The sequence below is a fragment of the Paenibacillus sp. NRS-1781 genome, from assembly GCF_050467745.1.
Taxonomy (GTDB): Bacteria; Bacillota; Bacilli; order Paenibacillales; family Paenibacillaceae; genus Paenibacillus; species Paenibacillus terrae_A.
In genome coordinates, this window is the sequence record NZ_JBITPI010000044.1 from 226755 (window position 1) to 284425 (window position 57671).

General features: G+C 48.5%; 52 protein-coding genes and 1 pseudogene (2 of these 53 cut by a window edge). 43 read left to right on the forward strand and 10 right to left on the reverse strand.

The window, feature by feature from the left end:
• The 3 genes from ACIFO6_RS16850 to ACIFO6_RS16860 form a co-directional block, all read left to right on the forward strand.
• On the forward strand, positions 1-826 hold the 3' portion of the coding sequence (locus tag ACIFO6_RS16850) for an aminopeptidase (RefSeq protein WP_025684244.1). 290 nt of this gene lie to the left of the window's left edge; 826 of the gene's 1116 nt are visible here — the last part of the coding sequence; its start codon lies beyond the left edge, outside the window; the stop codon is at positions 824-826.
• A gap of 89 nt (positions 827-915) precedes the next feature.
• Positions 916-1158, forward strand: coding sequence for an HPr family phosphocarrier protein (locus tag ACIFO6_RS16855; RefSeq protein ID WP_430042123.1), 243 nt, complete (start codon positions 916-918; stop codon positions 1156-1158).
• Between the two features lie 141 nt (positions 1159-1299).
• Positions 1300-1590, forward strand: a complete 291-nt coding sequence (locus ACIFO6_RS16860; RefSeq protein WP_014282319.1) for a YlaN family protein — start codon at positions 1300-1302, stop codon at positions 1588-1590.
• A 101-nt stretch (positions 1591-1691) separates the two neighbouring features.
• Here the strand turns inward: ACIFO6_RS16860 and cax are convergent, their stop codons facing one another.
• Positions 1692-2762, reverse strand: coding sequence for a calcium/proton exchanger (gene cax / locus ACIFO6_RS16865; protein WP_430042125.1), 1071 nt, complete (start codon positions 2760-2762; stop codon positions 1692-1694).
• 192 nt (positions 2763-2954) lie between these two features.
• On the opposite strand from cax, the gene ACIFO6_RS16870 reads away from it, so the two are divergent.
• Entirely contained in the window at positions 2955-3320 is a 366-nt protein-coding gene (locus ACIFO6_RS16870) for an Asp23/Gls24 family envelope stress response protein (RefSeq protein WP_013310912.1), read from the forward strand.
• Between the two features lie 218 nt (positions 3321-3538).
• Here the strand turns inward: ACIFO6_RS16870 and ACIFO6_RS16875 are convergent, their stop codons facing one another.
• On the reverse strand, positions 3539-4798 hold the full coding sequence (locus ACIFO6_RS16875) for an FtsW/RodA/SpoVE family cell cycle protein (RefSeq protein WP_430042127.1): 1260 nt from the start codon (positions 4796-4798) through the stop codon (positions 3539-3541).
• 250 nt (positions 4799-5048) lie between these two features.
• Here ACIFO6_RS16875 and ACIFO6_RS16880 point away from each other — a divergent pair, with 250 nt between their 5' ends.
• The 9 genes from ACIFO6_RS16880 (at position 5049) to ACIFO6_RS16920 (ending at position 14249) form a co-directional block, all read left to right on the forward strand.
• On the forward strand, positions 5049-6254 hold the full coding sequence (locus tag ACIFO6_RS16880) for a M20 metallopeptidase family protein (protein ID WP_430042129.1): 1206 nt from the start codon (positions 5049-5051) through the stop codon (positions 6252-6254).
• Between the two features lie 90 nt (positions 6255-6344).
• Complete coding sequence (locus ACIFO6_RS16885; RefSeq protein ID WP_014282315.1) at positions 6345-6773, forward strand: CBS domain-containing protein; 429 nt, start codon at positions 6345-6347, stop codon at positions 6771-6773.
• A gap of 153 nt (positions 6774-6926) precedes the next feature.
• Complete coding sequence (locus ACIFO6_RS16890; protein WP_430042131.1) at positions 6927-8750, forward strand: DNA repair helicase XPB; 1824 nt, start codon at positions 6927-6929, stop codon at positions 8748-8750.
• A gap of 6 nt (positions 8751-8756) precedes the next feature.
• The gene (locus ACIFO6_RS16895) at positions 8757-10715 is read left to right on the forward strand and encodes a helicase-associated domain-containing protein (protein ID WP_430042133.1); all 1959 of its coding nucleotides are present in this window, start codon (positions 8757-8759) and stop codon (positions 10713-10715) included.
• Positions 10716-10821: 106 nt separating this feature from the next.
• A complete protein-coding gene (locus tag ACIFO6_RS16900; RefSeq protein WP_430042135.1) occupies positions 10822-11262 on the forward strand; it encodes a YlbF family regulator in 441 nt (146 codons plus the stop codon).
• A 39-nt stretch (positions 11263-11301) separates the two neighbouring features.
• Positions 11302-11562, forward strand: a complete 261-nt coding sequence (locus ACIFO6_RS16905) for a YlbG family protein (protein ID WP_014282311.1) — start codon at positions 11302-11304, stop codon at positions 11560-11562.
• Positions 11563-11791: 229 nt separating this feature from the next.
• Positions 11792-12229, forward strand: coding sequence for a hypothetical protein (locus ACIFO6_RS16910; RefSeq protein ID WP_014282310.1), 438 nt, complete (start codon positions 11792-11794; stop codon positions 12227-12229).
• 194 nt (positions 12230-12423) lie between these two features.
• Positions 12424-13380 (forward strand): selenium metabolism-associated LysR family transcriptional regulator, encoded by a 957-nt coding sequence (locus ACIFO6_RS16915; RefSeq protein WP_430042137.1) that lies wholly within the window; start codon positions 12424-12426, stop codon positions 13378-13380.
• Positions 13380-14249 carry a PHP domain-containing protein gene (locus ACIFO6_RS16920; protein ID WP_430042139.1) on the forward strand — a complete coding sequence of 290 codons (870 nt, stop codon included), beginning with the start codon at positions 13380-13382 and terminating at the stop codon, positions 14247-14249. Before ACIFO6_RS16915 ends, ACIFO6_RS16920 begins: the two co-directional genes overlap by 1 nt.
• Before the next feature lie 233 nt (positions 14250-14482).
• On the opposite strand, the gene ACIFO6_RS16925 is transcribed toward ACIFO6_RS16920, so the two are convergent.
• A complete protein-coding gene (locus ACIFO6_RS16925) occupies positions 14483-16228 on the reverse strand; it encodes an Rqc2 family fibronectin-binding protein (protein ID WP_430042141.1) in 1746 nt (581 codons plus the stop codon).
• 228 nt (positions 16229-16456) lie between these two features.
• Between ACIFO6_RS16925 and ACIFO6_RS16930 the strand changes: the two genes are divergently transcribed.
• The 21 genes from ACIFO6_RS16930 (at position 16457) to spoVM (ending at position 39090) form a co-directional block, all read left to right on the forward strand.
• On the forward strand, positions 16457-19255 hold the full coding sequence (locus ACIFO6_RS16930) for a calcium-translocating P-type ATPase, SERCA-type (RefSeq protein WP_430042241.1): 2799 nt from the start codon (positions 16457-16459) through the stop codon (positions 19253-19255).
• A gap of 116 nt (positions 19256-19371) precedes the next feature.
• A complete protein-coding gene (gene dapF / locus ACIFO6_RS16935) occupies positions 19372-20205 on the forward strand; it encodes a diaminopimelate epimerase (RefSeq protein ID WP_430042143.1) in 834 nt (277 codons plus the stop codon).
• A 193-nt stretch (positions 20206-20398) separates the two neighbouring features.
• Positions 20399-21427 carry a hypothetical protein gene (locus ACIFO6_RS16940; protein ID WP_430042243.1) on the forward strand — a complete coding sequence of 343 codons (1029 nt, stop codon included), beginning with the start codon at positions 20399-20401 and terminating at the stop codon, positions 21425-21427.
• 153 nt (positions 21428-21580) lie between these two features.
• Positions 21581-23473, forward strand: a complete 1893-nt coding sequence (locus ACIFO6_RS16945) for a bifunctional homocysteine S-methyltransferase/methylenetetrahydrofolate reductase (protein ID WP_430042145.1) — start codon at positions 21581-21583, stop codon at positions 23471-23473.
• A 35-nt stretch (positions 23474-23508) separates the two neighbouring features.
• Positions 23509-24396, forward strand: coding sequence for a YicC/YloC family endoribonuclease (locus ACIFO6_RS16950; protein ID WP_430042147.1), 888 nt, complete (start codon positions 23509-23511; stop codon positions 24394-24396).
• A 56-nt stretch (positions 24397-24452) separates the two neighbouring features.
• Positions 24453-24713, forward strand: coding sequence for an extracellular matrix/biofilm regulator RemA (gene remA / locus ACIFO6_RS16955; protein ID WP_005548256.1), 261 nt, complete (start codon positions 24453-24455; stop codon positions 24711-24713).
• A gap of 14 nt (positions 24714-24727) precedes the next feature.
• A complete protein-coding gene (gene gmk, locus ACIFO6_RS16960) occupies positions 24728-25300 on the forward strand; it encodes a guanylate kinase (RefSeq protein WP_430042149.1) in 573 nt (190 codons plus the stop codon).
• 119 nt (positions 25301-25419) lie between these two features.
• Complete coding sequence (gene rpoZ / locus ACIFO6_RS16965; RefSeq protein ID WP_013310893.1) at positions 25420-25623, forward strand: DNA-directed RNA polymerase subunit omega; 204 nt, start codon at positions 25420-25422, stop codon at positions 25621-25623.
• A 90-nt stretch (positions 25624-25713) separates the two neighbouring features.
• Positions 25714-27027 (forward strand): bifunctional phosphopantothenoylcysteine decarboxylase/phosphopantothenate--cysteine ligase CoaBC, encoded by a 1314-nt coding sequence (coaBC, locus tag ACIFO6_RS16970; protein WP_430042151.1) that lies wholly within the window; start codon positions 25714-25716, stop codon positions 27025-27027.
• Positions 27027-29648, forward strand: coding sequence for a primosomal protein N' (gene priA, locus ACIFO6_RS16975; RefSeq protein WP_430042154.1), 2622 nt, complete (start codon positions 27027-27029; stop codon positions 29646-29648). The genes coaBC and priA overlap by 1 nt, the downstream gene beginning before the upstream one ends.
• A 130-nt stretch (positions 29649-29778) precedes the next feature.
• Complete coding sequence (gene def / locus ACIFO6_RS16980; RefSeq protein WP_025684221.1) at positions 29779-30276, forward strand: peptide deformylase; 498 nt, start codon at positions 29779-29781, stop codon at positions 30274-30276.
• Positions 30277-30282: 6 nt separating this feature from the next.
• A complete protein-coding gene (fmt, locus tag ACIFO6_RS16985; RefSeq protein ID WP_430042157.1) occupies positions 30283-31242 on the forward strand; it encodes a methionyl-tRNA formyltransferase in 960 nt (319 codons plus the stop codon).
• Positions 31239-32654 (forward strand): 16S rRNA (cytosine(967)-C(5))-methyltransferase RsmB, encoded by a 1416-nt coding sequence (rsmB, locus tag ACIFO6_RS16990; RefSeq protein WP_430042159.1) that lies wholly within the window; start codon positions 31239-31241, stop codon positions 32652-32654. The genes fmt and rsmB overlap by 4 nt, the downstream gene beginning before the upstream one ends.
• 73 nt (positions 32655-32727) lie before the next feature.
• Complete coding sequence (locus ACIFO6_RS16995; RefSeq protein ID WP_430042161.1) at positions 32728-32862, forward strand: hypothetical protein; 135 nt, start codon at positions 32728-32730, stop codon at positions 32860-32862.
• Positions 32843-33883: a 23S rRNA (adenine(2503)-C(2))-methyltransferase RlmN gene (gene rlmN, locus ACIFO6_RS17000; protein WP_025684218.1), complete on the forward strand. Its 1041-nt coding sequence runs from the start codon at positions 32843-32845 to the stop codon at positions 33881-33883. Before ACIFO6_RS16995 ends, rlmN begins: the two co-directional genes overlap by 20 nt.
• Positions 33884-33889: 6 nt before the next feature.
• On the forward strand, positions 33890-34666 hold the full coding sequence (locus tag ACIFO6_RS17005) for a Stp1/IreP family PP2C-type Ser/Thr phosphatase (protein ID WP_430042163.1): 777 nt from the start codon (positions 33890-33892) through the stop codon (positions 34664-34666).
• Positions 34663-36939, forward strand: coding sequence for a Stk1 family PASTA domain-containing Ser/Thr kinase (gene pknB, locus ACIFO6_RS17010; protein WP_430042165.1), 2277 nt, complete (start codon positions 34663-34665; stop codon positions 36937-36939). The genes ACIFO6_RS17005 and pknB overlap by 4 nt, the downstream gene beginning before the upstream one ends.
• An 88-nt stretch (positions 36940-37027) precedes the next feature.
• Positions 37028-37945, forward strand: a complete 918-nt coding sequence (rsgA, locus tag ACIFO6_RS17015; RefSeq protein WP_430042167.1) for a ribosome small subunit-dependent GTPase A — start codon at positions 37028-37030, stop codon at positions 37943-37945.
• 4 nt (positions 37946-37949) lie between these two features.
• Complete coding sequence (gene rpe / locus ACIFO6_RS17020; RefSeq protein WP_430042169.1) at positions 37950-38618, forward strand: ribulose-phosphate 3-epimerase; 669 nt, start codon at positions 37950-37952, stop codon at positions 38616-38618.
• Positions 38615-38866, forward strand: coding sequence for a hypothetical protein (locus ACIFO6_RS17025; RefSeq protein ID WP_430042171.1), 252 nt, complete (start codon positions 38615-38617; stop codon positions 38864-38866). The genes rpe and ACIFO6_RS17025 overlap by 4 nt, the downstream gene beginning before the upstream one ends.
• Before the next feature lie 143 nt (positions 38867-39009).
• A complete protein-coding gene (gene spoVM, locus ACIFO6_RS17030; RefSeq protein WP_014282289.1) occupies positions 39010-39090 on the forward strand; it encodes a stage V sporulation protein SpoVM in 81 nt (26 codons plus the stop codon).
• Positions 39091-39316: 226 nt separating this feature from the next.
• Here spoVM and rpmB read toward each other — a convergent pair whose 3' ends face one another.
• A complete protein-coding gene (gene rpmB / locus ACIFO6_RS17035) occupies positions 39317-39505 on the reverse strand; it encodes a 50S ribosomal protein L28 (RefSeq protein ID WP_014282288.1) in 189 nt (62 codons plus the stop codon).
• A 512-nt stretch (positions 39506-40017) separates the two neighbouring features.
• Here rpmB and ACIFO6_RS17040 point away from each other — a divergent pair.
• The 4 genes from ACIFO6_RS17040 to ACIFO6_RS17055 all read left to right on the forward strand — a co-directional run bounded on the left by ACIFO6_RS17040 (position 40018) and on the right by ACIFO6_RS17055 (position 45169).
• Positions 40018-41802, forward strand: a complete 1785-nt coding sequence (locus ACIFO6_RS17040; protein WP_430042173.1) for a DAK2 domain-containing protein — start codon at positions 40018-40020, stop codon at positions 41800-41802.
• Positions 41803-41850: 48 nt separating this feature from the next.
• Entirely contained in the window at positions 41851-42720 is an 870-nt protein-coding gene (locus tag ACIFO6_RS17045; RefSeq protein WP_430042176.1) for a DegV family protein, read from the forward strand.
• 1 nt (position 42721) lies between these two features.
• Entirely contained in the window at positions 42722-44770 is a 2049-nt protein-coding gene (recG, locus tag ACIFO6_RS17050; RefSeq protein WP_430042245.1) for an ATP-dependent DNA helicase RecG, read from the forward strand.
• 111 nt (positions 44771-44881) lie between these two features.
• Entirely contained in the window at positions 44882-45169 is a 288-nt protein-coding gene (locus ACIFO6_RS17055; RefSeq protein WP_430042178.1) for a stage VI sporulation protein F, read from the forward strand.
• 200 nt (positions 45170-45369) lie between these two features.
• Here the strand turns inward: ACIFO6_RS17055 and ACIFO6_RS17060 are convergent, their stop codons facing one another.
• Positions 45370-46638 (reverse strand): DNA polymerase IV, encoded by a 1269-nt coding sequence (locus ACIFO6_RS17060; protein WP_430042180.1) that lies wholly within the window; start codon positions 46636-46638, stop codon positions 45370-45372.
• A gap of 216 nt (positions 46639-46854) precedes the next feature.
• Here ACIFO6_RS17060 and ACIFO6_RS17065 point away from each other — a divergent pair, with 216 nt between their 5' ends.
• Complete coding sequence (locus ACIFO6_RS17065) at positions 46855-49371, forward strand: transglycosylase domain-containing protein (RefSeq protein ID WP_430042182.1); 2517 nt, start codon at positions 46855-46857, stop codon at positions 49369-49371.
• Between the two features lie 15 nt (positions 49372-49386).
• On the opposite strand, the gene ACIFO6_RS17070 is transcribed toward ACIFO6_RS17065, so the two are convergent.
• The 3 genes from ACIFO6_RS17070 to ACIFO6_RS17080 are packed head-to-tail and all read right to left on the reverse strand — an operon-like array spanning position 49387 to position 53115.
• Positions 49387-50508 (reverse strand): Ger(x)C family spore germination protein, encoded by a 1122-nt coding sequence (locus tag ACIFO6_RS17070; RefSeq protein ID WP_430042184.1) that lies wholly within the window; start codon positions 50506-50508, stop codon positions 49387-49389.
• Positions 50505-51596 carry a GerAB/ArcD/ProY family transporter gene (locus tag ACIFO6_RS17075; RefSeq protein WP_430042186.1) on the reverse strand — a complete coding sequence of 364 codons (1092 nt, stop codon included), beginning with the start codon at positions 51594-51596 and terminating at the stop codon, positions 50505-50507. Before ACIFO6_RS17075 ends, ACIFO6_RS17070 begins: the two co-directional genes overlap by 4 nt.
• Positions 51589-53115: a spore germination protein gene (locus tag ACIFO6_RS17080; protein WP_430042189.1), complete on the reverse strand. Its 1527-nt coding sequence runs from the start codon at positions 53113-53115 to the stop codon at positions 51589-51591. The genes ACIFO6_RS17075 and ACIFO6_RS17080 overlap by 8 nt, the downstream gene beginning before the upstream one ends.
• A gap of 45 nt (positions 53116-53160) precedes the next feature.
• Here ACIFO6_RS17080 and ACIFO6_RS17085 point away from each other — a divergent pair.
• Positions 53161-53638 (forward strand): annotated as a pseudogene (locus tag ACIFO6_RS17085) (amidohydrolase family protein); the annotation flags it as partial.
• Between the two features lie 6 nt (positions 53639-53644).
• Here the strand turns inward: ACIFO6_RS17085 and ACIFO6_RS17090 are convergent.
• Positions 53645-54052: a hypothetical protein gene (locus ACIFO6_RS17090; RefSeq protein ID WP_430042192.1), complete on the reverse strand. Its 408-nt coding sequence runs from the start codon at positions 54050-54052 to the stop codon at positions 53645-53647.
• Between the two features lie 133 nt (positions 54053-54185).
• Between ACIFO6_RS17090 and ACIFO6_RS17095 the strand changes: the two genes are divergently transcribed.
• The 3 genes from ACIFO6_RS17095 to ACIFO6_RS17105 all read left to right on the forward strand — a co-directional run bounded on the left by ACIFO6_RS17095 (position 54186) and on the right by ACIFO6_RS17105 (position 56648).
• Entirely contained in the window at positions 54186-55076 is an 891-nt protein-coding gene (locus tag ACIFO6_RS17095; RefSeq protein ID WP_430042195.1) for a DMT family transporter, read from the forward strand.
• 464 nt (positions 55077-55540) lie between these two features.
• The gene (locus ACIFO6_RS17100) at positions 55541-56245 is read left to right on the forward strand and encodes a YitT family protein (protein WP_430042197.1); all 705 of its coding nucleotides are present in this window, start codon (positions 55541-55543) and stop codon (positions 56243-56245) included.
• Positions 56246-56456: 211 nt separating this feature from the next.
• On the forward strand, positions 56457-56648 hold the full coding sequence (locus ACIFO6_RS17105; RefSeq protein ID WP_430042199.1) for a lipid II flippase family protein: 192 nt from the start codon (positions 56457-56459) through the stop codon (positions 56646-56648).
• Positions 56649-56749: 101 nt separating this feature from the next.
• On the opposite strand, the gene msrA is transcribed toward ACIFO6_RS17105, so the two are convergent.
• On the reverse strand, positions 56750-57671 hold the 3' portion of the coding sequence (gene msrA / locus ACIFO6_RS17110) for a peptide-methionine (S)-S-oxide reductase MsrA (protein ID WP_430042201.1). Its footprint extends 50 nt past the window's final position; 922 of the gene's 972 nt are visible here — the last part of the coding sequence; the start codon falls outside the window, past its right edge; it ends in the stop codon at positions 56750-56752.

Consider the following 57671-nt stretch of genomic DNA (forward strand, 5'->3'; position numbering starts at 1 on the left):
TGAAAATGTCAATGATCTGTCAGACGTACCGGAAGACAAGATGAAATTGTATAATTCGATTTATCAGCATGCGGTACATAGCGAGCAGCGGGTGAAGCATACGAAATGGGTTGTATTGCGTTATCCGAATGACAGCATGGCGCAGTTAGCGAATACGAGCACAGAGGCGTTCGAGGATTTTTATTTCAATGTGTGCAATCTGGATTACGCGAAAATGGATAAGGCACAGGATGCGTTGGCAGACCTGATGAACCGGACGGACAAGGTGCGGATTAGCGGACCGGGCACGGATCTGAATTTCTCTATTAAGCAAATCGGTGCCATCAAATGCTCCGGTCAATGCAATATCCCGGATGGCGAAGTATATAGCGCACCCGTGCGAGATTCTGTCAACGGAACCATTAGCTATAATGCACAAACATTGTACAATGGTATCACTTTTGAAAATGTAAAATTCCGCTTTGAGAATGGTAAAATTGTAGAAGCAACGAGTAATGATACAAAGCGGCTGAACGATATTTTGGATTCTGACGAGGGAGCACGCTATATTGGGGAGTTTGCGATTGGGTTCAATCCGTATATTTTGCATCCGATGAAGGATATTCTGTTTGATGAAAAAATTGCAGGCAGCTTGCATTTTACGCCGGGTCAGGCTTATGAAACAGCAGACAACGGCAACCGTTCTTCGATCCATTGGGATTTGGTCTTGATTCAGCGTCCGGAATATGGCGGCGGCGAAATTTATTTTGACGATGTTCTAATCCGCAAAGACGGCATATTTTTACTTCCTGAGCTGGAGCCGTTAAATCCTGAGAATTTAAAATAACGATATCTCTTCTTGCTGAGAAAGCGATTTCAATGTATTATAATGGATGAGTAAAGATACATGATAATCCAGTAAAGCGAGGGATCTCTATGTCTAATAATAATGCGGCTGTTGTTGAAATTGCACAGACAGCGAGCAAGTTTACTTCTTCCATCGTCCTTCATTCCGAAAGTAAGTATATTGATGTGAAAAGTATACTTGGCTTGTTTACGACATTGGTCAGCAACCACAGCTATGAGCTTCATGTTCACGGACCTGACGCAGAGGAAGCCAAGAAAGCGATGACTGAAGTGTTCCAGAAGCATGGGCTACACATAACGGTAGCCTCCTGACTATATTCTTGGATCAAAAGCATCCCTACCTGTAACTGTAGGGATGCTTTTTTTGTCAGGTTCTTGTATTAGCCTGCAATTTGGTCTAATATTAACGATAGGACGTCTTGTGCGACATTGAGACATAGGGGGGAAGAATCCATGACTTCATCTGATTTGCAGGAACAATTGAACATCAGGGCCATTAATCTGCTTCAGGACGACGCAGATAAAATAAAGAAGCTTATTGAAGTACAGATGGAGAATCTGGCAACCCGTTATTGCCCTCTCTATGAGGAAGTGCTGGATACTCAGATGTACGGATTTTCCAAGGAAGTGGATTTTGCGGTTCGCGCCGGCCTTCTTCCGGAAATGGTAGGTAAACAGCTGGTCAGTGAGCTGGAACGCAATCTGGCTATTCTATATGAGGCCATGAACAATAAGGCCAATTAGGAAGACGGTTTTAATTGATGAGAGCATGCGAGTCTGAGAGCATGCTTTTTTTGATGCTTTTACATAATGCAATGGGACAGAGCCAACCTACCTTGAAAGGTCTACACGAGGAAGAAAGATACGCCTAACAGAACATACACAACCAGCAGCATTAATCCCTCATACCAGTTGGTTGAGCCGTCTTGGGTAATAGACTTGGCGATAAATACAGCGACGGCAATGGCGACCAGCTCAATCGTGGTGAAAACGATATTCATCGTACTTCCCATGAAGTAGCTGATGAAAATCAGCACAGGTGCAACGAATAGCGCAATTTGCAGACTACTGCCGACTGCGATTTCGACAGATGCGCCGATTTTGTTTTTCATCGCCAGCAAAATGGCCGCGCTGTGCTCAGCTGCATTACCGATAATGGCAACGAGGAATGCACCCACGAACAATTCGCTGAGTCCGAACTGGGTCGTGAATACCTCCAGTGTTCCTACAAGCCATTCGCTGACAAAGGCGACCATAACGGTAGCGATTACCAGGTAAGTGATGGATTTGTTTCTGGACCACACAGGGGCGTGCTCATGCGGCAGTTCCTCGTCCTGTTGTTCAGTAACGTCAGATAAATAGTCTTTATGTGTAATCATGGAAAAAATAAGCCACGCAATATAAGCCACAATCAGTGTGCCTGCTACAATGAGACTGAGTGTATCCGATTCACTATCCGTAATGACATGCGTATTCAGAAATACAGCTGGAACAAACAGGGCAATGACCGCCACAATCATCAGTGAACCGCTTAAGCCAGCCAGTGATACATTAAAATTTTGTACTTTGTATTTCAACCCACCGGCGAACAGGCTTGCTCCAAGCACTAGCAGCAAATTGCCGATGATCGAGCCGGTCAGACTCGCCTTCACCATATCGTAAAGACCTTCTTTGACGAGAAAGATGGCAATGATCAGTTCGGCTGCGTTGCCGAAAGTGGCATTCAAAAATCCGCCCAGACGTTGGCCTGCATAATGGGCTACGCTTTCGGTGGCTCTGCCGAGAAACCCGGCTACGAACACGACAGAGATTGCGCAAATGACGAATTGAGCGATCGCGTTCCAATGTGCGTAATGAGCGACTGCGCTAAGGGCAAAGGTCGCTACCAGCAAGCTGGGAGATAACCATTTTTTCAATGTAGTGCACCTCGATATCAAAGGATATGTACAAGTTTGGTGAATGCTGTCACTTGTATGGATTTTCTAAATTAATATACCCAAATGGATATAGGTTGTAAACGAAAGTTGTTTTTCCTACGTAAGGTTTGCAATTGCAGTGGCTGAGGCTTTACAATACAAATAAAGGATGGATGAAGGGGGACATAGGTCATGGCAGAGCAAATTCAACAACTGGAAGCAGGAAACATCAAGATTTCCAACGATGTCGTAGGTAAAATTGCGGGGATGGCTGCACTGGAGACGCCCGGCATTGCTGCAATGTCAGGTGGCTTATCTGAAGGCTGGGCCAAAAGGCTGAGTGGTAAAAATGTGCAAAAAGGCGTATCAGTGGAGGTTGGACAGTTGGAAGCTGCCATTGATCTTCGTATTATTGTACTCTACGAAACACCGATCCATGAGGTGTCCCGGATTCTTCAGCAAAATGTGCGAGAAGCTGTCGAAAGCATGACAGGTTTGCGGGTTGTGGAAGTGAACGTAAAAGTAGAGGGTGTCGCTTTCAAGGACGATGCAGTGTAAAAAAGACAAGGCGGGTCATCGACGTTTTCCGCCAGCTTTATACATGCAGGGAATTTCCCCGCGAGGATACAAATAAAACACAAAAACTGGCGGTTTCAGGATCGCCAGTTTTTGTTTGCAAATAAGCTGGATCGTATATCGCCAGATTGAACGCATCTATATACGTATACAAAAGAACTTCCAAGACCACCGTCGCCGGCGATCGGGAAGTTCTTTTTTTAACGGGAACGGTTGGCTCTACGAGTTTGAAAACGGTTAGGCACTTCGGTCCGAACTGCTACTCCTGTAGTACGTTCCTGTACTGCCTGTCTGGTGTTTTCGCGGGAGATGCTGAGCATGATTCCGATGGAGAACATCGTGACGAGAAGGGATGATCCACCAAAACTGATAAAAGGAAGCGTAACCCCGGTGATCGGAATAGTCTGGGTTACACCGCCGATATTAATGAACGCCTGAATGGCGATCAGGCCCATAATACCTGTACCCACCAACGTCCCAAACGGATCATGGCAACGCAAGGCGATAAGCATCCCTCGCCAAATAAAATACAGATACAGCATCAGAAATATGGCTGTTCCGATGAATCCAAATTCTTCACCAATTACGGAAAAAATAAAGTCATTAAAAGAGTTAGGCAAATAGTGAAGCTTGATAATGCCCTTGCCAAATCCAGACCCACTTATTCCGCCTTCCCCTATAGCTTGCAAGGACTGCACCAGATTATATCCGACTCCCTGTTTATATTTCATGGGATTGAGGAAGGCTTGAAAACGTCCGATTTTGTAATCTTGTTGGGCTATGGCTTGTCCATCTGTAGCTCCAGAATTTCCTCCAAACAACGACCCAATACCAAAAACGATGGAAGCACCTAACACGAGCAGAGCGATTGATGCCGTAATATGCTTGATACTGGCTCCCCCTGCATAAATAATCAGGCCGCTGGTGGCTACCAAAATAAAGCAGGAGCCGAAATCAGGTTGTAGCATGATGAGCCCTGCAACAAAACCTACAATGACGGTTACAGGTATGTAGCCAGCTCGCAAATCTCTAAACCGGTCCCCTTTTTTGACGATCAGTGCAGATAAATACAGGATAATGGAGATTTTCGCAAGCTCGGTTGGCTGGAATCCAACACTACCAAACCTGAGCCAGCTTTTTGCGCCGTTAAGAGAGCCTGTAAAAAGAACGATGACCAGCAGTAAAACCGTAATGAAAAATAAAGGTACAAATAGCTTTTTATATTTTTCCATCTTAATGTTCATTGCAATCAACATAATGAAAAGTCCAAGTATAGCAAATGACGCTTGGCGCTTCACAAAATATAAAGAGTCAAAATTGGTTTCTTTATTCAGCAGAGCTACGCTGGAGCTGGCGCTAAATACCATGATTACGCCGAATCCAACCAGCAACAAGGTGAGGATCAGCAATTGGAAATCCGGTGTGCCTCTTTTTCGAGTCTCCGGTTTCGTATTTCTCATATCAGCTTCCCCCGGTATTCGCCGCAAGTTACCTCGCAGGCGTTTATCATTATTATTTTATCGTCTATCCATTTAATCATAGTATTTTTGGAGGGCTTCTGCAACCTCCATACAGCAACGGATATCGCAACAATTCCATATCTGCTACAATAGAATACAAAATAAGGTTTGAGAGCGTGGCACATACGTTGTGAAGCTGCAAGATTTATCGGGAAGCTGCCCAGTGTTTTAAAAGGAGAGGTGGAGCAATATGACACAACATGGGACAGATAAGAGCTGGTTTGACCAGCTACAGGAACATATGGTGGAGTGGCGCAGATATTTACATAAAAATCCTGAAATCTCTTTTCAGGAAAGCAAAACCGCAGCCTTTGTAGCGGACAAGCTGGAGAACTGGGGGATTGAGGTTCGCCGTCACGTAGGAGGGCACGGTGTTGTCGGTACCATTCGTAGTTCCAAGCCCGGGCCTGTTGTGATGCTGCGCGCCGATATGGATGCTCTCCCCATTCAGGATGAGAAAGAATGCGAATATCGTTCCAGCATAGACGGGGCCATGCATGCATGCGGACATGACGGGCATACGTCCGTTTTGCTCGGAACGGCTTACTATTTTAGTCTGCATCGGGATGAGCTGGAAGGAGAAATACGGTTCTTGTTCCAGCCTGCGGAGGAATTGTTGCCCGGTGGCGCGGTCCATGTACTGAAGGATGGTGTGCTGGAAGGTGTAGACGTTATTTACGGCATCCATCTGTGGACACCGTTCCCGGTCGGAACGGCTGCGAGTTGCGCAGGGCCGTTGATGGCGGCGGCGGACGATTTTTATATTGAAATCACGGGTAAGGGTGGTCATGGCGGTATGCCTCAGTCTACCCATGATAGTGTGGTAGCGGGTTCAGCTCTTGTTATGCAACTGCAAAGCATCGTGAGCCGTTCAGTGGACCCTTTGCGGCCTGCTGTGCTGACGGTGGGAACAATTCAAGCGGGAGCTGCGCAAAATGTGATTGCGGAAACATGCCGCCTGAGCGGGACGATCCGTACGTTTGACGAGGAAACGCGGACGGTGATGAAGGATCGGCTGCATGCGGTTACGGAGCATACAGCGGCAACTTACGGAACAACAGCCAATATTCGTTATATTATGGGGTACCCGCCTGTGGTAAATGATGCACACGAAGCTTCGCGTTTCTTTAAGGAAGCAGGATCCGTTTTCGGTGAGGGAAAAGTTCAGGAAGCGTCGAAGCTGATGCCTGCCGAAGATTTTGCTTATTATCTGGAACGTGTGCCTGGCTGCTTCATGTTCGTGGGAGCAGGTAACCCTGCTAAAGGAGCCATTTATCCGCATCACCACCCTAAGTTTGATTTTGACGAGGACGCGATGATTAAGGCGGTTCGTTTGTTTATTGCGATGTCTACCGGATATGCAGCGGAGCGAAAAATAGAAAATTCCAGCCGCTGACAGCTAACGTGAGCTGAAACTGTACGAGCTGATTTGGTGTATGAGCAGAATGAAATGGGGTACCCTACTCTTGAAAAGGAGGGAGTACCCATGAAAAAGGTTCAGGAAGTTATGACTGAAAAATGTGTAACGGTTACCCCGCAAGACAATATTTATGAAATTGCGCTCAAAATGAAGGACAACGACACCGGTTTTATCCCGGTTGTGGAGAGTGAAGGCAGTGACAAGCTCATCGGTGTGGTAACGGACCGTGACCTTGTCGTTCGCGGTTATGCGGCTAAGCATTCCGGCTCTAGTTCGGTCGACACAGTGATGACAACAGGCATCCGTACAGCTCAAGCCGACATGTCGGTGGATCAGGCAGCCGAGCTGATGGCGGAGCAGCAAATCCGCCGTCTGCCGGTAACGGAGGGGGATCGTTTGATCGGGATTGTTTCGATTGGCGATCTGGCTGTACGTAATATTTTTGCAGACAACGCTGGAGAGGCGCTTAGCCATATTTCCGAGCAGGTTCACTAGGTAAAAAAGCAAGGATAGGCCTGGATGACAAGGAGTTCAACCCGTATATGGGTTGGACTTCTTGTTATTCTGGTTGATCTGCGAATAAACGGACAAACTGTTTGTTATAAATAGAACTTAAGATGATGTGCTATAGATTGACAGGAGGTAATTATGAATCCGGATCACCCTTGTATTGTACAACGCGATTTTACCGTTTTGCTGGAAACCGGCCTGCCCGCTTCAGAGCATGCACGTTCACAGTTGCAGGTCTATGCGGAGCTGGTTAAAAGCCCATCCGCTTTTCATACATATCACATCACTCCCTTGTCCCTGTGGAATGCGGCCGCCCTTGGGTGGAGTGCCGCCGATGTTCAACATAGTCTACAATCCATGTCCCGTTGGGAAATTCCCCGTGAATTGTTAAAGGATATTGAACAGCTCGTCGCCCGTTACGGGACGCTTACGCTGTCACGGGCGAAAGTGGAAGAAAAGGGCCGTTACAGCATACATACTGCTGATCTGAACAGTATTGAGCAGGATACAACTATAGGCATGGAGCTGGATACAGCTCATAGCTGTACAGCAGCTGAATGCTTGATATTGACAGCGGACAGCCCGGCTTTACTGGATGAACTGCTGCTCAAGCACGATCTTGAGCAGCTTGGTTTGCTTCGTGACAGTGAAGTGACCGTGTCGGTTCCGCCAGAAAATCGGGGCCTGCTCAAGCAGGAACTGACACGACTTGGATTCCCGGTCATGGATACGGCAGGCTATCTTGAGGGGAATCAGCTTCGTTTTTCTCTAGGTCAGGGACAAACGGAGATGAAGCTTCGTGATTATCAAGCGGAGGCAGCCGAGGCGTTTGAAGGGGCTGACGGTCTGGGTGGCAGCGGTGTGCTTGTGCTTCCGTGTGGAGCGGGAAAAACCGTGATTGGTATGGCGGTGATGGAGCGGCTCCAGTGCGAGGTGCTTATTTTAACCTCTAATACCACATCTGTTCGACAATGGATTGAGGAATTGAAGCTGAAGACGGATATTCCAGTTGATTCCATTGGAGAATACAGTGGACAGAAAAAGGAAGTTCGTCCGATTACGGCGGCAACCTATCAGATTTTAACACATCGACGTACTAAAGATGGAGAATTTGAGCATATGAAGCTGCTGAGCGAGCGCAAATGGGGGCTAATTGTATATGATGAGGTGCATTTGCTGCCCGCGCCGGTATTTCGAGCAACGGCGGATATCCAGGCCACCCGTCGTTTGGGATTGACCGCGACGCTGGTTCGGGAGGACGGGTGTGAGCGGGATGTGTTCTCCTTGATCGGACCTAAACGGTACGACATGCCGTGGAAGGTGCTGGAGCGACAGGGCTGGATCGCCCAGGTCGATTGTGTGGAGCTGCGGCTTCCCATGTCGGCTGCGCTTCTGGAGCGTAGTATGCGTGCTGAAGGCAGACAGCAGTACCGGATTGCCGCCGAAAATCCGGCCAAGCTGGAAGCGGTGCGAAGCCTGATGCAGCAGCACAAGGGCTTGCCCACGCTTATTATTGGGCAATATTTGGATCAATTGCGTATGTTGGCGCAGGAGCTGAGCGTGCCGTTAATAACCGGGTCTATGAGCCAGGCTGAACGGGTGCGGTGGTTCGATGCGTTCCGCAACGGCACAATTCGGACCCTGCTGGTGTCCAAGGTGGCGAACTTTGCTGTGGATTTGCCGGATGCGGCTGTAGCTATAGAGGTATCGGGCAGCTTTGGCTCCCGTCAGGAGGAGGCACAGCGGCTTGGCCGTATTTTGCGACCGAAGTCTGGTGAAAATAAGGCTTATTTTTATGCGCTGGTGACGGAAAACAGTAAGGAGACGGATTTTGCAGCCCGCCGTCAGCTGTTTCTGATTGAGCAGGGCTATGAATATGCGATTCGCAGATTCAGTTTGGGGGAGGTTATCAGGAACCTGAATGATGAGGCTGAAGCTGGTGGAAAGAAAAGGGAGGCGTGATCAAGGATGGGCGTAACGGACACGGAAGGTGGCTGGAAGGAGCTTGCATCGGATGAGCTGTTGGTATTACGTCGATGCTTTATCCAATACGCGGGACAGCCCATGAAGGAAGAAGAGCCATTGCGGCTTACCAGGGGAGCATTGAGCGGAGCCGAAACGAAACTGGCACTGCACGGACTGCGCGACCGGGGCTGGCTGGAGGCGGTTACCAAATCGTGGGGCGAACGAATGTTATATATTCCGGTTTATCGGCTGTCGGATCTGTACGAAATGCTGTTGGAGCAAAGTCAAAGTACGATGAAAGCGATGGGTACAGATCAACCGCTGACGGTGCATGAAGCGATGACGGGACTGGAAGCGGAGCTGCTACATGTGTTGTCCCGTATTGCAGTGCAGGGAGTACCTTTGACAGCGAAAGGGACCATTCATAAACGGTCGCTGCAAAAGTTAAACGAGTTGACTCCCTTTCATCCAGAAGATTTGACTGGGCTTGGGCTTCAATATGCGCACGCCGAGCTGTATCCGGTACAAACGGTGGTGGTGATGGACTTGCTGCTCAGCCTGGGCTTGCTGGTGAAGGAAGCTGTTTCTTTTCATATTCAGGAAGCCGGGCTGGTAGCTTGGGTTCAATTGTCCGCTTGGCAAATGCGCAAGCATATTCTTGTCACAATCATGGAAAGGTACGGTAAGGCCGAAGCGTCAATGCAGCATTTTCGTTATGTGCTGTGCGTTGCCTCCACTCATGCGGGACCTGAAGGCTGGATACCTATCGGGCCGTTGCTCCAATGGATGACTCAGACGGGACTGATTACGAAGGAGAGTCTGAGTAAAGAGGATATGAAAAGTAGTGATCCTTTGGAGTGCAATACAGTCTCTGATTTCAACTTTAACGGACAATACATAGATATGGTTAAGGGATGGCTGACCGCACTGACCGCCTTTGGAATGGGTGATTGGGGGCTGACCGCGTCGGGAGAACTGTGTTTTCGCTGGAACGTACCAGTGCTGGATATGCTTCGTTCCGATGATGAGAAGGATGCGGTTCAGGAGCCAGGTACCTTTTATGTACAGCCGGATTTTGAAATATTGGTGCCGCCGGATGTAGCTTATGATGTGCGCTGGAAGCTGGAATGCTTCTGCGAACGTGTAACGGGGGATCGGATGGTGGTATACCGGATCACCCGAGACAGTGTTACAGAGGCGATTGAGCTGGGGATGGAGGCCAAAGCTATTCCTGCTCTTTTGGACAAATTTAGCCGTACAGGCGTGCCTGACCATGTACGCATGGCAGTGGAGCAGTGGGCAGGGGATGTGGGACGGACAGCGTTTGCAACGGTAACACTTCTGCGCTGTGGTGCCCGAGAGGACGCAGACACTGCTGCAAGTCACCCCGGACTGGCTGGATTGCTTGAACGGATTGGTGAAAGGGACTTTATTATTCCGGCACGTTCGGCTGCCCAAATCCGCAGGACACTTGCTACGATTGGGCTAAGTCCGCGCCGGGAGCTGGAGGGGGTGGACGAGCCGGTTCACCGTTATCCACTGGTTGGCGAAACGTTAATAGACTCAACTCAGGAATGGCCGATATTTTCTCAAGAGGGAAGGGCGGGTTTGGTTTATACGGGGCGAACGTTGCATTTTTATGAACGGGAGAAAACACTACCTGACCCATCCGATTATTTTCCAGAGAAATCGGCAGTACCCGCGTCATGGACGAAAGAATGGAGAAGCTACCATGCATCCACCGCCCGACAGCTCATGGAACAGGCGATTCGCTGGCAAGCGGCGGTAGGACTGCGAATCGGTGAAAAAGAGGTCAAATGGATACCAGAAGCGGTGGCTCCCGGTGAGCCGTGGAGTGTGACTGGCTGGTATGCTACCGGAATGGACGGTGAGACGTTGCCCCGCACGACTTTACAGCCGGGGGAATGGTCGGACATGCGTCTGCTGGTTCCTTTTACATAGAAGAGCCAGGATGTGCATGAAACTCCTTCTTCTCAAAAGAAGGATGTGGTATGATAAATGAGTCTACTTTACCAGTAGAACTTTATATAAAGTGAGATGAACATTCATGAGCGTAGCCGAATTGAATACGGTCAATATGGCAGAAGTGCTTATTAACGCCTATGAATTGGGCGATATGGTCAACCGGTCCTTTGAGGTATCGGATTATTTATATTGGAAACAGCGTGTGGAATTGAATCCGTCGATTCAGGCGTGTGTGCGCAAGCTGAATGCCAAAAAGGAGCTGTTCGCGGAAACAGAACGCTTTGGGCATTTTCACCCAAACTTTCATGAAGCGAAGGATGCAGTGCAGCTCGTTGAACTGGAGCTTGAACAATTTCAGGAGGTTCAGGAGTTCAAACGGGCAGAAAGGGCGTTGGATGATATGCTCCATGCCATGTCCGAAACGATTGCTTATTCTGTGTCCGACACCATTAAGGTGCCGAGCAATGATCCGAATGTGAAAAAGGGTGGCTGCGGTAGCGGAGGCAAGTGCTCCTGCGGATAGGCCATAGGGATGATATCGAATGGAGGGGAGATGAAGCGAATGTTTGCCGAGCGGACAGGGTACATCATTTGGGTAAGCGATATCAAGGCTGCCCGCAATTTGGAGAAATACGGGAATGTCCACTATATTTCGAGGCGTATGCATTATGTTGTCATTTACATGAATGCGGATCGGGCAGAGGATACCGTTAAAAATATTCGCAGGCTTTCCTATGTACGCAAGGTCGAACGCTCCTTCCGAAATGAGATAAGGACGGAGTATAACGACGATAAGGAAAAATTAAAAGAGTATGAAATATAATTTTTAAAGGTGTTATTTTTCAAGTTTTATTAAAAAGTCAGCCTATGGGCTGGCTTTTTTTTATCAAGTCAGGACTTTTGCATAATAGCCTTAATGCTGATAGACCTAAAATAATCTTTAAAAATTAGCGATAAACTTCAATTTTGTAACTTGTAGTCCCGGGTCTGTTGAGGTAACATATGAATATATTGGTAGATATAAAGACCTATCTGGTGGGGAGAGTGATCCCGTGCGTGACAAGGCAATGCAGCGATGGAGTACATACGAACCGTTCTACGTAGAGATGGGCGACAAGAAGGTCGCCGATATTGTGATTACAAATCATGCGCAAACACGCTACTTAGACCGTATAGAACAGAAACAGTCCGAAACGAATCATATCGCCGCCTGGCTTTGGGAATGCCTGAAGCAAAACAGGATGGAGTCCTATTATCACAATGAAGAGGATGTATATTTAATTGATGGTGACCTGGTCGTCGTGGCCGAATTTGGTGAGTTGCCTGGCGAAATGGATATTGCGGGTAACCCGCTCCACAAAATGATTGTGATCACCTTTTTGGGACGGATGTCAGAGACCATTGAACTGCGGGATTTGAAGTCATACTATTCTTGGCTGCGCCATTCGCGGCGTATGACACTGATGAAAAGCACCCGCAAACGGAAATAGACGTTGATTTGGCGGAAGGGATGTCGCTCAGTACCTTATCTATTAGAAGTATGCAGGAATCAGCTGCATACTTTTTTTATTATAAAATCTATAATAAAAATCCACTAATTTAGGTCTGTTTTCTTGGGAATCCTTCGACAGATGTTTTTCTTATGTTAAAATAAGGAGATCAGAGAGGGGAGAGGGCTGTCAGTATGAACTTTCATCAGCTGCATATTTTTTATACGGTAGCGGAGCGGGGGAGCTTCTCCGCAGCGGCGCAAGCGCTGCATATGACGCAACCTGCCGTGACGATGCAAATTCAGTCTTTGGAAGATTATTTTGGTACGAAGCTACTGCATCGATCTACCAAAAAAATCGAGCTGTCGGAGGCAGGAGCGACACTGCTGCCTTTTGCGAAAAAAAGCATGCAGCTAATTCGGGAAGCTGATGAGGCGATGTCTGCTTTTACTCACATGCTGGAGGGGAGATTACATATTGGCGCAAGTCTTACGATTGGCGAGTACATTGTGCCGAGAATGTTGGGGCCGTTTGGTCAGGAGTACCCTCATATACGCATGGCAATGAACGTAATGAATACGACTCAAATTATGGATGATATTTTAAAGCATCAATTGAATTTAGGGCTGATTGAAGCACCGGTTCAACACCCGGATATCGTGGTGGAGCCCGTTATGCAGGATGAGCTGAAGCTGATTGTTCCTTCGGATCATGTACTGGCCAAGGCCAAAAAGGTAGTTCTGGAGGACGTGTTTAAGCATCCTTTTGTAGCAAGAGAAAAGGGGTCAGGTACAAGGCAGGTGATAGAGGATGAGCTGAAAAGCCGTGGTGTTGATGCGTCCCGACTTTCCATCGTTATGGAGATGGGCAGCACTGGAGCGGTCAAATCGGCGGTTGAGGCTGGATTAGGTATTACGATGCTATCGCCTTCTTCGGTGAAGCACGAGGTTGCACTCGGATTGCTGAAAATCGTAAATATTACCGATATCACCTTTAAACGCGAGTTTTATGCTATTCATCTGAAATCAGCGCTATTGCCGATTCCGGTGGTGACCTTTCTGTCATTCTTGCGTCGTCATGATCAGGGAACGAACGTGTCCGGGGATACGGTGGACGAGCTTGCAGAGATGAAAGAGGAGGAGAATGCGTAATGGAGGAGCAGACGAATTCGGGACGATACGATTTGCACACTCACACTCAGGCATCTGACGGAATGCAGCCACCAGCGGACAATGTGCGTTGGGCCAAGGAAAAAGGACTGGCAGGGGTTGCAATTACGGATCATGATACGGTAGCTGGGCTGGAGGAAGCTCTTGAGGAAGGACAGAGATTAGGTATTACAGTGGTGCCGGGTGTGGAAATTAGCACACGGGCAGGCGGTAAGGATATTCATATACTCGGTTATTTTATGGATTACCGTAATGAGGTTTTTTTGGAACGGTTGGAAAAGCTGCGTCAGGCGAGGGATACCCGCAATGATCTGATTTTAAGTCGGCTGCGTAGCCTGGGTGTGGAAATCACACTGGGTGAGGTGGTAGCTACGATGGGCAGACCGCTGGCGCCGGATGAAAGCATTGGACGTCCGCATATGGCGGATACGATGGTGCAAAAAGGCTATGCGAAGGATATGAGGGATGCGTTTGACCGTTATTTGGCAGAGGGAGCGCCCGGTTATGTATCTGTGCCCCGAGTGGAGCCTGCGGAGGCCATAAGCTGGATTCGGGAAGCAGCAGGGGTACCGGTGGTGGCTCACCCTGGATTGTATGGCAATGATGAGCTGGTTCGCTCCATTGTAGAGGAGGCGAAGCCTGCGGGCTTGGAGGTGCGACATTCAGACCATGACGATGCGGCTGAGAGTCGATATGCCGCAATGGCGGCACACTACGGGCTGATCCCGACTGGTGGCTCGGATTTTCATGGTGCACGCCAAGGCGTTATTTTTCACGGTGATCTGGGCAGCCGTAGTGTGGAGAGTCAGGTCGTTGAGGAGTTGAGAAAGGCTGCTGTTGGACAAAAGTAAGGAGTGTAGAGCTTTTACGCAAAGATGAGCTGCTATTGCACATATATGAAAATGTATCACAGAATGACGATAGGAAACACAAATAGCCCCTTGTATTGTGTCTGCACACATGAAGTGTGGCTTTGCACAAGGTAAGGGGCTTTAAGTGGATGCAAGGGACTTGTCCGCTATGCTGTGCTTCGCGGCGGGCGTTCCTGAATGCATACTTGTTTACAAAATTGTGCTAGTGCGGCTCAGCCGTTTTTGATGCGATTTGGCAGCTTTTTGACCAGTTCCTCGTCTGGTGTGATAAAGAGCGTACGTTGATGATCGTAGATAACAAAGCCGGGCTTGGCTCCGCTAGGCTTGCGAACATGCCGGATCAAGGTGGCGTCTACGGGCACGCTGCTGGATTGTTTGGCCTGGCTGAAATAGGCAGCGAGCTGAGCTGCTTCCTCCAGCGTTGTGTCTCCGAATTGCTCGGCGCGAATAACGACGTGTGACCCCGGAATATCCTTTGTATGCAGCCACGTGTCATTAGGCCCGGCGAGTCGGTTCGTCACATATTCGTTCTGTAAGTTGTTTTTGCCGACCAGCAGCTCGATGCCTTCGGATGATGTATATACGTGTAGGGTTGGATGGTCCGTTTTCTTCTTTTTCTTCCCTTTTTTGACCCGATCTCGGAGATAGCCTTGCTGAACCAGTTCCTCACGTATTTCCTCAATGTCGTTCATGGAGGCATGAGCTAGTTGCTGTAGGAGATTGTCCATATACCGAATTTCTTCGTGTGTTTTCTCCAGTTGTTCATCAATGACAGCCAGGCTGTTTTTATATTTATTGTACTTTTTGAAGTACCGTTGCGCATTATCTGATGGGCCCAGCAACGGGTCCAGCGGGATGGTCATCAGACGCTGCTCTTCATCATAAAAGTTAGTGAGCGTCACTTCCTTGTCGCCCTTTTTCACTTCATGCAGCGAAGCGAACAGCAGCTCCCCGTAAATGCGAAATTGATCGGCGTCCTCCGCCTCAGCTAAATCCTGATGCAGATGGTCGAGTTTTTTTACGTTTTTGCTCCGTTCATTTTGCAGGAAGCGCAGCAGGTCACTGACCTTTTGCTTGACCGTATCCCGTTCTGCTTTTTCACCGAAAAAGTCCTCCATGCACTCACTGATCGTAGTGTATTCTTTGCGCTCTCCTTGAATCAACGTGAGGGGAATGGCAGAAAATATCACTTTTCCCTGTGCGTTCAGACCGGATACCGGCTGAAAACGATGATTCCGCACGTCATCCATGATGTGAGTAAAGGTATTCCACAGCGGACGATAATCCTCAGCGGGTGCTTCGTTGGAAACTCGGGTCAGCATCTCCTCGGCAATAAGGGGACTCAGTCCAGTAAAGGTGTTCACGATCCAGCGTTTGGGAGCTTCTTCGGCTTCGATAGCTGTCTGATATGAGGATGCAAAAGCTGTTTCTTCCGTTTCCAGCGGATTCAGCTTATTTTGTTCAGGAGGCTCCGTGTATTGAAAGCCGGGCATGATGATCCGATAGCTGCTGATAGACGGTGTGACATGATGGATGCCGTCCAGCATAACGCCTGTTTCCGGGTCAAGCAAAATAATGTTGCTGTGTCTGCCCATCAGCTCAATGATAATTCGCTTGAGTGAAATATCCCCCAGCTCATCGCGCTGACGCACATCCATGTGAATAATACGCTCCATACCCACCTGGGTAATTTTCTCGATGATACCACCTTCGCAATACTTGCGAAGCAGCATACAGAACATAGGGGCCTCCGTCGGATTGAGAAAGCTTTGTTCTGTAAAATGTACACGCGGGAATGTCGGGTTGGCCGACAGCAGCAGCTTGACGCTCCCACCTTGAGCACGCAGATTCAGTAAGATATCGTGATCGTTCGGCTGATGTATTTTATTGATGCGCCCACCCCGGATGCCTTGCAGCCCGTGTACGATAGCGCGGGTTACGATTCCGTCCAATGCCATAATGTCTGTTCTCCTTTGAAGCAAATATTTTTGCCTTCCTTCTATGATACATAACTTTGGGACAAAACTTAAGCGGCATTGTGATATTTCAGGTCCTGTCCGAATAGATTGAATCTAGAAAGTCTGTCCAGCTTATCAGCATTCGTGGCACAAAAACGCAATTACGGGCAGCCATCCTACGCACTACCGACGGAAACGGACTATCTGACCGGGAGGGAATTGGGGAGAATGGAACAAGCACACTGGCACCAATTAAGCAATGAACAGCTTTCAACAAGCCTGGAAGTTGACCCGAAGCAGGGTCTTTCGGAGGAACAGCTTGCGGAAAGAAGAGAAAGGTCAGGATGGAATGAGCTGAGCGAGGGGAAGCGTGTCTCGCCGATCCTGCTGCTGCTAAACCAGTTCAAGGATTTTATGATGCTCGTACTGATGGGAGCCACACTGATATCCGGCCTGCTTGGCGAATATCTGGATGCGATCACCATTATTGCTATTGTTGTGCTGAATGGAATTCTTGGTTTTGTGCAGGAGTTTAGAGCGGAACGTTCGCTTCGAGCTTTGAAGCAGCTGTCCGCTCCGACCGCTAAAGTACTGCGGGCAGGCAAACGGATTCAGATTCAGGCCAGAGAGCTGGTACCGGGTGATATCGTGCTATTGGAAAGCGGCGATCGTATTCCCGCAGATATAAGATGGCTGAGCACGAATGGCTGCAATGTGGAGGAATCCGCCCTGACTGGCGAATCGGTTCCAGTGAGCAAGCATTGCCGTCCTATTCATGCTGCCGAGGTACCGCTGGGAGATCAAAAGAACATCGGCTTTATGGGCACCATGGTGACCAGAGGTACAGCTCAGGGAGTTGTTATTCGTACAGGCATGAACACAGAAATGGGCAAAATCGCAGACTTGATCCAAAATACGGAGTCTCAGGAAACCCCATTACAGCACAGACTGGACCAACTGGGCAAAATTCTGATCATCGTAGCACTGGCGTTAACAGTGCTTGTCGTCGTAGCAGGTATCCTGCATGGACAGCCAGCGATGAGTATGTTCCTGGCCGGGGTGAGCTTGGCTGTAGCAGCTATACCGGAAGGCTTGCCTGCCATTGTGACGATTGCGCTCGCCTTGGGCGTGCAGCGTATGATCAAACGCAAGGCGATTGTGCGAAAACTGCCTTCGGTTGAAACGCTCGGATGTGCGTCTGTCATTTGCTCTGACAAAACAGGTACGCTGACCCAGAACAAAATGACGGTCACCAAGCTTTGGGTGGACGGTCGCTTCTGGGGAGTAACGGGAGAGGGCTATGACCCGCACGGACATATTATGGACAGGGATACTCCTGCGGATCTCAAAAATGGACAATCACTTCGCAGACTGCTGCAAGCCAGCGTGCTGTGCAACAATGCAGAAATTGTTCAAGCCGACATGGATGAGCTGCGTTCGAAAAAGAAAGCCAAGGAGGCGACGCAGACTGCTGTTTGGGAGCTGAAAGGCGACCCGACGGAGGGGGCGCTTGTCACGTTAGCCGCCAAGGGCGGGGTTACGCGTCAAGGGCTGTATGAGCTGTATACACGAGAACGCGAATTTCCTTTTGACTCGGAGCGGAAACGGATGTCTGTACTTGTACGGCATCAGGGAGGGCATATCGTCTTTGCCAAAGGCGCACCGGATGTGTTGTTAGGTCAATGCTCCTACATTTTATGGGAAGGAAATGTCGTTCCACTGACGGGTACGCTGCGCCAAAAGGTGCTGGCAGCCAACGAAGGAATGGCCTCGGAGGCACTCCGTGTACTGAGTGTCGCTTACCGGGATATCCGCTCGCATGAGCGTGTCGTCTCGGTGGAAGAGGCTGAGAATCAGCTCATCTTCATCGGCCTTACGGGTATGATTGATCCGCCACGCCGCGAGGCCCGCGAAGCTATTAGCAAGTGCCGCCGCGCTGGCATCCGCACCGTGATGATTACGGGAGATCACGGTACCACAGCCGAGGCCATTGCGCAGCAGTTAGGCATTTTTCAGCGCGGCTCGCATGTGCTGACCGGACAGCAGCTATCTGTGATGGATGATGCGGCGCTGGACAAAGCAGTAGACATGGTCTCCGTATATGCGCGGGTATCCCCGGAGCATAAGCTGCGGATTGTTAAATCGCTGCAAAGACGCGGGCATGTGGTAGCCATGACTGGAGATGGCGTGAATGACGCGCCAGCGATCAAGGCGTCGGATATCGGTATTGCGATGGGCATCACAGGAACGGATGTGACCAAGGAAGCGGCTGCGCTCGTGCTCAGCGACGATAATTTCTCGACGATTGTAGCAGCGATTGAGGAAGGGCGAAATATTTACGAAAATATTCGTAAATTTATCCGTTATCTGCTTGCCTCCAATGTCGGTGAAATTTTGACGATGTTTTTCGCGATGATGGCCGGTCTGCCATTGCCGTTGCTTCCGATTCAGATTTTATGGGTGAACCTGGTAACTGACGGGCTTCCCGCGATGGCTCTGGGTGTGGATCAGCCGGAAAAGGATCTCATGGAGCACAAGCCACGCGGCGCGAAGGAAAATATTTTTGCCCGTCGTCTCGGCTGGAAAATCATTAGTCGTGGCCTACTGATCGGCTTATGTACGCTTGCGGCTTTCTGGCTGACGCTGCGTATTGCGCCTGATGACGCAGCACAACTGGTCAAGGCACAATCAGTTGCCTTCGCCACATTGGTACTGGCACAGCTCATTCATGTGTTCGATTGCCGCAGCTCCCGTTCTATTTTCCATCGTAATCCGTTTCAAAATAGCTACCTCGTACTTGCCGTACTGTCCTCGGTAGTACTGATGCTAGTGGTTATGTACGTACCTGTACTGCAACCTATTTTCAAAACGGTACCACTCGGCTTCCGCGAATGGGCGCTTTCCATTGTCGCTGCCGGTATTCCGACCTTCCTGATGGGGGCGGGAAGCGTATGGGGCGGTAGACGCAACCGTCGTCGTGGCGGACATACGCGCTTTGCTCCGGGACGCACGAAATTTTCAGCGTAAACTTCCTGCTCGGGACAGACATACTTGCATCACTTTTCCCTTTGTGCCCCGTATGCTATCATGGAACCGAAGCTTCATAAGGAGCATGAGATTAGCAGCAACGGCGGGGGGAAGCTATGGAATTCACAAAAATGCACGGATTGGGTAATGATTTTATCGTTTGGTTTGGGTATCAGGAATTGCCGCCTGACGCTTCGGAATTGGCTGTTCGGCTGTGTGACCGACATTTTGGTGTCGGCGCTGACGGTCTGGTATACATATTGCCATCTGAAAAAGCCGATTTCTGCATGCGCATCATCAACTCAGACGGCTCGGAGGCGGAGCAATGCGGAAATGCCATCCGTTGTGCAGCCAAATATGTGTATGACCGCAAGCATATCAGTCGTGAGCAGATTACGATTGAGACGCTGGGTGCAGGTGTGCAGCAGGTTGAATTGACCGTAGTGGACGGACTTGTACGTCAAGTGAAGGTGGATATGGGAGAACCGATTCTGGAGGGTTTGAAAATCCCAACAACGCTGGATCTGGCTAGTGTCATCAACCAGTCCATCGAAGCTGGAGGCAGCGGCTTTCGTTTTACAGCTGTATCCATGGGCAATCCGCACTGTGTCATTTATGTTGAGGATGCACCTGGCTTTGATCTGGAAGCCTGGGGGCCGAAGCTGGAATGCCACCCGCTGTTCCCTAGAAAAACAAATGTCGAGTTCGCTACGGTACGAAGCCGGGACCACATTGACATGAGAGTATGGGAGCGGGGAGCCGGGCCTACGTTGGCATGTGGAACCGGAGCCTGTGCTACGCTTGTGGCGTCTGTATTGAACGGATACAGCGACCGCCGCGCGATGGTCAGCCTGAAGGGCGGCGATCTGGATATCGAATGGAACGAGAATGACAATCATGTATATATGACGGGGCCGGCTGAGATTGTGTACGATGGTCGTTTGTCCTGAAATAGGCGAATACAGCATGTGATAGAGGAAGTTTGAGATAAGTGTGATGAAGACCTCAGCGGGTCTTCTTTTTTTCGCCTTTTTTTGTATAAAATGAAGGAAATGCGGAGCATGAAGCAACATTCTGTCTTTTTTTGACGTCTGAACCATGTATAATATAGAAAATGAGAAAACGATAAGGAGGCCGTTCATGGTGCGGAAATTTCGTTGGATTTCAGCGTTTGCAGCTCTTATATTTGTAGTCGCCGCGCTTCCGGCTCAGGCCGCGACGGTTCCTGCTACTGCGGAAAAAACGACTGATAAGCAGGTCGGCTCACTAACCCCTACTGTCGTGAATCGTTTGGAAAAGGCAGTACAAGAACTCATCGGTACGAAGACGCCGTTTCAATTTGACGATGTGACGGATATGGGTAAAACCTGGATTGTCGAGGGCGAACTAGAGGATGGAACAGCTACGTTTCAGACGGAATATAATAAGGAAAAAAACAGAGTGGGTTCTACAACCGTTCGATATAAAATAAGCAGCTTGGCAAAAGCGATGGATGCGCCACTCAAAACTAAAGTGCTGAACAGCGCCAAAGCGTTTGACAGCAAGCGTCCTATGCAATTTGAGGCATTCTGGCGGGTCAAATCCCCTTACCAGTCTAACAAGCCTTCGAATTATTGGGTATTCTGGGGTGCAGGGGAAAAGGCTTCCTCGTTGTACGTTGATGTGGATCGCGGCAACAGCATCACTATTAATGCCGACTACCCGCTGAAGCAGGTGGACCCTGTGTTGCTAAACCGTGCAGCGAACAGCTTCAAGCGCGTTAGCGGACAGCGTATCACGGTGCAGCATGCTTCACGTTACAAGGACGAGGCAAAGGGGCTTTCTTATTGGTCGTTTGAGGATGCAAACGAGGCGAGTGAGGTCAAAATTGGCGCAGTAACCGGCAAAGTGCTGGCTGTATCAACCTTTGGGGTGGACTGGAACGATGACGCGGATTTCAAAAAGTCGTTTACCAGCCCTAAATATACGGCCTCTGAAGCTTTGAAGCTGGCCAAGCCCAAGGTCCAACTGTTATTTAACATTAACTTATCCGATTATAATGTTGAAATCCAAGGGAATGCATATACATTTTCCAAAAAACAAAAGGGGACGCCCTCTATTGTGGGTGAAATGAATAAAAAAGGAACTTTTTACGCATTTTCTCTTCATTCTGCTGATGGGAAATTGCAATAAAGGTAATAGAAAATAGCAATGATGAGTCAAGTTGCTTCGCTCCTGATCGCATAATAATGGGGAGTGGGGCGGCTTTTTTTGTTTTTGGCTTATGTTTGCAGTCTCTTTATGTTACATTAGTATGAAAATAAAGAGCGGGGTGGAGAAGAGGACATGAAACCGGATTTGCGTACTGTGCTGGATCGTGAAATTATTGTCGGAGACGGCGCAATGGGAACCTTTTTATATCAGCTTGGATTTCCGGTAAATACGTCTTACGAAGAGCTGAATATCACGTCGCCTGACGTCATATCAGATGTGCATCGTCAATATGTACAAGCGGGAGCACGATTGCTGGAGACCAATACGTTTTCTGCAAACGATTATAAGCTGGCCCGATTCGGACTGGAATCCAAGGTGGAAGAAATTAACCGTGCCGGGGTGAGAATTGCCAGAGCAGCGGCTGGCCCGGAGCATTATGTGGTGGGTGCGGTTGGCTCCATATGCGGTGGCAAACGGCTTAATATATCAAAGGTAGAGCTGGCACGTAACTATGATCAGCAGATTGATGCACTTCTCTCTGAAGGGGTGGACGGCATTTTGTGCGAAACGTTCTATTCGCTGGATGAAGTGCGCATTGCCCTTCGAGGTGTACGTAAATATAGTAATATCCCGGTGATTTGTCAGTTTGCGGTCGATCAGGTAGGGCGTACACAGGATGGATTTTCGGTGGCGGAGGCTTTTACGATGCTGCGAAATGAAGGGGCGGATATCCTCGGATTTAACTGCCACTCTGGCCCACAGGGGATTATGAGTGTGATGGAGCAGCTGGACGGTCCGCTGTCTGTGCCGCTGTCGGTATATCCTAATGCGGGTCTCGCGGATTATGTGGATGGTCACTATGTGTACGGTGCGTCGCCTGAATATTTTGGGGAATGCGCTGCTTCCTTCGTAGAGCTGGGTACGAGAATCATCGGTGGCTGCTGCGGCACCACACCAGAGCATATCGCAGCGATTTCTAAAGCTTTGAATGGTTTGCAGCCTCCTCCGCTGGCTCCGAGAGAGATACGGACAGATGCGCCAGTCATTGTGGCTGAGCCAGAACAGTTTGCACGTGAAGGTGGACGGGGCAACGGTAGAAACGCCAGCGAACCCAACATTGTGGAATTGGTCAAGGAACGGCATACAGTGATTGTAGAGCTTGATCCTCCACGCGATCTGGACATTACGCGGTTCATGCAAGGGGCACAGGCGTTGAAAGCGTCAGGGGCCGATGCGCTTACGCTGGCAGACAATTCACTTGCAGTTACTCGCATGAGTAATATGGCGCTTGGACATCTGGTGAGCCTTGAAACGGGCTTGCGCCCCTTAATTCATATTGCCTGCCGTGACCGTAACCTGATTGGTACCCAGTCCCATATGATGGGCTTTGATGCGCTAGGCATTGATCATGTATTGGCCGTTACGGGAGATCCGGCGCGGTTTGGTGATTTGCCGGGTGCCAGCTCGGTGTATGATATGACTTCTTTTGAAATTATACGTATGATCAAGCAGTTGAATGACGGTATCGCTTTTTCTGGAAAGCCACTCAAGCAAAAAGCTAATTTTGTGGTGGGTGCCGCCTTTAATCCCAATGTCAAGCATTTGGGTAAAGCTGTGCAGCGGCTGGAGAAGAAAATTGCTTCCGGTGCGGATTACATTATGACCCAGCCTGTTTACGACCGCGAACTGATTATAGCTATGGCGGAACAGACTCGTCATTTGGAGGTGCCGATTTTTATCGGTATTATGCCGTTGGCCAGCGGGCGCAATGCGGAGTACTTGCACAACGAGGTACCTGGCATTCAGTTGTCGGACGAGGTTCGTGCACGTATGTCTGGTCTGGAGGGGGCAGAAGGCCGCGCGATGGGCGTAACCATTGCCAAGGAGCTGCTTGATACGGCGATGGAGCATTTTAACGGTATCTATTTAATGACTCCATTTATGTTCTACGAAATGACGGCGGAGCTGACTTCTTATGTATGGCAAAAATCCGGCCGCGTGCAGGCCCCCTTGTTTCGACTATAATAATCAATTACAATAGTATAATGGATGTGATGCCGATGTCATTGAGTATGACCGGATACGGTCAAGCCATCCTTCATTATGAAGGCTATAAAGTGCGCTTGGAGCTGAAATCGGTGAATCACCGCTATTGCGAAGTGATGATGAGGATTCCGCGCGAATGGACTCGTTATGAAGATGGCTTGAGAAGAACGGTTCAACAGCAAATCAAGCGCGGCCGTGTCGACGTCTTTATTCACATGGAACGTGATGAAGAACAGATACCCGCCGCACGGTTGAATGACACTGTAGTGCAGGCTTATTTGCATGCAGCGGAGCAGCTGGCGGATCGGTACGGCGTGAAGGGAACGTTGGGTATAAGCGACATTCTTTCACTGCCTGACGTTCTGGGTGAGCCTGGTGAGGCTTGCAATGGAGACGAAGAGGGCTGGGGAGAGCAGCTTCAGCAAGCTCTGAATGAAGCATTGCAGGGACTGCTGGACATGAGAAGACGAGAAGGCGGGCATTTGGCGCAGGATGTGGAATCCCGTATTTCGCGTTTGGAGTCCCTGCATCATGAAATGACTGTGCTGGCTCCTCATGTTGTGAGCGACTACCGCAACAGGCTAAAACACAGACTTACTGAGCTTCAGGATGGTTCATTTACGCTTGATGAGCATAAGTTCGGAATGGAGATTGCTTTATTCGCGGATCGCAGCAGTATTGATGAGGAGCTTACCCGGCTTCAAAGTCACTTTGGGCAATGCAGGGGATTGCTGCTGTCGGACGAGCCAGCCGGTCGCAAATTAGATTTTTTAATCCAGGAAATGAACAGGGAAGTCAACACGATCGGCTCCAAGGCCAATCATCTTGCTTTAGTTAATTTAGTCGTCGAGATGAAGGCAGAGCTGGAAAAAATTCGTGAGCAGGCTGCAAACATCGAGTAGCTACCTGGTAGCGGCACGGCTGCAATAGTCACATGTATAGGGGGAAAGACCTGAATATGGCAATCAAATTGATCAATATTGGCTTCGGCAATATCGTGTCGGCCAACCGAATTATCTCCATCGTCAGTCCGGAGTCTGCTCCGATCAAGCGGATTATACAAGAAGCTAGGGACCGTCATATGTTGATTGACGCTACCTATGGCCGCCGGACACGAGCGGTTATTATAACGGACAGTGATCATGTGATCTTGTCTGCGGTGCAGCCGGAAACGGTCGCTCATCGACTATCCACCAAAGATGATGACAATGACGAATAAAAATGGAGTGTACTATGGCTAAGGGATTATTATTTGTATTATCTGGACCTTCGGGTGTTGGCAAAGGAACAGTAGGTAACGCACTGCGTGAAAAACTGCCGGAATTGACATACTCGGTTTCCGCGACAACCCGTACGCCTCGCATGGGTGAGCAGGACGGAGTTAACTACTTTTTTAAGTCGCGTGAACAGTTTTTGGACATGATTGAACGGGATGAGCTGCTGGAGCATGCAGAGTACGTAGGTAACTATTACGGCACCCCACGTGATTTTGTAGATCAGACGCTTGCGCAGGGAAAAGATATTTTTCTGGAGATTGAGGTTCAGGGAGCGCTCAAAGTGAAGGAGAAATTTCCTGATGGCATTTTCATTTTCCTGCTTCCGCCTTCGCTGGATGAATTGAAGGACCGGATTCGGGGACGGGGTACAGAAACTCAGGCAACCATTGATCACCGCATGTCGGTAGCTGTGGATGAAATGAATCTGTTGCGTCACTATGATTATGCGGTTGTCAATGATGAGATTGATTTCGCTTGTAAACGAATAGAATCCATTATTATCGCCGAACATTGTAAGGTCCATCCATAAACGAGGACTATATATGCCAAGCGTACTTAAAGAGAAAATTACTATACAAGCTGAACTCGGAAATGTACACTGGAATTCAGCTTGTATAGTCCCAAAACTACATGAAGAGGTGTCTATTCGTGCTGTATCCTTCCATTGATGAAATGATGAAAAAGGCAGATAGTAAGTATTCGTTGGTTGTAGCGGCTTCACGCCGTGCCAGACAGTTGCGCGAGGGTGAGAAGACGACTCTCAAGAATCCTAAATCCCACAAGCAAGTTGGAGTGGCGTTGGAAGAGATCTACGCGGATCATTTGCGTCTTGAAAGTGGCGAAGACGAATAAGAATTATAGACAATTATTATAACCGGGCGCAATGCCAATTTCTTTGACAACCGCAAGGTTGTTATTTTTTTCGGTCAGGGGGAGTTAACGATGTTGAAGGGGAAAGTTATTATTCTTGGTATTACCGGCGGAATTGCCGCTTATAAAGGGGCTGCGCTGTGTAGTAAGCTAACGCAAAAGGGAGCCGAGGTTCATGTCATTATGACGGCATCCGCGAAGGAGTTTATTACCGAGCTTACGCTTCAGTCGCTCTCTCGTAATCCGGTATACAGTGACACGTTTGATGAAAGAGAACCTTCCGTCGTATCCCATATTCATCTGGCGGACAAGGCAGATCTGGTGCTGGTTGCTCCTGCAACCGCGAATATCATCGGGAAAATGGCGAATGGACTCGCTGATGATATGCTGTCCACAACTTTGCTGGCTACGACAGCACCTGTCATGGTAGCACCAGCTATGAACGTGCATATGTATACTCATCCCGCAGTAATGCAAAACATGGAGACGCTCGTATCCCGCGGTGTCATGATGATTGAACCGGGTGAAGGATTGCTGGCTTGTGGTTATGTTGGCAAAGGGCGGCTGGAAGAGCCTGAAACCATCGTACAAACGGTAGAACGATATTTTGAACAGCAAGAGCAGGAAAGTAAGGGAGTCACCAACAAACAGGAGCCACGTTGGTTTGGCGGAGAAGCTGTGGATTCGGGTGGACAATCGCAAGGTTCGCTGCTGAATGGTGATGAACGGCTGCTGTCAGGCAAGAAAGTGATTGTAACTGCTGGGGGCACGATCGAGAGGATTGATCCGGTACGTTATATAACGAATGATTCTTCCGGTAAAATGGGCTTTGCCATCGCAAAAGTGGCTCAGGAGTTGGGTGCTGATGTGCATTTGATTGCTGCTAATACAAGCGCGGAGCCTCCTGTGGGCATTTCGATTGAAAAAGTTCAGTCCGCTGACGACATGTATAGCGTTGTGCTCAGACAGTGGGAAGAGAGCGATTTGGTCGTGATGGCTGCTGCGGTTGCAGACTATCGACCGCGTGAGGTGGCACTGACCAAGATCAAGAAGAAGGATAGTACATTTACGCTGGAGTTAGTGAAGAATGTTGATATTCTGGAATCACTTGGACGGAGCAAGAAGCATCAATTTTTAATCGGCTTTGCTGCGGAAACTGGGAACCTGGAGACGTATGCCATGGATAAGCTGGAGCGAAAAAATTGTGATCTTCTCGCAGCTAACGACGTGACCGCTGACGGTGCAGGCTTTGGCGTCGATACGAACGCTGTACACATTTATGACCGTGGCGGAATGGTAGAACGTATTCCTATGCAGTCAAAGGAAGAAGTAGCGCGTAAGCTCCTTACGATAGCGGCTGGACGTATGGGTGGGGTGTTGCATTAATGGAAATAGGCAATTTAGTTGCCAAAGTTATTGTAGATGTGCCCGCCAAGGATACGGATCGTACTTTCGATTATCTGATTCCTGAGTCGATGCGGCCATGGATTGAGCCGGGTAGCCGGGTTGCAGTGCCGTTCGGCAAACGGACGGTGCAGGCTTTTGTCATTTCGGTAGTACCGGCCGAGGAGCCGCCGAAATATCGGATGAGGGCGATACAGGAGCTGCTGGATTTGGTACCGCCCCTGTCTCCGGATCTGGTAGAACTGGGTAAATGGATAAGCGAACGCTATGCCTGTAATCAAATTATGGCGCTGCAAGTGATGATTCCTACAGCGTTAAAGGGCAAGGCCGAACGTTATATTTCTATCGCTGAGCAGCATGAGTTCACAGATCATCTGCCTGCTGCTGACGTTTTGAATTACAGTTCAGATGCAGATACACATCGAGCCATGCGGCCGGATATGAGGGGAGAACCCGAATGGGCTCTTCTGACCGACGATGGTATGAGTGACCCGGCTGAACGCCAGATTGTCAGCTTTATTCAGGAGAAGGAGCAAGTCCCGCTTCAGCAGCTAAGCCGCCGTTTCCCCGAAGAAGCAGAGATTATTAAATCGCTGTTGCGCCGGGGGGTGCTTCAGGAGAGTCAGGTTATTAAGGACAAGCTTGGCAAGAAGACCATGAAGGCCGTGGATTTGGCTATCGGCATAGAAGAGGCATCAGCGGCGCTGGAACAGTTTTCCGCCAAAGCGCAGCGTCAGCGGGAGGTACTTGCTTTTTTGCTGGAACGTAGCGAGTTTCTGCCCCTGCCGCTGAAGGAAGTTATGACCTCGCTCAGTGTATCAGCCGCAACGGTCAAGGCGCTGGAGGATAAGGGCTATGCGGTGCTTGAGGATGTAGAGGTGTTCCGCGACCCTTATCGGGGTAGAAACTTCAAGCCTACGAAGCCGTTGCCGCTCACCGAAGAGCAGCAATATGTGTATGAACGGATCATCCGGCAGCTGGATACGCGTGAGCAAGGAGCTTATTTGCTGCATGGAGTTACGGGCAGTGGTAAAACGGAAATTTATCTACAGACGATTCAACGCTGTATTGAGCAGAATCGTCAGGCGATTGTGCTTGTTCCGGAAATATCGTTAACACCGCAAATGGTAGAGCGTTTTAAAGGTCGCTTTGGTGATCAGGTCGCGGTGATGCACAGCAGACTGTCCGGAGGCGAACGTTACGACGAGTGGCGCAAAATACGCGAAGGCCGTGTGAAGGTGGCGATTGGCGCCCGTTCGGCTGTATTTGCGCCTTTTCGTGAACTTGGCCTTATTATTATGGATGAGGAGCATGAAACCTCCTATAAGCAGGAAGAGACACCCAAATACCACGCGCGTGACGTGGCTGTACGCAGAGCCCATCAGCATAGGGCTGTGGTTATTCTTGGCTCGGCTACGCCGTCGCTGGAGAGCTATTACGCGGCCCGCTCGCAAAGCAATGACGAGTTTGCGCCGTTGCTGCTTGAAATGCAGACTCGCGCACTAGGGAACTCATTACCCGAGGTGCATATCATGGATATGCGCGAGGAACTACGTGCTGGTAACCGTTCCATGTTCAGCCGCGCATTGCATAACGGAATCGCAGAGCGGCTGGAGCGCAAGGAACAGACCGTATTGCTGCTGAATCGGCGCGGACATTCCACGTTCGTCATGTGCCGTAGCTGCGGTTATGTGGCGGGTTGCCCGCATTGTGATATTTCGCTCACATATCATCAGCGGTCAAACAATTTACGTTGCCATTACTGCGGTTATTCTGAGTCCGTGCCTCAGGTTTGCCCGGAATGCGGTAGTGAGCATATTCGCTACTTTGGCACAGGTACTCAGCGAGTGGAAGAGGAACTGGCAAAGCTGTTTCCCGGTATACGTGTCGTGAGGATGGACGTCGATACAACGACGGAGAAAAATGCCCATGAAAAGCTGCTCAAGCAATTTCGTGATAAAAAAGCGGATGTACTGCTCGGCACCCAAATGGTTGCCAAAGGGCTGGACTTTCCGGATGTAACGCTGGTAGGTGTGATCACTGCGGATTCGGCGCTTAATTTACCGGATTTTCGGGCTGCTGAAAAGACATTTCAGTTGTTAACACAGGTAGCTGGACGCGCCGGGAGGCATCAATTGCCTGGGGAAGTGTTCGTGCAAACCTATACGCCGGAGCATTATTCGGTTATTCACGCGAGTCGGCACGACTACGGTTCTTTTGTCAGGGAAGAGTTAAAACACCGCCGTAATCTACATTATCCACCGTATTGCCGTCTCATTTTGGTGACTTTTTCTCATGAACAGCTCCCGGTACTGGTTCGATTGGCTGAGAACTATTCAGCTACTCTACAGGGGAGGGCAAAACAAAGGGGCTGGTTGGGCAATATGGACCGGCTTACATCGGATGTGCTTGACATTTTGGGACCCGTGGCTTCACCGATTTCGAGAATCAAGAATAGATACCGATTTCAATGTATGATAAAATGGCGTGGAAATATAGACGCAATTGGTCTGGCCCAGCAGGTAGCTGATGAAATGGCGGAATCCGCACAGGCCCAAAAGCTGCTGGTCAGTCTGGATGTCGATCCGCAAATGCTTATGTAGCGTATGCGCAAAAGTTTTCGGTACAGTTAATGCGGACAAGCCGTCCGTACATAGGATAATGTAGCAGTCGCGCTTGTTGTGAATACGACGAAGCTCAAATGAAGGATAAAGAGGAAGGTGTTCTATTGTCATGTCAATTAGAATTATAGTGTTGGAACCGGATGATGTACTGCACAAAGTAGCAAAGGAAGTTACTAAAATTACGCCTAACGTGCAAAAGCTGCTCGACGATATGGCAGATACCATGTATGAAGCTGAGGGAGTGGGCCTTGCAGCTCCACAAGTAGGTATTTTGAAGCGTCTAATCGTTGTGGATGCCGGGGATGAGCATGGTTTAATTAAAATGATTAACCCTGAAATTGTGTCCGAAGAAGGCGAGCAATTTGGTGCTGAGGGCTGCTTGAGTATTCCTGGGTTAAATGGGGATGTACGTCGTGCCGAGAAGGTTACCGTCAAGGGGCTGGACCGTGAGGGTAAGGCGATTACGGTTACAGCGACAGGATTGCTTTCTCGTGCTTTTCAACATGAAATTGACCATTTGAACGGAGTTTTATTTACGGATATTGCGGAAAAAGTATATGAGGTTGCTCCGGAACAGCCAGGACCGAACCGTCAGACAGGAGAGTGAGGTTCGATGAGTCAGGACATTCGTATCGTCTTTATGGGCACGCCCGATTTCGCTGTGCCTTCGTTAAACATGCTGCTGGACAATGGCTATAATATAGTAGGTGTCATTACGCAGCCGGATAAGCCGCAGGGACGGAAAAAAATATTAACGCCTACACCAGTCAAGGAAGCGGCGGAGAAGCGCGGGTTGCCCGTGCTTCAACCAACCCGCTTACGCCAGCCGGATGCGGTGGCTCAGGTGGCGGAGCTGCGTCCGGATCTGATCGTGACAGCGGCTTATGGGCAGATTTTGCCTAAATCCGTATTGGACTTGCCCCGTTTCGGCTGTCTTAATGTACATGGTTCGCTGCTTCCCCGTTATCGGGGAGGGGCGCCAATCCAGCGTGCCATTATTAACGGCGAAACCGTTACGGGCGTGACACTGATGTATATGGCGGAAGGACTGGATACCGGCGATATGATATCCCGGGTAGAGGTTGCTATTGAACCGGAGGATACATCCGGTACGATTTTTGAGAAGCTGAGCATAGCTGGGTCGAAGCTTTTACAGGATGAGCTGCCCAAGCTGCTGGCAGGGCAATCGGGTCGTACGCCGCAAAACGATGCTGAGGCAACCTATGCTCCGAACCTGAACCGCGACGATGAGCGTATTCCGTGGAATGACAGTGCGCAACAAATATACAACCGGATTCGCGGGCTGGTTCCGTTTTCAGGTGCATTTACGCTGTGGGAAGAAAATGTTTTTAAAATATGGGCGGCTGAGCAGCCTTCCATCCATATTGAAGCGGCTGGTGCAAATGCTCCAGCACCCGGGACAGTTCTGCAATTGACTGCACATGGTATTGAGGTGCAGACGGGCAAGGGCACGCTCTGGCTGACACAGGTGCAGCCGGCAGGCAAGAAGGTTATGGAAGCCGGGAACTTTGCTCGTGGCGGTCAGATGAAGCTGGGCACGGTGCTCGGGTGAGCGGCGGTCACTCCCGTCAGGGAGGCCATGGCAGGGACGCTGGTGCAAGAGCAGGCAAGACCCGTAACCAGACGGCTAGGGAAGTTGCGTTGGACGTGCTGACGGGAGTTGAGCAGGAGGGTGCATATAGCAACCTTGAGCTGAACCGTCGGCTTCAACAGGCGGGCTTGTCCGCGAGTGACGCTGGCTTGGCCACGGAACTTGTATATGGTACGGTTGCACGCCGGAATACGCTGGATTATTTTCTCAACAAGTTTGTTCAGAAAGGAACGGCCAAGCTCCAGGCTTGGGTACGTTCGTTGCTGCGAATGAGTGTGTATCAGATCGTATATCTGGATCGGATTCCGGATCATGCAGTCGTTAGTGAAGCAGTGACCATTGCCAAGCGTCGCGGACACCAGGGGATTTCAGGGATGGTCAACGGCGTGTTGCGCAGCATGCTGCGTGAGCCAGACAAGCTGCGCATTCCGGACGGGCTGTCAGCCGAGGAACGGATTGCATTGGAGCATTCCCATCCGCAGTGGCTGGTCAAGCGCTGGATTAAGCAATACGGTGTGGATATTGCGGAAGCCATCTGCTGCGCTAATAATGAGCCACCTGCGGTCAGCGTGCGGGTGAATACGACAATGACCAGTCGTGATCAACTCTTGAACGAGATGCTTGCGAAAGGGATGGATGCTGTTCCATCGGGGGTTAGCCCTTACGGAATTGTCGTTCGCAGCGGCGGAAATATGGCGCTCACTTCTTGGTATACAGACGGTTTGCTGTCCGTGCAGGACGAAAGCTCCATGCTCGTCGCCGAGGCGGTTGCGCCTGAGCCGGATATGCTGGTACTGGATTGCTGCGCTGCTCCAGGCGGCAAAACAGCTCATATGGCTGAGTTAATGAAGGATCAGGGCCGGATTATCGCCAACGATCTGCATGCTCACAAACATCGGCTAATCCAGGAACAGGCAGATCGGCTAGGGCTGGATGCCGTGGAAACGGTCACCGGGGACGCACTTGAGCTGAAAAATCGTTATGCTCCGGCATCATTTGACCGCGTCTTGCTGGACGCGCCATGCTCCGGTTTTGGAGTGATCCGCCGCAAGCCTGACTTGCGCTGGAGTAAAACTATCCAGGATGTTCGTGACATCACGCAGCTCCAGCATGAACTGCTGGACAGCGTAGCCGGGCTTTTGAAGCCGGGCGGTATTCTGGTGTACAGTACATGCACGATTGAACCAGATGAAAATGAAGGGCAAATCACCCGTTTTTTAAGTGACCATCCCGAATATGAGCTGGCAGAGGGACATTTCTTATCAGACGTAGCTGATGGCATGGATCATGCACAGCGCGGCACGATACAGCTGTTGCCACAGCATTTTCACAGCGACGGATTTTATATCGCGCGTTTACGCCGGATGAAATAGTCGTAAGAATTCCGAAGGCAGTCAACCACCAACATTTCCACATTCCGCCGGGCATCATCCGGCGGTTTTTGCATTGGGAGGAAAAATTTTTACCCCCTCAGGGATTTGTGCTAAAATAGGAAGAATGAAAAACACTGTCTGTGAGAATGAAACAGAACTTAATGAAGAAGGAACGGGTGCAAACATTGATGAAACCTTTTATATATGATTTAACTCTGGAGGAGTTGCAGGACTGGGCCAAGCGTAATGGCGAGCCTGCTTTTCGCGGAGGACAAATTTTTGATTGGCTGTATGTGAAGCGGGTCAATGATTTCAGTGAGATGACGAATTTGTCCAAGTCGCTGAGAGAGAAGCTTGAGGACCAGTTCAGCTTTGTGACGCTTCATGAAATTACAAAGCTGGAGTCGAAGGACGGTACGGTAAAATTCCTGTTTGGTCTGCATGATGATCATGCTATCGAGACAGTTATTATGAGACACAATTACGGAAACAGTATTTGTGTAACGACTCAAGTGGGCTGCCGGATCGGCTGTACATTTTGCGCTTCGACGCTTGGCGGACTCAAACGTAACCTGACCGCCGGCGAAATTACCGCGCAGGTCGTTCAGGCACAGAAAATTTTGGATAAGACGAATGAACGTGTGAGCAGCATCGTCATTATGGGTTCGGGTGAGCCTTTTGAAAACTATGAAGCGACCATGACATTTTTGCGTACGATGATTCATGAAAAGGGTCTGAATATTGGTCAGCGTCACATCACGGTGTCGACCAGCGGTATCGTGCCGAATATTTACAAATTTGCGGACGAGGATACCCAGATTAATCTGGCAATATCCATTCATGCGCCTAATGATGCGCTTCGTTCCAAGCTGATGCCTGTAAATCGGCGTTATCCTTTTCAGGATGTTATGGAATCGCTTCGTTACTATCTTGCTAAAACAGGCCGGAGAATTTCGTTTGAATATGCCTTGATTGGTGGAGTGAATGATCAGGCGGAACATGCTGAAGAACTGGCGGACGTGCTGAAGGACATGCTGTGCCACGTCAACCTGATTCCAGTTAACCATGTGCCTGAGCGCAAGTATGTGCGCACATCGCGCAGCGATATTTTTAATTTCCAGCGCATTCTTGCCGAGAAAGGCGTCAATGTGACGATCCGGCGCGAGCAGGGTCATGATATCGCCGCTGCGTGCGGCCAGTTGCGTGCAAAGCATATGGAGTTGGGGTGAGACCATTTGATCAAAACAGTTCATGTCAGCCACGTCGGACGTGTACGTTCGGTGAATGAGGATTCTGCCTGGATCAGGCACTTGGAGCAGGGATACATTCTTGGAATTGTTGCCGATGGCATGGGGGGGCATTTGGCCGGTGATACGGCCAGCCGCCTTGCGGTTGAGACACTTGCCGCTGATTTGGTGACGCTGGAGAGCGGGTTATCCGCGCATTCTTTGACAGCGGCGCTTAGCGACGCTATTTTGCATGCTAATGAAGTCATCTTCCAGACGGCTGCCCACGATGACAAGTATCATAATATGGGAACAACGGTTGTAGCCGTTTTGCTTAACGATGCCTCCGGGATTATCGGACATATCGGGGACAGCCGTGCCTATGTGATTTCTAAAGGGGCGGTACGTCAGATTACGGAAGATCACACGCTGGTCAATGAGTTATTCAAAAATGGCCAGATCAGCAAGGAAGAGCGGGAGAACCACCCTCGACGCAATGTGTTAACACGGGCGCTGGGTACTGATTCCGAGGTGCAGGTGGATATGGACTCCATTTCCCTGGAAAAAGGCGATGTACTGTTACTGTGCAGCGACGGGCTAAGCAATCTGGTGACAGAGGAGCAAATTAGTAAAGTAGTAGGTGCCGCCGAGAATCCTCTGGAGGAACGAGCAGATCGTCTGCTGCATCTGGCACTGCTTGCCGGAGGCGACGATAACATCACGGTAGCTTTGTTTGAATTGCCCGATGACACAGTTTCGTTGAGTGAAAAGGGGTGTGACGCATGATCGGGCACCTGCTTGGGGGAAGATACGAAATTATTGAGCGTATCGGCGGCGGCGGTATGGCGCTGGTGTACAGGGCTCAAGACATTTTGCTGAATCGTAATGTGGCGGTCAAGGTGCTGCGTCAGCAATTTGTTCATGATGATGAATTTATTCGCCGGTTTCGGCGTGAGGCGCAGTCTGCGGCCTCGCTTTCCCATCCGAATGTGGTCAGTATTTATGATGTCGGCCAAGAGGATGAAATCCATTATATTGTAATGGAGTGCGTGGAGGGCAAAAATCTGAACGAAATCATTAAGGAACGTGCTCCGCTGCAAGTGGATGAAGCGGTACGAATCGCTTCTCAAATTTGTGATGCGCTGGAACATGCTCACCAAAATCAAATTATTCACCGGGACATTAAACCGCATAACATATTGATCGGGCGCAACGGACGGGTTAAGGTAACCGATTTTGGGATTGCTAGAGCTGTCACGTCAACGACGATTACCCAGACAGGCTCTGTCGTGGGCTCCGTCCATTACTTTTCACCTGAGCATGCGAAGGGAATCGTCACCGGCGAGAAATCGGACTTATATTCTCTTGGGATTGTTTTATACCAAATGCTGACGGCGCAACTCCCTTTTCTGGGGGAAAGCCCGATCAGTGTAGCACTTAAGCATTTGCAAGAGGAGTTTGAGGAACCACGCAAAATTAATCCGCTGATTCCGCAAAGTGTGGAAAACGTCATTTTAAAATCCATGCGCAAAAATCCGGAGGAACGTTATCAATCAGCGGATGAAATGTTAAAAGATTTGGAGACATGCCTGTTGCCAGGACGACGTAATGAATCCAAACTGGAATTTACACATTTGGACGATGAGGATCAAACACGGGTTATTCCGGCTATTAAGCCTCAGCAAATGGGAATGTCCTCCAATGGAGACGACGTGCCTGCACAATCTGGAAATTCTGAAAAGCCTCAGAGCAAGCAGACGGCTAAAAAAAGTAAAAAAAAGCCGATCTTATGGATAACGCTGGTGCTTGTGTTACTTCTTTGCATGGGGGGCGTAGTGTACTATGTGCAAAATTTGCTCGTCGTCCCTGACGTTGAAGTGCCGAATGTGTTGACCAAAACCGAGGATCAGGCCAAAGTGCTGATCAGTAAGTCCGGGTTGGTTATTAGGGATCCGATTAAGCGTGAGTATAAGGATGGGGTTGCGCCTGGAATTGTTTTCTATCAGAGCTATCCAGAGAATTCTGTGGTTAAGAAGGGAACAGAAATTGAGCTGAAAGTCGGGATTGCCAAGCCACTTACCCCGATGCCGGATGTTAAAGGGCAGAGCTATGATGATGCTGTCAAGCTGTTGACCTCCCAGCAAATTAAGGAGACACAGATTCAGCGGAATGAGCAGTTCAGTGACAAGGCGGAAGGAACCGTCCTTAGTCAGACCCCGGCGGCGAATGAGTCCTTTGATAAGGATACGGTACAGGTGGTGCTGACGGTCAGCAAGGGCGCTGCTACAGTGAAAATGCCAGATCTGGTCGGGCATACACAGAAGGAAGCAGAAAATGAGGTCAAAAAGGCGGGCTTGAAGGTTGGCTCGATTAAAGAGGAATTCAGCTATGAGCAGGAAAAAGGAAAAGTAACCAAGCAGTGGCCGTCAGAGGCTGGCAGTGATTTGCCTCCAAATACAGAAATTACGTTTTATGTAAGCACTGGTTATCCGCCAGAAGCGATTACGCTGCCATTTGATGTGCCAGTCGCGCCGAAGGAAGAGGGTAAAAACAGCAAGATTCGTATTACTTATACGGATGCACGCGGAGAAAATCAGGAATGGGGAAGCCGTACGATTAATACGACACAAGTGTTCACTATTAATCTGTTGCTAGCTCCGAACAAGGATAGTGTGGTCTCTGTATACAGAGATGGACAATTTGTCGATACGTATCCCGTTTCTTATATTGATGCAAAGAATGGCACGGTGACGATGCCTCAAATCGCTCCGCCTGCTGGTACTACACCGACAGATATGCCAGATGGTACTTCTTCACAGAATGGCAGTGGCGAACCAGGGAATAGCGGGGATACTTCAAATGATGGTAATACCGGGGGGGACCCAAGCAATCAGGATGGTACCAATAGTAACGGTGAACCGTCTGCTCTTGCCCCCGAAACGGGTTCTACGGGCCTAGCGCGTGGTGAGTTTGCTGCTAAACACACAAACCATCCAGGTAAGGGAAAGGGCCTCCACAAAAAACAGGGTGAAGTCATTGAGGCTGTAAAGCATCGGTAATCTTGCCAGAGGTCAGTATTACCATACGTTATTCGTTTTCACCATCCCAATTTTGGAACTTAAACATATAAAGGAGGAAGGCTCACACATGCCTGAAGGTCTGATCGTCAAGGCGCTCAGCGGATATTATTATGTCTCCAGTCTGGATCAGAATGGGCGGCCGGTATCCGGCGAAGCTACGGTACAATGCAGAGCACGCGGAATTTTTAAGAAAAAAGAGATTACGCCGCTTGTCGGCGACCGGGTCGTTTACGAACTGACTGAAAACGGGGAAGGTATGGTTAATGAGATTCGGAAGCGCACGACGGAGCTCATTCGCCCGCCAGTGGCTAACACTACACTTGCCGTATTGTTGTTTTCCCTGCGTGAGCCGGATTTAAATCTGCCTCTGCTGGACAAATTTTTGGTGCATATTGAGCACGCCGGGCTGGATACGATTATCTGTCTGACAAAGCGCGATTTGTATGAGGGCAGTCCTTCAGAGGATGAGACGGTTTTGGCTGTTCAGGAAATGTACCGGAAGATTGGTTATGAGGTGCTGGTGACGAGTGCTCGTACCGGGGAAGGTACGGCTGAGCTTAAGAAGCTGCTGGCGGGTCAAATTAGCGTGTTTTCCGGACAGTCAGGTGTCGGGAAGTCTTCCATGCTTAATGCGCTGGAACCGGGCCTAACGCTGGAGACGAGTGCCATTAGCAATAAGCTGGGCCGAGGACGGCATACGACTCGTCATGTAGAATTAATTCCACTCGACAATGGCGGTTTTGTAGCAGATACACCGGGTTTCAGCCAGCTGGATTTTTTGGAGCTGGGGGTGGATGAGTTATCCCCATGTTTCCGTGAATTCCAATCGTACGCTGATGAGTGTAAATTTAGAGGTTGTACCCATATTCACGAACCTGACTGTAAAGTGAGAGAGGCCTTGTCAGAAGGACATATTTCGCAGGGCCGGTATGATAGTTACTTACAGTTTTATAAGGAGTTAAAAGAAAAAAAGCGGAGGTACTGAGCCTATGTTAAAAATAGCACCGTCGATTTTATCCGCTGATTTTGCCCGTTTGGGCAGTGAAGTTGCGGAAGCTGAATCAGGAGGAGCAGACTGGATTCATGTGGATGTTATGGATGGTCATTTTGTATCCAACATTACCTTAGGGCCTCCTATCGTTCAGGCTATTCGTCCACATACAAGTCTTCCTCTGGATGTTCATCTGATGATTGAGCATCCTGAACGTTACATCGGCGATTTTGTGAAGGCAGGAGCTAATATCGTCACCGTTCATGCCGAGGCTTGTGTTCATCTGCACGGGGTTATTCATTTGATCAAGCAGCAAGGTGCTCTTGCGGGTGTGGCCCTCAATCCGGGCACTTCGCCATATGCGATCAAGGAAGTGCTGCCAAATGTAGATATGATTCTGGTTATGACAGTTAACCCTGGGTTTGGAGGACAGTCTTTTATTCCGGAGACGCTGGATAAAATCAGACAGATTCGCACATGGTTGAATGAAATCGGCCGTCCAGATGTACATATCGAGGTAGACGGTGGCATTGCCGAGGAGACGGCACCAGCCGTATTTGAAGCAGGTGCTGACGTTCTGGTGGCAGGTAGTGCGGTATTCGGCAGAGCGGATCGTGGAGCGGCTATTGCTTCTATTCGGGACAGTGCAGCTCATTTATCCGAGTGAAGCTGACCGAAGCGCTGTGGATGACGGTGGCGAGTATGGCGACAGGTGTGATCCTAAGTTGCTTCTCACTGGTGAAGGCTCCCTGGAATGCCCTTCTTTCACTCGTTGCCGTTCTGATTGTGTTGTTTTATTTTCGTAAAAATGAACGGCGCGGTTTGCGTATCGGCTTTGTAATAAGCAGCGTGCTTTATTATATCCTATTTATTTTCATACTCTCAGCATATCTGTATGCCCGTGGGCTTGTCTAATGGTATAGCATGGGATGGATGTGCATAAATATGGTTACATGAGCGGGATTCTCATGTAGCCTTTTTTTTGTATGGCAACAACCCTTGATAGGTTGCATAAACTACAGAGAATGGATGCACGAGGATGATGGGGAGGGTGAAGCATGAAGTTTTATACAATCAAGCTACCAAGATTTCTGGGTGGATTCGTCAAAGCCATTCTGAATACATTCCAGAAAAGCTGAATTTCACGTAACGTACACACAGGATGCAAAATGAAGGCAAGGTACGCAGGGGCATGCTTCCCGGGCACAATAACAGACAGATAGCTCGGCATTAAACGGCAGGAACGCGCGGGAAGATGCCTGACATTTTGACATCATGGATCGAATGGACGTAACATTTTGAATAACCAAAAAAGCACCCGTTTAAAACGAGGTGCCTTTTGTTTATAACGTTATTTTTTTGCGACTACACGCGAGTCACTTTACCGGCTTTCAATGCACGAGTGCTGACATAAACGCGTTTCGGTTTACCGTTAACGAGAATACGAACTTTCTGTACGTTGACGCCCCAAGTACGGCGATTACGGTTGTTAGCGTGAGATACGTGGTTACCGGTGCCAGGCTTTTTGCCTGTTACAGAACATTTACGAGACATGATTCCACCTCCTATTCTGAAAATAACCAAGTTCCGTATGGAACGGGTCGCTCTTCAGGCCGACTGGGTCAGTCGGACTTTGTAAGTCACTAACCTGAACAAAACAATACTTATATATAATATCATAGTCAAAAAAGCTCCGTCAACCAATTCAAAAACTTTATTTATTTCTCTTACGCATTATAGTACAATATGGGATAGCTATTGCTGCGATTATTCTTGTAATAGTTGGAATGTGAAATCTTATTCCAGTCATGCCGGATAGATCAGAGGCGGAACCATATTTATCATTCCAGCCGATGTTTCAGTGTCGGGTGGTTGACTGGTTTTTCATATATATGACCTGTGGAAGGCTGATCAGGCCGTGAGTACGAAAAGCTTACGAAAGTGTGATATTCGTATTCGTCGTCTGGCTTTAGTATAATTCAATTAAACCTGTCCGCACAGATGAACATGATGGTGCGGAAGGCTGATGGCAAAACAACTGTATTAAGCTAGGAAGGGGAATTCTCTTGAGTAATCGTTCTTTGAATGGAACAGATTTTACCGCAATGGTTTTAGCCGGGGCGGAACAATTACAGCAGCATGCGGAACACGTCAATTCACTTAATGTATTTCCGGTGCCGGACGGTGACACAGGAACTAACATGAATTTGACGATGAGCGCGGGCGTAACAGAATTAATGAGGGGGGATTCTTCCTCCATCGGTGTCATGTCCGGCATATTATCCAAAGGTTTGCTGATGGGAGCCCGCGGCAATTCAGGGGTTATCCTGTCTCAGTTGTTTCGTGGCTTTAGCCGTTACGCTGCCCCATACGAGGAAATGAATACCCTTCAGTTCGCATCGGCATTGCAGAGCGGGGTGGATGCGGCCTACAAGGCGGTGGTTAAGCCGGTGGAGGGTACAATTCTTACCGTGGCGAAGGAAGCGGCCAAGCATGCTGTGTTTTTTTCACGCCGGACAAATGACATTACTGAACTGATGGAAGAAGTGCTTGCCAAAGCGAAGGAAACGCTTGCCATGACGCAGGACATGCTCCCGGTACTAAAGCAAGTAGGGGTTGTGGACTCGGGTGGACAAGGACTTGTGTATATTTATGAAGGGTTCATGCAGCATCTTGGAAGCGGTTTGGTGACAGCTCCAATTGTAAAAGGGGAGAATGTACGCACTGCTTATACTCCTCATATATCCGAGAGACCGACAGCGCATGCGGTTGCTCCTTCACCGGATGCACCGATTTCGGCGCAGGCGAAGCTTGAAACGGAAAATATTGAATTTTTATATGATATGGAATTTTTTATTAATCGACAATTGGGAGAAGCCCAAGGTACGGACTTTGATGAGGAAGCCTTCCGGAAAGCGTTATCTGTGGATGGAGACTCTATCATTGTTATTTCTGACGATGATGTTATTAAGGTTCATGTTCATTCCAAGGCTCCGGGCGAAGTGTTGAATCTGGCGCTTCGTTACGGGGAAATTACACAGATCCGTATTCTGAATATGCGCGAGCAGCATCGTGATTTGTTGTCTACGGGTATGGATGGCGCTCCTGAGCCTGAGTGGTTTGCCGAAATACCAGCAGAGCCTGCACGTGAGGAGGAGCCATCTGAGCCACCTGCTCATGAGCTGGCACACTATGGTTTCATAGCAGTGGCTTCGGGCGAAGGGATTGCTGATATTTTTAGAAGCTTGGGTGTGGATGTTGTCCTTTCCGGTGGCCAGACGATGAATCCGAGTACGGAAGACTTCGTTAATGCCGCTCGCTCGATTGCGGCTCAGCACATTTTTATCCTGCCGAATAATTCCAATATTATTCTGGCGGCAGAGCAGGCCCGTGAACTGCTGGAGATGGAGCGCCTAGTGTCGGTTATTCCCAGCAAAACGATTCCTCAGGGCATTGCTGCGGCATTCGCTTTTCAGGAGGAAGAAGCCTTCGAGGCAAATCAGGACAGCATGAGGGACGCAGTCAGCCGCGTGAAATCTGGGCAGGTAACCTATGCGGTACGGGATACTACGCTTGATGACCTGCACATTACGGCAGGCCATTATATCGGTATTCAGGATTCCAAAATTGTGGCTACCGAGGAACAGTTAATTGTAACATCTCGTCTTTTGCTGACCAAAATGCTGGTGAATGGCGATGAGATTGTTACGATTCTCACAGGTTCGGATGCAAAACAAGGAGATACAGAGCAGCTCGTCGCATGGCTTGAAGAAAATTACTCGGATGCAGAAGTGGAAGTTCATGAAGGCGGTCAGCCGATTTATCCTTACCTGTTCTCGGTGGAAACTTGATGGGCTGTAGAGCGTCATAGAAGTTCACCACAAAAGGAGGTCGGACCGATGAGCAACACCATCATTGTGACCGATAGCACGGCTGATATTCCACAGGAGCTGGTAGACCGTCTCGATATAGTCATTGTGCCGCTGACGGTGATGTTCGGCAGCACAACTTACCTTGATGGCATTGAGATGTCTGCTGCGCAGTTTTACAGCGAACTGGTACGGGCTGATGGGCTGCCTACGACGTCACAGCCTTCACCAGCCCGCTTTTTGGAGACATTTACGACGCTGTTGGAGCAACATCCCGACAGCCAGATCGTTTCCATCCATTTGTCTTCTGGCGTGAGTGGAACGTATCAGTCCGCTCTGCTGGGTAAATCCATGCTGGAGAAGCATGAAGACAGAATAACTGTGCTAGATTCCAAATTGGCCTCGTACGGATATGGTATGCTTGTGGTCTATGCGGCAGAGCTGGCGGCTTCCGGGCATTCCCCGGCTGATATCGTTCAAGCTTTAGAGCATCGTCAGGAACGTCTTTGCTTGTATTTTCTGGTGGATACGCTGGAATACTTGCAAAAAGGGGGGCGTATCGGCAAAGCAGCAGCCATGATTGGCACCCTGCTCAATATTAAGCCGATTCTCTCAATGGACAAAGAAGGCATTATTTATTCGGTTGATAAGGCGAGAGGACATAAAAAAGCGACAGCACGAATTATTGAACTGCTGGAGCGGGATTTAAAGGGCCAAAAAATTAATATCGCTGTGGGTCATACGGCAGATCGCTCGGTGGCAGAAGCGTTCGAGGCTCAGTTGGCAAAGCATTTTGAGCTGGGAGATCGAATATATACCGAACTTGGCGCTGTGATTGGGGCTCATGTAGGGCCAGGAACGATTGGCATTTTTGTATGGCCGGCCGGAGATGAGAGGTAATATGCTGCAATTGGATCAAATACCTTTAAAACAAATACACGGCGTGAGTGCTCTCAAAGAAGGAGAGCTTCACGCTTTTGGCATTTCTAATGTACAGGACATGCTGGAATATTATCCGTTCCGGTATGAGGATTACCGTTTGCGTTCGCTGAGTGAAGTAAAAGACGGAGATAAGATCACGGTGCAGGCTAAAATTATGGGCATTCCGGTGCTTCAGCGCTATGGTCGCAAATCCAGATTGACTTGTAAATTGATGGCTGAGGATTGGATGTTTACAGCGACATGGTTCAATCGTCATTTTTTGAAGGAGCAGCTAACGTCAGGCCGCGAAATTGTCGTGACCGGCAAATGGGACCTGAAGCGGATGCAGATGACCGTTTCGGATTCCGAGTTTCCCGATAAAGGAGTCACTCGTTCGGGAACGCTTCAGCCTGTGTACTCCGTAGGTGGCAAGATTACGCAGACCTGGATGCGCAAGATGATGAACCAGACACTCCAGCAGTTTGGTGAAATGATTCCCGAAATTTTGCCGGAGTCGATTGTGCGTAAATACAGTATGGTGCCGCGTAAGCAGGCTATTGCAGATATACACCAGCCTCAGGACAATCGAGAGGGACAAGAGGCCCGTCGCCGGATGGTGTATGAAGAGCTGTTTTTATTTCAGCTAAAAATGCAGGCATTCCGTGCGTTGAATCGCGGCCGGGCAGACGGAGTTGTACATACGGTGGATAATGCCACGGTTCGCGAATTTGTGAGGGCCTTGCCGTTTGAACTGACGGATGCTCAGAAGAAAGTCGAGCTTGAAATACTGCATGACCTGCGTTCGCCCTATTGTATGAACCGTCTGCTTCAAGGGGACGTTGGGTCAGGTAAAACCGTGGTTGCCGCCATCGGCTTGTTTGCTACGGTGCGTTCCGGTTTTCAAGGGGCGTTGATGGTACCAACAGAAATTTTGGCTGAGCAGCATATGCGGTCGCTTCACAAGTTATTTGAACCGTTTGGGATTAGCGTGGGATTGTTGACGGGCAGTACAACCGGGAAGAAGCGTAAGGAACTGCTGGCTTCGCTCCAGATGGGTCTGCTGGATATTGTGGTGGGCACGCATGCCCTTATTCAGGAAGATGTGTATTTCCGCCAGCTTGGGCTGGTCGTAACGGATGAGCAGCACAGGTTTGGTGTAAATCAGCGTAGTATATTGCGTCGCAAGGGCTATAATCCCGACGTTCTTACGATGACGGCAACGCCGATTCCGCGTACGCTGGCGATCACCGCTTTTGGCGATATGGATGTCTCTACGTTGTCAGAGCGGCCAAAGGGGCGTATTCCGATTTCTACGTATTGGGTAAAGCATGAGCTGATGGATCGTGTGCTCGGATTTATTTCCCGTGAGGTAGATCAGGGACGGCAGGCTTATCTGATCTGCCCATTGATTGAGGAGTCCGAGAAGCTGGATGTACAGAATGCCATTGATCTGCATATTCAAATGCAACAGGCTTTTCCACGTTACCGCGTCGGTTTGCTGCATGGGCGAATGACTCCTGCTGAAAAGGAAGAGGTTATGCGTTCTTTCTACGCCAACGAAGTCCAGTTACTCATTTCAACGACAGTTGTAGAGGTGGGCGTAGACGTGCCGAATGCGACGCTAATGATCATTATGGATGCCGACCGCTTTGGCTTGTCCCAGTTGCATCAGCTGCGTGGACGTGTCGGACGGGGTGCACATGCCTCGTACTGTGTGCTGGTCGCTGATCCCAAGTCTGAGGTGGGTCAGGAGCGGATGAAGGTTATGACCGATACGGACGATGGTTTTGAGGTGGCTAGACGTGACTTGGATTTGAGAGGGCCGGGTGACTTTTTCGGTACCAAGCAAAGTGGGCTGCCCGTGTTTCGGTTAGCAGATATGGTAGCGGATTTTGAGGTACTGGAAAAGGCACGTGAGGATGCGACTGGTTTGATCGCGGATTCGTCCTTTTGGACATCTCCGCAGTATGAAGCATTACGTGGCTATTTGCAAAAAGAGCAGATTTTCCAGGGAGATCTTATCGATTGATGCACCTTGAATTATAAGGTTTTTTTTGTAGTTTTAAACAGATAGGCACAATGGACAGGCTGACCGTCATATATTTGGGAATGACCGAATGATATGGGAGGTGCGGTAACATTGAGCTATCAGCAATATGGAATCAGTCCGCAACTGGTGGAGCGGATTAAGTTGAAAATGAAAAATCGTACACTCAAGGAGCGGGTTAAGCAGCAGATCGAAGGTGTGACCAAGGTGGACCTGCAAAACAAAGCCAAGGTACGTCAACTTGTGAAGTCCACTTCCACTATTTTGAACGAGCGGCTGACAGCTGCACAGGAAGAACAATTGACGGCCTTCGTGCTGGCGCAAAAAATTGATCCGTCTAATACGTTCCATCTGATCAAGCTGTGGGGGATGTTTCGTTAACTGGGCATACGCAGGATGTCTCTAAAATCTCTCTGAATGCTAGATGCTCATCCAAGCTGGAAAAAGGATTGCCTGATGTCAGGCGGTCCTTTTTTGCTTGCTCCTCTATTTCTCGATTATTCTCTGTTAAGCATAGTATTCCGTAGCCTTCGCTCGTATTTAATTCCCCGGGGAATAGTCTGTGTGTTAATGGAGAGATTTTATTTATAATGACCGCCAATTTTGACGGATCGCTCCAGAGCCTGCCCCGCGTTTGTTAACGATGATGCACGCATGATGATCGCCTGACCATACCGATCCTTTAAAGTGTCTGTTACTTTTTCCAAAGCTCGGGAGCGCTCCTGATCTTCAAAAAAATCCAACTGATACAGCTGATCATCCATCAAGCCACTTAAGGTGACACCCACGCGCTTCACAGGCATATGGTTCCAAAAGGTATAAAAGATTTTTTTTGCGGTTTCATATATCTTTTCGGTACGGTTTGTAGGATTGGGCAGCTTTATCTGGCGGGAAAACCCAGTCGGTGCCTCGTGCGGACTGCATATACAATGAACGGTCACAACCCAGCCCATATATCCTTTGCGGCGGGAGTCCCGGCATACCTCTTCTGTCAACTCAAGCAGGATAGTCTCCACCTCCGCAGACTGGACATAATCCCGGGGCAGGGTCATCATATGACCGATGGATTTTGGGGGCGTATCCAATGTTTCCGGCTTGACCGGACTGTGATCGATTCCGTTAGCAGTTCGCCATAAAACCTCTGCCTGAATATCTGACTGCTTGCCAAAATGAGACCGGAATTTGTCCTGAAGCCGGGGCAAGGGAGTGCGTGCGACGTCTCCAATGGTGTGCAGTCCAAGCCTCTCCAAATGCCGTTCCATACGCGAGCCAATACCGAACATACTGCGAACCGGCTGAGACCACAGCAGCGCTGCAATATCGGATGGAGGAAGGACAAAAATGCCGCTTTCGTTCTTCTTGGCCCATATATCTGTCGCCATTTTAGCCAGCATTTTATTGGAACTGATGCCGATGCGAATCCATACCCCTGTCTGTGCCATTACTTTTTGTTGAATTTCACTTGCGATACTCACCGGATCTCCGAACAGGGAGAGGCTTCCGGTTATGTCTAAAAACTGCTCATCAATACTGAAAACCTCAACCAAATCCGTATACTCGTTATACATTTCTGTTATTTTTAATGAGACGTCGATATAATGCTGCATGCGTGGGCGTACAATGGTAAGGTCAGGACATTTTTTTATCGCTTCCCCCAGACGCTCTGCTGTAGATATACCGTATTTTTTAGCAAGTGGACACGCAGCCAAGATAATGCCTGAACGCAGCGAAGGGTCACCAGCAACAACTAGCGGCTTATGCTGGTATTCGGGATTGTCGGCCTTCTCAATACTGGTATAAAAGCTTTGGCAGTCTGCTAAAAATATAGTTTTTTTTCCGCGTTTGTTCAATGTCACAACCCCCTCTCCAGATGTATGCTGATCGTCTTTCCAAAATATTCTTGAATGTAAATTCATATAGTAGTATTATATACAGAACAAGTGTTCTTAATCCAAATGTATTTTCTGGAACGTTATAGTTTACGAAAAACCTAACATGGCGTATCATATTATCGTGAACGAAAGCATGTGGAAATGAATGCATATTGAGGGGAGAAAACCATTTTTATGAACCCAAAACGTCGACCATCATCTCAAAAACGCAGCAGGTGGCGTATTTTTGGCAGAGTTTTGCTGATTAATATCAAGTGGTTCTCGCTAGCGGGCGTACTTGGAGTCCTATTTGCGGGAGGTCTTATATCCGGTTATGTGGCAGCGCTGGTTCATGATGAACCTGTACGATCACGCCAGTTGATATATGAAAAGGTAAACGAGAACGCTCTGACCAGCTTTGTATTTTTTAATGACCAGGTAACCCCGGTTGGACGAATGCGCATGGAGGAGGATCGGCAGCTCGTGGATCTGCAGAATGTTCCCCAATCCATCGTAGATGCCCTTATTTCAACAGAAGACAGCCAATTTTATGAGCATCAGGGTGTTGATCTAAAAGGGACGGCTCGCGCCATCAAACAGAAGCTTCTAAACGAAAATCGCCAAACAGGCGGCAGCACACTGACACAGCAGGTAGCCCGGCGAGTTTTCCTCAGTCTGGATAAGACGGACAGCCGCAAGGTAAAGGAAATGCTGCTTGCACTGCGTATGGAGCGTTTTATGAGCAAGGATAAAATATTAACGGCATACTTAAACAAAATGCCGTTTGGCAATGGCTCCGCAGGCTACAATTTGTATGGGATCAAGTCGGCTTCATTAGGGATTTTTAATGTAAGTGATCTACATAAGCTTCATGTTGCTCAAGCGGCTTATTTGGCCGGTCTTCCACAATTGCCATCTGTTTATTCAGCTTTTGACGGTAAAGGGAAGTTTGATGAAGAAGGCTTCAACAAAGCTATCGAGCGCCAGCATGTCGTGCTGGGAAGAATGCTGGCAACAGGTAAAATCACACGAACGGAATATAATGAGGGACTTCATTTTGATATTAAAGCTACTCTTGCACCACATCGCGAGAAAAGCTACAATACATTCCCTTATTTGATGCTGGAGACGGAGCGGGAGGCCGCTCGGTTGTTGGCACTCCAGGAAAATCCGGATATTACAACAGCCGAGATTTCCAAACCTGAGCATGCTGAACTCCTTCAAAATACACGGGAAGAGCTGCAACGGTCCGGTTATCGGATTTATACAACGATAAATAAGAAAGTTTATAACGATATGAGACAGATTGCAGCCAATCCGCAAAACTTTTCTCCATACAGTAAGCAGAAGGGACTAGAACAAATTGCTGCCATCATGATTGATCATAAAACGGGGGCTATACTCGGCATGATCGAGGGCAGGGACTTTAATACTGAGCAAATGAACTATGCAACCCAGATGACGCGTCAGCCCGGTTCTGCCATGAAGCCTATTGCAGCTTATTTGCCTGCTTTGGAAAAAGGCTACACTCAGCCTGCTGGTCTTATTGATGATTCGCAAATTGTATTGAAAGACGGACGTAAAGGCTATCATATCCCTAAAAATTATAACAGACGGTACGAAGGACTGATGACAGCCCGTGAAGCACTCAATCGGTCGATCAACATTCCTGCGCTGAGGTTGTTTTTATATGAAGTTAAAATTCCAAACGCCTGGAATTTTGTACGTTCCCTTGGGATTACAACGATTCAGCCGCAGGATGAACATGCTCAGACAGGCGTTCTGGGTGGGCTGAGTAAGGGAGTATCTGTCAAGGAACTGACAGCGGCATATGGTACGATTCCCAACATGGGCGTATACAATGAACCCCATTTGATCAGTAAAATTACGGATGCCGACGGCAAGATCGTATATCAATTCAAACCGCAGGCGAAGCGTGTATATTCCAGGCAAACCGCGTTTTTGATGACAGATATGCTCAAAACGGTTATATCGGACCCTAGGGGTACAGGCAAACGTATGCAAAATGCTTTTAAAAGCTATGGTACCATTGATATTGCTGGCAAGACCGGTACGACACAAAATTTTGGCGATGTATGGTTCATGGGATATACCCCGGATGTTACACTCGGCGTCTGGGCAGGTTACCGTCAACAGGTTAATACACTATCTCAAGAAGGGCACTCCAGAGCACAATCGGTGTGGGCGCTTATCATGAACAAGGCGGTCAAGGATCAGCCCCAGCTTTTCAAAAATAAGCATTTTACACAGCCGGAAGGTGTTGTAAAAGTTACGGTCTCCAGCCTTACAGGTAAGCTGCCGGGAAGTTATTCCCGTCAATCCGGTCAACTTGTGACAGACTGGTTTAACCAAAAATACGTGCCAACGGAAGTTGGGAGGGAGCAACGAACACGTTCATCCATACCTGCCGTACCGTCCAAATCGGATACAAAGGATAAAGCAACTCCGGAGAAACAAGAACCTGCAACGGATCAGAAGGAGATTCTACCAGAAGAAACAGTACCTTCTGATCCTGACACAGAAATAGATACGAATGGTGAGAGTAATGATTTGCCACCAGCAGATAGTTCACAGCCATCTGTTGAAAATAAGCAGGAGGCTCCTTCTGAACCAGTAACCCAAAATGAAGCTCCAGAACATAAACCCAGCGAAGCTATTCATAACGAAACACCTGATCAGCCGAAAAACTAAACAAAAGGGAGCGGCCTAATTCAAAATGCCGTTCCCAACAATATTAACGGTGATCTGTGGGTGAAAACGAACATTAGGGTACTCTTCATTCCACTCCATATTTTTCCACAAGGTCGGGTGATGGGCAATCAATTGTCTGCCGATGCCAAAGGCATCACAACCGCTTTTTTGAAGCGTACGGATAATTTCTTCCGCATCCTGGGTCATGATTTCCGAAAGCTGACGGTTCAGGCGCATGACATTATTCTTATCCTGAAGATGATCCCGCGAGTATTCAACAACATCGACAGGGAGCTTCAGGTTGAGGTACACATCAATTTGACCATCGCGTCCAACTTTCACTATAAGCTGGCGTTTGATGTTCCGAATATGAGCCTGATAGGTAATAAAGTTTTGCAAATCACTAGCAGGTCCCGAGTGAACCCTTTTTACAAAACGCGCTGTGTCCTTCCATTTCCCGGTCATCAGGACATAAAGCACCCCTTGCTCGTCGTTAAGGGTTCCTGTAAATCTTTGTCCGTGAAACAAGGCAATCCCTCGTGCTACGATGTCTTCTCCATCTTTGGAGAGATAGGGGAGAACAAAGTCCTGCCCTGGATCAAGCATAGGGGGAAGCAGTGTTTCTAGCGTCACTTCGGGAAATATGCACATTTCCTCCAGGCTTCGGATTTTTTTCGTTATAAATTCGCCGATTAAGAGGCTGCCTACACTTTTCTTGTTCATTAATTCTCCAGCTGATCCTTCTACTATAGCTACCTTTACATGTGAGGTTGGATGATCCGGCTCCCGATACAGGACATCCAGATATGGATACAAATCTTTTTGGGCCAAACTTGTGCCATACAAAGTAACCCCATATTTAAAGTAACGGATATCCCCTGTTACTTTGGCTCGAATTTTGTCTGTACTTTGCCGAACGGAATTTCCGGTGCCTGAATGAATTTCATTGGTGCTTTTCCCTTGGTTATTTCCAGAGTCGTCTACAATTTCGAGTGTTTGCAGCAATATGCCTTCTGGAGTAAGATCGTAGGCCGAAGCATTTGCCAGCCGGGCATCCTTCAAGCTGTCCTGATCCCAGCAGCCAGTCATAAAAATGAGTAGAGCCAGCATACCAAGTGCTCTCCTCTTTTTTTTCATGTTCCGGGCTCCTCCTTTTTGTTGAATATATACGATACAATCAGCAACAACAGAGGTAGTGCAATCAGGAAAAAATAAGCCGAATTGTTGGCAATTGTACCGAAGAGGTCAAAATCCTCTCTTTTTTGAGGGATGCAGGCAATAATGCATGAGACGAATACTACGAAAGGAACGGCTTGTTTGTGGTTTTTCTGCTTGAACAAATAGCCTAGTCCATAGGACGCTGCATAATAATAACCGCTTATGGAGCCAAAGATTGAAATTAACCAGATGGGCAGGAAAATAAAATCAACCCGGTCCATCGTTCCTAGCGGAATAGATCTGAGCAGGTAAATGACAGGCTCCGGCATCAAATCAAGCTGCTGGGGACTAAACACACTTGTACAGGTTAATATGGTGAAACCATACAATAGAACCACGACTCCGTTAGCTAGCAGGAGCGACTTGAGCTTCCCTTTACTGTTGCCCTCGACCATGGGAAAGACCACGAGGATGAATTCAAAGCCGAACATGGCTAAAAGTGTTTCTTTGGAACCTATAATAATATGAGGCCATCCAGCCTCAGTCAAAGGCAGCAGATAGAGCAGATTGGCCTGTTTTATTCCATAACTGATTAAAAACATCATCGGTACGATCAGGAAGGAGATCAAAACAAGCACTCGGGCAATTGTCCTCAAATTTTCGCGAACTAGATAGATGCTGCTGAACAGAATCAGAGCCAATATAGCCCAACGCGGGGTTTTTTGCAGCATCCAGCGATTAATGACGTCATAGGCGCTCACAAGAACCGAAGTTCCCATAAGCAAGTAGTACATAATGTAAGCCACCGTCAAAATTTTACCCATCCAGGAACCAGTAATCCGAGTGAGGATTTGGTAAATGGAGGAGGAGGGAAAACGTCTTAACAGGAGCCAGCACATTAAAATGATAAGCTGGATCAAAATGCCTCCAATAATGACGGATATCCAGCCCCCTCCCTTGGATGACAAATGCATCTGATAAGGAAGTGATAGAATATCCACGCCAATCTCAAACTTGATAATCAAAAAAAACAATTGACCCTGTGTAATTGTACTTTCTTTATTCACGACGTTTCCAGCTCCTAGAGTAGTTCTGCTGCTTCATTTTTTGGGGTCGGGAATCATGCGGCCGCTGTTGTAGTGTCCAAATGGGAAAGCGAATAAAAACATCCTTCATATCGCCAAGCCGGAAAGGAGCCAGAGGAGCAAAATAAGGAAAACCAAATGTTTCCAGCTTACAAAGGTGAATAAGGAGAATAAGCATTCCGAAGGCAATGCCAATATATCCGAACAAGGCTGCAGCAATCATCATTGGAAAACGGAGAATGCGGACAGCTGAGCTCATTTCATGGGAAGGTACCAAAAAAGAAGAGATAGCTGTTAACGAAACGACAATAATCATGGTGTATGACACGAGACCTGCTCGAACGATAGCATCCCCGATAACCAGACCGCCAACGATGCCTATTGTTTGGCCCACTCGGCTGGGCAGACGAATCCCGGCTTCCCGTAGCACCTCAAAGATCACTTCAAGCAACATCGCCTCCACAATGGCGGGAAACGGAACATTTTCCAGCGATTTTTTGATCGTATGTGCCAGCTCCAGTGGCAGAATGGCTGAGTGAAAGGAAATCGTTGCAATGTAAATAGCGGGCAGTGTAAAAGCAATTAGAAAGCTCATCATTCGGATCATTCTCAGAAAGGAACTAATAATCCAGCGACCGTTATAATCATCTGGGCTTTGATAAAATGCAAAAAAGGAGACGGGAGCGATTAAGGCAGTAGGACTCCCTTCGGCCAAAATAGTTACTCGTCCTTCCATTAAATTAGCGGCTACCCGATCTGGACGTTCTGTGCTGAGTTGCTGAGGGAACAGGGAAAAGGGATTGTCCTCCGTGAATTCCTGAATAAAACCGGGAGGCAGTACCAGATCGGAGGAGATGGCTTGTATTCTTTTTTCCACTTCCTCCACTAGCTCAGGATTGGCCAAGTCTTGCATATACATGATAGCGACTTTGGTCCGGGTTTTAGATCCGACATAAAAGTAGCGCACAATCAGCGATGTGCTGATGATTTGTTTGCGAATAAGATTCAGATTGACGGACAACTGCTCAATAAATCCATTGTGCGGCCCGCGGATAATTCCCTCGTTCTCCGGCTCATCCGTACTACGGGCGTATGTTTTTTCCGAGGAAAGGATATAAAATTCTTCTGTGCCATCCACCATTAAAATGGAGTATCCCTCAATAAGCGAATCAGCGGCATTTCGGAGGTTGGTGTCCTTTTGGCTGTTCAGGGTGGTAAACATTTGATGAGGGCCAGAATCGGTTATCTTATATAATGTGGCCAGAATATGCGTCTGAATGATCTCCTGATCCACGAGTGAGTCTATATAAAGAAGAATGCCATCTTTCCCGTCAACCGAAATAGCCTGTTTTTTTAAATCATCCGTATAAAAAAGGGCTTGCTCGATAAAGGAAATATTCTTGTTCAGTTCAAAGGAAGCTGGGTTATGTCCAGTCAAGAAAACACCTTCTTTTTGGATGAGATAAGCATAATGTGTGCCAAATGGATTGGATTTATCCATGATCTGGCGACCTATCTATATCCCGCATCATGTTTCACCTCACGTCAATCGAATGAAATGCTCAAGCGCTGCCGGAGTAAATTCCCGCAGGTAGAGGTGAGGCTGGGAAATCTGATGTCGATTCCTTATATGGACGGGACCTTTGACCTTGTAGTCAGCAGTTATGCCCTGCATCATCTGACAGATGAACAAAAAGCATGGCTGCAAAAGCTAAGCACAGGCCATCCAACTGCTGCGCAGACGCTGCATATGGCTTACAGTCAATGGAGCCAATCTGCTAAACCTTGAGCACGAAATCGGCACGCTTGAGGTGGGGAAAAGGCAGATATCATTCTGATAGATATGCAAAAGCCGCATTTACAGTCAATACACCAGATAGAGCAGTGTAAACGGCGCGGATGTTAATACGACCATTGTGAATGGGCGTGTGCTAATGCGCGGAAGACAGTTGCTAACAATAGACGAGAAAGAGGTGCTCGCACAAGCAACGGTACGCGGAAAACGCACCGTACAAGGATTGTAAACGAGACTATACAGTCGAGTGGCTTTGGGTCACATCAATTCCTAAATAATGTCCCAATTCTCGTCGAACCTCGCTGCGTGCAAAGGAGGAAAGCGTGAAAAATCGCTTTTGGTAGCCACGGCATACATACAGAACCTCCACGCCTTCGTGATTCCGGGTTTCCTTGTATATTTTAACTCCCTGCCGTTTCATTCGCACCTTTGTCTCCGCTAATTGAACAGCTACACGCTGTTGCACCCCGGCCAGGCTGCGAACGTATAGATCGGGCATTTTTAAGGCAGAGGCATTCAGAATGCGAATGTCCCGTTCCAGCACATCCAGCACGAGGGTCAGAAGTACACAAGTTTTGATCAGCCTTGCGTCTTCCTCGGAAGGCAGTGGGGCCTTATTCTTGTTGTCCAGTATCTTTTTCATAAGAAATCTCCTTTACTCATAGCAGGAATACAATTATAATCAGCATACAGAACAAATGTTCTTTTTATACCTCATCATAGAAATTATTCCTTTGCCAAAGCAATCATCAATTATTGGAAAGAAGGTATACATATTGTCACGCTCGTTATATGCGGCGCTACTGCTGCTAAGCCTCATTTGGGGTGGATCGTTTTTGTTTATCAAGGTATTATTGCTCCATCACGTAGGACCTTGGACTATTGTATTTCTTCGTTCCAGCTTTGGTCTCGTGTTTATTGTTTTGTTGATGCTGCTTATGCGCAAGCCATTTGTATTCAGAAGTATTCCATGGAAATCGGTTATTCTCGTAGCTCTGGTGAACATGGTGTTGCCATGGGCCTTGATTAGTTTTAGCGAGACCAGAATTGCCAGCAGCATGGCTTCCGTATTGAATGCTACCACGCCAATCTGGACCATGTTGGTCGGAATTGTCTTTTTCGGAGCTATCTTTTATCGAATGCAATGGTTTGGAATGGGTCTCGCTTTTGTAGGAATCGTTATTTTACTGGGTATTAATCCTGTATCCATTATTTCTGTCGACCCCGTCGGCTTTGGATGTATGCTGCTTGCGACTCTCTGCTATGGCTTCGGAACGCAGTTGTCCAAGCGGTTTTTATCCAATCTGTCGATGTATCAGGCAACCTTTGCGACACTATTAGGTGCGATGGTAGGGGGCGGCATCATGACGGCAATGGTGGATCGACCTGATCTGTCGGTCGTCTTCATCCCTGGTGTGTTGGGTTCCCTTATAGGGCTGGGGGTTTTGGGATCGGGAGTAGCGTATATTTTGTTCAATTATATGATTTTGCGGGGAAGTCCGGAATTTGCCTCCTCGGTGACTTATTTTGTACCGGTGAGCGCTATTGTATGGGGATTTTTGCTTCTAAATGAACACATCGGCTGGAACGTTCTGACCGGGCTGCTCCTTATACTCGGAGGGGTGTTTATGGCCAACCAAAGCAGAACAGCCAAATTAGCCAGGTAGTATCACTGAAAACCTGCATAAACCATGCCATAAGCACATTGTATGTGCATCCGCCAAACCTTCGGTATAATGCGGTTATTCGCACATACAATAAAGCATGCTCACGCATAAAATAAAAATATGGTGCAGCATAAAAAGCAAGCTGTTTAGCAGGTGGTAAGGTGTGGTATAATAAATAATAGAATTACATGTACCACAGAAATGTCGGAGTTTTATTCCACAAAAGAAAGGATCAGGATACCATGTGTCCCCGAAGGATACTTCCCCAAAGGACGATTTGGAAACGATTTGATCTGTCTTATACTTAGCTTTTCCGCGGAGTAACGTCAAGTTGCGAAAGCCAACTCTGCGGAAGAGGGGATTGTACATGCGAAGGACCAAGTCCTCCAGGCACATCTTACCCGGTAGCTTCCGTAAGAGTGGGTTCATCCACATCAAACTTACGAGAAACCGAGGGAGCCTGTATGAGGAAAACTTACGAATCTATCGTGAACAATGGAGCATTAAGGCAGATTGCTGTCATGCTGCTCGGAACATGCATTTTAGCTTTTACGTATTATCACATCAATGCTCAAAATCATTTGTCAGAAGGCGGATTTGCAGGCTTGGCCCTGCTGGGACATTACGCATTTGGCGTGTCTCCGGCTTGGAGTATGCTACTGCTTGATATCCCTGTCATATTGCTGGCCTGGGTACTGAAGGGCAGAAGATTCATGCTGCTGGCATTGATCGGGGCGGTCGCCTTTTCCCTGTTTTATGCAGGATTTGAAAAGTATTCGACGTTGGTTATAGATCTGCACGGCAACTTGCTGGTAGCGGCTCTGCTTTGCGGAGTGCTTACAGGCTTGGGTGCCGGAATCGTATTGCGATTTGGTGGAGCAACCGGGGGCGATGATATTTTGTCCCTGCTGATCAGCCAGTGGCGCGGATGGAAAATCGGTAACGTGTTTATCGTCAGTGACATCATTGTATTGGGATTATCGCTGTTGTATCTGCCTGTGAAGGAAACAATGTTTACCATACTGGCTGTGTGGCTCGCCGGAAAAATAATTACATGGACGACAACGTTCCAACTACACCGACCTGTGAAAAAGGTGCTGCCTGCGGCTATTCCAGTCCAAAAGGTAGTTGCCAAAACAGTGCCGGTCGTCCACAGCCTTCGTCAATAAGGAAAGGGTGTTACGTCAGGAGAGAAATCTTCCTACGTGACACCCTTTCGATGTATCTAGGCTTGGCCAGGAAGGCTTTAAAGTAGAATGAATACGTTCGTTCCGGTCATAAATATCGCCGAAATCTGCTGGCAGTCTACTCATTTTTGAGTCTCGTCCACCGCTTTATTTTTGTGCTTAAAGGTCGAAGCAGGCTTGTTATGTCCTTCTAATGCTTGTCCTACGCCCTCCGGCTTGGCGGTTTGCGAGCGCGACGAATTGGATTGGCTTTAACCGTTGCGGGAATGCTGCTGTTGGTTTCACGCGCCTCGGCTGGATGATCATTTCGCGTCTGGGAGGTACCTTGCTTGCACAATTGCTATTGGTGCCGCTCGCAATCTGGCTTGGATGGATTATGGGCTGAGCCGGAAACTGAATTCACCAGTTTAATTCAAAAAAAGGCTGACCCGTAGCCATCTGCGAAGGATGATTTCTGGGCCAGCCTTAAATGTTTTTGAAGTCTACTTACTTTTCAAATAATGATTTATAGGCTCCATAGCCTTCACGTTCCAAGTCTTCTTGAGGCACAAAACGGAGCGCAGCGGAATTAATACAATAGCGCAGGCCATCAGGACCTGGGCCATCATCAAATACGTGTCCCAAATGGGAATCCGCTTCGCGACTACGGACCTCGGTACGAATCATAAAGTGGCTGAGGTCGCTTTTTTCTTTGACGTTATAGCTGCGCAGCGGGCGAGTAAAGCTGGGCCAACCGCAACCTGCATCATATTTGTCGAGCGAGCTGAACAAAGGCTCTCCCGAAACAATATCCACATAGATGCCTTCACCCTTATGGTCCCAAAACTCATTTTGAAAAGGGCGCTCGGTCGCGTTTTTTTGTGTTACTTCGTATTGAATAGGCGTCAGCCGATCTTTAAGATCAGACTTGTCGATTTTGTCCGACCAATTTTGCTCAATAAAATCTTCACGTCCGGAGCCTTTGCGGTAACGCTTGTAATGGGCGGGATTCTTCTTATGATAGTCTTGATGATATTCTTCCGCTTCATAAAAGGTTGCCGCAGGCAGAATCGGTGTAGCAATAGGCTTGTCAAAACGGCCGCTTTCACCAAGCGCTTTTTTAGAAGCCTCTGCCTTGATTCTTTGTTCTTCGTTATGATAGAAAATAGCTGTTTGGTAGGATGAACCTCTATCGTGGAATTGTCCACCTTCATCCGTCGGATCAATCTGTTGCCAGAACAGCTCTAACAATTTTTCATATGGGAAGACTTGCGGATCAAATGTAATCTGTACAGCTTCTACATGCCCCGTTGTTTCGGAACATACCTCCTCATAGGTTGGATTTTCCGTATGTCCTCCTGTGTAACCGGATCGAACCTTTAAAATGCCGGGCAGTTCCTCGAAGGGGGAAACCATGCACCAGAAGCAG

Bases quoted from the DNA above. Each gene is read 5' to 3' on its own strand.
- rlmN (WP_025684218.1), top strand. From the start codon at position 32,843: ATGAAACCTTTTATATATGATTTAACTCTGGAGGAGTTGCAGGACTGG.
- ACIFO6_RS16860 (WP_014282319.1), top strand. From the start codon at position 1,300: ATGACTTCATCTGATTTGCAGGAACAATTGAACATCAGGGCCATTAAT.
- ACIFO6_RS16920 (WP_430042139.1), top strand. From the start codon at position 13,380: ATGGAGGAGCAGACGAATTCGGGACGATACGATTTGCACACTCACACT.
- ACIFO6_RS16915 (WP_430042137.1), top strand. From the start codon at position 12,424: ATGAACTTTCATCAGCTGCATATTTTTTATACGGTAGCGGAGCGGGGG.
- rpe (WP_430042169.1), top strand. From the start codon at position 37,950: ATGTTAAAAATAGCACCGTCGATTTTATCCGCTGATTTTGCCCGTTTG.
- ACIFO6_RS17105 (WP_430042199.1), top strand. From the start codon at position 56,457: ATGCTTGTCCTACGCCCTCCGGCTTGGCGGTTTGCGAGCGCGACGAAT.
- ACIFO6_RS16895 (WP_430042133.1), top strand. From the start codon at position 8,757: ATGGGCGTAACGGACACGGAAGGTGGCTGGAAGGAGCTTGCATCGGAT.
- recG (WP_430042245.1), top strand. From the start codon at position 42,722: ATGCTGCAATTGGATCAAATACCTTTAAAACAAATACACGGCGTGAGT.
- ACIFO6_RS16930 (WP_430042241.1), top strand. From the start codon at position 16,457: ATGGAACAAGCACACTGGCACCAATTAAGCAATGAACAGCTTTCAACA.
- ACIFO6_RS17045 (WP_430042176.1), top strand. From the start codon at position 41,851: ATGAGCAACACCATCATTGTGACCGATAGCACGGCTGATATTCCACAG.
- spoVM (WP_014282289.1), top strand. From the start codon at position 39,010: ATGAAGTTTTATACAATCAAGCTACCAAGATTTCTGGGTGGATTCGTC.
- ACIFO6_RS16925 (WP_430042141.1), bottom strand. From the start codon at position 16,228: ATGGCATTGGACGGAATCGTAACCCGCGCTATCGTACACGGGCTGCAA.
- ACIFO6_RS16880 (WP_430042129.1), top strand. From the start codon at position 5,049: ATGACACAACATGGGACAGATAAGAGCTGGTTTGACCAGCTACAGGAA.
- ACIFO6_RS16855 (WP_430042123.1), top strand. From the start codon at position 916: ATGTCTAATAATAATGCGGCTGTTGTTGAAATTGCACAGACAGCGAGC.
- ACIFO6_RS17070 (WP_430042184.1), bottom strand. From the start codon at position 50,508: ATGAAAAAAAAGAGGAGAGCACTTGGTATGCTGGCTCTACTCATTTTT.
- remA (WP_005548256.1), top strand. From the start codon at position 24,453: ATGGCAATCAAATTGATCAATATTGGCTTCGGCAATATCGTGTCGGCC.
- rsgA (WP_430042167.1), top strand. From the start codon at position 37,028: ATGCCTGAAGGTCTGATCGTCAAGGCGCTCAGCGGATATTATTATGTC.
- ACIFO6_RS16870 (WP_013310912.1), top strand. From the start codon at position 2,955: ATGGCAGAGCAAATTCAACAACTGGAAGCAGGAAACATCAAGATTTCC.
- gmk (WP_430042149.1), top strand. From the start codon at position 24,728: ATGGCTAAGGGATTATTATTTGTATTATCTGGACCTTCGGGTGTTGGC.
- dapF (WP_430042143.1), top strand. From the start codon at position 19,372: ATGGAATTCACAAAAATGCACGGATTGGGTAATGATTTTATCGTTTGG.
- def (WP_025684221.1), top strand. From the start codon at position 29,779: ATGTCAATTAGAATTATAGTGTTGGAACCGGATGATGTACTGCACAAA.
- ACIFO6_RS16885 (WP_014282315.1), top strand. From the start codon at position 6,345: ATGAAAAAGGTTCAGGAAGTTATGACTGAAAAATGTGTAACGGTTACC.
- ACIFO6_RS17065 (WP_430042182.1), top strand. From the start codon at position 46,855: ATGAACCCAAAACGTCGACCATCATCTCAAAAACGCAGCAGGTGGCGT.
- pknB (WP_430042165.1), top strand. From the start codon at position 34,663: ATGATCGGGCACCTGCTTGGGGGAAGATACGAAATTATTGAGCGTATC.
- ACIFO6_RS16905 (WP_014282311.1), top strand. From the start codon at position 11,302: ATGTTTGCCGAGCGGACAGGGTACATCATTTGGGTAAGCGATATCAAG.
- ACIFO6_RS17080 (WP_430042189.1), bottom strand. From the start codon at position 53,115: ATGGATAAATCCAATCCATTTGGCACACATTATGCTTATCTCATCCAA.
- ACIFO6_RS16875 (WP_430042127.1), bottom strand. From the start codon at position 4,798: ATGAGAAATACGAAACCGGAGACTCGAAAAAGAGGCACACCGGATTTC.
- ACIFO6_RS17090 (WP_430042192.1), bottom strand. From the start codon at position 54,052: ATGAAAAAGATACTGGACAACAAGAATAAGGCCCCACTGCCTTCCGAG.
- ACIFO6_RS16945 (WP_430042145.1), top strand. From the start codon at position 21,581: ATGAAACCGGATTTGCGTACTGTGCTGGATCGTGAAATTATTGTCGGA.
- ACIFO6_RS16890 (WP_430042131.1), top strand. From the start codon at position 6,927: ATGAATCCGGATCACCCTTGTATTGTACAACGCGATTTTACCGTTTTG.
- ACIFO6_RS16950 (WP_430042147.1), top strand. From the start codon at position 23,509: ATGTCATTGAGTATGACCGGATACGGTCAAGCCATCCTTCATTATGAA.
- ACIFO6_RS17100 (WP_430042197.1), top strand. From the start codon at position 55,541: ATGAGGAAAACTTACGAATCTATCGTGAACAATGGAGCATTAAGGCAG.
- coaBC (WP_430042151.1), top strand. From the start codon at position 25,714: ATGTTGAAGGGGAAAGTTATTATTCTTGGTATTACCGGCGGAATTGCC.
- priA (WP_430042154.1), top strand. From the start codon at position 27,027: ATGGAAATAGGCAATTTAGTTGCCAAAGTTATTGTAGATGTGCCCGCC.
- rpmB (WP_014282288.1), bottom strand. From the start codon at position 39,505: ATGTCTCGTAAATGTTCTGTAACAGGCAAAAAGCCTGGCACCGGTAAC.
- fmt (WP_430042157.1), top strand. From the start codon at position 30,283: ATGAGTCAGGACATTCGTATCGTCTTTATGGGCACGCCCGATTTCGCT.
- ACIFO6_RS16900 (WP_430042135.1), top strand. From the start codon at position 10,822: ATGAGCGTAGCCGAATTGAATACGGTCAATATGGCAGAAGTGCTTATT.